At 70.4% G+C, this 55,824-nt stretch carries 53 protein-coding genes, 2 tRNA genes and 1 pseudogene (2 of these 56 cut by a window edge); 20 read left to right on the top strand and 36 right to left on the bottom strand.

Annotated elements, in window-relative coordinates; all coding sequences use genetic code 11:
* From BM393_RS23950 to uvrC, 10 genes are all read right to left on the bottom strand, one after another.
* Positions 1-336, bottom strand: the 5' end (the start) of a protein-coding gene (locus tag BM393_RS23950) for a cell wall metabolism sensor histidine kinase WalK (protein ID WP_091733755.1). 1,296 nt of this gene lie to the left of the window's left edge; 336 of the gene's 1,632 nt are visible here — the first part of the coding sequence; its start codon is at positions 334-336; its stop codon lies off the left edge, out of view.
* Positions 337-366: 30 nt separating this feature from the next.
* Positions 367-1,689: a YXWGXW repeat-containing protein gene (locus BM393_RS25895; protein WP_217648512.1), complete on the bottom strand. Its 1,323-nt coding sequence runs from the start codon at positions 1,687-1,689 to the stop codon at positions 367-369.
* A gap of 673 nt (positions 1,690-2,362) precedes the next feature.
* The gene (locus tag BM393_RS25510) at positions 2,363-2,875 is read right to left on the bottom strand and encodes a hypothetical protein (protein ID WP_141225472.1); all 513 of its coding nucleotides are present in this window, start codon (positions 2,873-2,875) and stop codon (positions 2,363-2,365) included.
* Between the two features lie 66 nt (positions 2,876-2,941).
* Positions 2,942-3,017 (bottom strand) — tRNA-His (locus BM393_RS23935).
* A 116-nt stretch (positions 3,018-3,133) separates the two neighbouring features.
* Positions 3,134-5,044, bottom strand: a complete 1,911-nt coding sequence (locus BM393_RS23930; protein ID WP_091733751.1) for a peptidylprolyl isomerase — start codon at positions 5,042-5,044, stop codon at positions 3,134-3,136.
* A 147-nt stretch (positions 5,045-5,191) separates the two neighbouring features.
* A tRNA-Val gene (locus tag BM393_RS23925) sits at positions 5,192-5,267 on the bottom strand.
* Positions 5,268-5,276: 9 nt separating this feature from the next.
* Positions 5,277-5,549, bottom strand: coding sequence for an HU family DNA-binding protein (locus tag BM393_RS23920; RefSeq protein WP_067270581.1), 273 nt, complete (start codon positions 5,547-5,549; stop codon positions 5,277-5,279).
* A 115-nt stretch (positions 5,550-5,664) separates the two neighbouring features.
* Positions 5,665-6,231: a CDP-diacylglycerol--glycerol-3-phosphate 3-phosphatidyltransferase gene (gene pgsA / locus BM393_RS23915; protein ID WP_091733749.1), complete on the bottom strand. Its 567-nt coding sequence runs from the start codon at positions 6,229-6,231 to the stop codon at positions 5,665-5,667.
* Positions 6,232-6,279: 48 nt separating this feature from the next.
* Positions 6,280-6,822 (bottom strand): hypothetical protein, encoded by a 543-nt coding sequence (locus BM393_RS23910; protein ID WP_091733747.1) that lies wholly within the window; start codon positions 6,820-6,822, stop codon positions 6,280-6,282.
* Between the two features lie 29 nt (positions 6,823-6,851).
* A complete protein-coding gene (uvrC, locus tag BM393_RS23905) occupies positions 6,852-9,002 on the bottom strand; it encodes an excinuclease ABC subunit UvrC (RefSeq protein WP_091733745.1) in 2,151 nt (716 codons plus the stop codon).
* Positions 9,003-9,034: 32 nt separating this feature from the next.
* Here uvrC and earP point away from each other — a divergent pair, with 32 nt between their 5' ends.
* Both earP and efp read left to right on the top strand, forming a co-directional pair.
* Positions 9,035-10,141 (top strand): elongation factor P maturation arginine rhamnosyltransferase EarP, encoded by a 1,107-nt coding sequence (gene earP / locus BM393_RS23900; protein ID WP_254783584.1) that lies wholly within the window; start codon positions 9,035-9,037, stop codon positions 10,139-10,141.
* Positions 10,142-10,287: 146 nt separating this feature from the next.
* The gene (gene efp / locus BM393_RS23895) at positions 10,288-10,842 is read left to right on the top strand and encodes an elongation factor P (protein ID WP_091733741.1); all 555 of its coding nucleotides are present in this window, start codon (positions 10,288-10,290) and stop codon (positions 10,840-10,842) included.
* 101 nt (positions 10,843-10,943) lie between these two features.
* Here efp and BM393_RS25890 read toward each other — a convergent pair whose 3' ends face one another.
* The 6 genes from BM393_RS25890 to BM393_RS23865 form a co-directional block, all read right to left on the bottom strand.
* Complete coding sequence (locus tag BM393_RS25890) at positions 10,944-11,375, bottom strand: hypothetical protein (RefSeq protein ID WP_091733739.1); 432 nt, start codon at positions 11,373-11,375, stop codon at positions 10,944-10,946.
* A gap of 90 nt (positions 11,376-11,465) precedes the next feature.
* Positions 11,466-12,326: a 2OG-Fe(II) oxygenase gene (locus tag BM393_RS23885; protein ID WP_091733737.1), complete on the bottom strand. Its 861-nt coding sequence runs from the start codon at positions 12,324-12,326 to the stop codon at positions 11,466-11,468.
* Between the two features lie 53 nt (positions 12,327-12,379).
* Positions 12,380-13,165, bottom strand: a complete 786-nt coding sequence (gene yaaA / locus BM393_RS23880) for a peroxide stress protein YaaA (protein WP_091733735.1) — start codon at positions 13,163-13,165, stop codon at positions 12,380-12,382.
* A 120-nt stretch (positions 13,166-13,285) separates the two neighbouring features.
* Positions 13,286-14,638 (bottom strand): TolC family outer membrane protein, encoded by a 1,353-nt coding sequence (locus BM393_RS23875; protein WP_091733733.1) that lies wholly within the window; start codon positions 14,636-14,638, stop codon positions 13,286-13,288.
* Between the two features lie 256 nt (positions 14,639-14,894).
* Positions 14,895-15,548 (bottom strand): protein-L-isoaspartate O-methyltransferase, encoded by a 654-nt coding sequence (locus BM393_RS23870; RefSeq protein WP_091733731.1) that lies wholly within the window; start codon positions 15,546-15,548, stop codon positions 14,895-14,897.
* 48 nt (positions 15,549-15,596) lie between these two features.
* Entirely contained in the window at positions 15,597-16,292 is a 696-nt protein-coding gene (locus BM393_RS23865; RefSeq protein ID WP_091733729.1) for a TetR/AcrR family transcriptional regulator, read from the bottom strand.
* Between the two features lie 263 nt (positions 16,293-16,555).
* Between BM393_RS23865 and BM393_RS23860 the strand changes: the two genes are divergently transcribed.
* The 4 genes from BM393_RS23860 (at position 16,556) to mnmH (ending at position 22,067) form a co-directional block, all read left to right on the top strand.
* Positions 16,556-17,383: an undecaprenyl-diphosphate phosphatase gene (locus BM393_RS23860; RefSeq protein WP_091733727.1), complete on the top strand. Its 828-nt coding sequence runs from the start codon at positions 16,556-16,558 to the stop codon at positions 17,381-17,383.
* A 113-nt stretch (positions 17,384-17,496) separates the two neighbouring features.
* Positions 17,497-18,315 (top strand): type I methionyl aminopeptidase, encoded by an 819-nt coding sequence (gene map / locus BM393_RS23855; protein WP_091733726.1) that lies wholly within the window; start codon positions 17,497-17,499, stop codon positions 18,313-18,315.
* Positions 18,316-18,331: 16 nt separating this feature from the next.
* Positions 18,332-20,995 carry a [protein-PII] uridylyltransferase gene (locus BM393_RS23850; RefSeq protein WP_091733724.1) on the top strand — a complete coding sequence of 888 codons (2,664 nt, stop codon included), beginning with the start codon at positions 18,332-18,334 and terminating at the stop codon, positions 20,993-20,995.
* 4 nt (positions 20,996-20,999) lie between these two features.
* Positions 21,000-22,067, top strand: coding sequence for a tRNA 2-selenouridine(34) synthase MnmH (gene mnmH, locus BM393_RS23845; RefSeq protein ID WP_091733722.1), 1,068 nt, complete (start codon positions 21,000-21,002; stop codon positions 22,065-22,067).
* A 109-nt stretch (positions 22,068-22,176) separates the two neighbouring features.
* Here the strand turns inward: mnmH and BM393_RS26255 are convergent, their stop codons facing one another.
* From BM393_RS26255 to BM393_RS23830, 4 genes and pseudogenes are all read right to left on the bottom strand, one after another.
* Entirely contained in the window at positions 22,177-22,524 is a 348-nt protein-coding gene (locus tag BM393_RS26255) for an FKBP-type peptidyl-prolyl cis-trans isomerase (protein WP_147241905.1), read from the bottom strand.
* 33 nt (positions 22,525-22,557) lie between these two features.
* Positions 22,558-22,902 (bottom strand): annotated as a pseudogene (locus BM393_RS26250) (FKBP-type peptidyl-prolyl cis-trans isomerase); the annotation flags it as partial.
* A gap of 125 nt (positions 22,903-23,027) precedes the next feature.
* Positions 23,028-23,921, bottom strand: coding sequence for a tRNA glutamyl-Q(34) synthetase GluQRS (gene gluQRS / locus BM393_RS23835; protein WP_254783595.1), 894 nt, complete (start codon positions 23,919-23,921; stop codon positions 23,028-23,030).
* Positions 23,922-24,025: 104 nt separating this feature from the next.
* Positions 24,026-24,988, bottom strand: coding sequence for a LysR substrate-binding domain-containing protein (locus BM393_RS23830; RefSeq protein WP_091733716.1), 963 nt, complete (start codon positions 24,986-24,988; stop codon positions 24,026-24,028).
* A 122-nt stretch (positions 24,989-25,110) separates the two neighbouring features.
* On the opposite strand from BM393_RS23830, the gene BM393_RS23825 reads away from it, so the two are divergent.
* Both BM393_RS23825 and BM393_RS23820 read left to right on the top strand, forming a co-directional pair.
* Entirely contained in the window at positions 25,111-25,833 is a 723-nt protein-coding gene (locus BM393_RS23825; RefSeq protein ID WP_091733714.1) for a pirin family protein, read from the top strand.
* A 61-nt stretch (positions 25,834-25,894) separates the two neighbouring features.
* A complete protein-coding gene (locus tag BM393_RS23820; protein WP_091733712.1) occupies positions 25,895-26,605 on the top strand; it encodes a DUF599 domain-containing protein in 711 nt (236 codons plus the stop codon).
* A gap of 58 nt (positions 26,606-26,663) precedes the next feature.
* On the opposite strand, the gene clpB is transcribed toward BM393_RS23820, so the two are convergent.
* From clpB to BM393_RS23800, 4 genes are all read right to left on the bottom strand, one after another.
* A complete protein-coding gene (gene clpB / locus BM393_RS23815; RefSeq protein WP_091733710.1) occupies positions 26,664-29,276 on the bottom strand; it encodes an ATP-dependent chaperone ClpB in 2,613 nt (870 codons plus the stop codon).
* A 97-nt stretch (positions 29,277-29,373) separates the two neighbouring features.
* Positions 29,374-30,402, bottom strand: a complete 1,029-nt coding sequence (locus BM393_RS23810) for a S66 peptidase family protein (protein ID WP_091733708.1) — start codon at positions 30,400-30,402, stop codon at positions 29,374-29,376.
* Positions 30,399-30,779: a fluoride efflux transporter CrcB gene (crcB, locus tag BM393_RS23805; RefSeq protein ID WP_091733706.1), complete on the bottom strand. Its 381-nt coding sequence runs from the start codon at positions 30,777-30,779 to the stop codon at positions 30,399-30,401. The genes BM393_RS23810 and crcB overlap by 4 nt, the downstream gene beginning before the upstream one ends.
* Positions 30,776-31,270 (bottom strand): molybdenum cofactor biosynthesis protein MoaE, encoded by a 495-nt coding sequence (locus BM393_RS23800; RefSeq protein ID WP_091733704.1) that lies wholly within the window; start codon positions 31,268-31,270, stop codon positions 30,776-30,778. Before BM393_RS23800 ends, crcB begins: the two co-directional genes overlap by 4 nt.
* A gap of 208 nt (positions 31,271-31,478) precedes the next feature.
* Here BM393_RS23800 and BM393_RS23795 point away from each other — a divergent pair, with 208 nt between their 5' ends.
* Together BM393_RS23795 and BM393_RS23790 are read left to right on the top strand one after the other, a co-directional pair.
* Entirely contained in the window at positions 31,479-31,988 is a 510-nt protein-coding gene (locus tag BM393_RS23795; protein ID WP_091733703.1) for a hypothetical protein, read from the top strand.
* Positions 31,989-32,130: 142 nt separating this feature from the next.
* Positions 32,131-32,856, top strand: coding sequence for a glutamine amidotransferase (locus BM393_RS23790; RefSeq protein WP_091733701.1), 726 nt, complete (start codon positions 32,131-32,133; stop codon positions 32,854-32,856).
* Positions 32,857-32,975: 119 nt separating this feature from the next.
* Here the strand turns inward: BM393_RS23790 and BM393_RS23785 are convergent, their stop codons facing one another.
* From BM393_RS23785 to BM393_RS23735, 11 genes are all read right to left on the bottom strand, one after another.
* Positions 32,976-33,863: an RNA ligase family protein gene (locus tag BM393_RS23785; protein WP_091733699.1), complete on the bottom strand. Its 888-nt coding sequence runs from the start codon at positions 33,861-33,863 to the stop codon at positions 32,976-32,978.
* Between the two features lie 347 nt (positions 33,864-34,210).
* A complete protein-coding gene (locus BM393_RS23780; RefSeq protein ID WP_091733697.1) occupies positions 34,211-34,483 on the bottom strand; it encodes a hypothetical protein in 273 nt (90 codons plus the stop codon).
* Between the two features lie 96 nt (positions 34,484-34,579).
* Positions 34,580-35,275: a two-component system response regulator KdpE gene (kdpE, locus tag BM393_RS23775; RefSeq protein WP_091733695.1), complete on the bottom strand. Its 696-nt coding sequence runs from the start codon at positions 35,273-35,275 to the stop codon at positions 34,580-34,582.
* Complete coding sequence (locus BM393_RS23770; protein ID WP_091733693.1) at positions 35,272-38,016, bottom strand: DUF4118 domain-containing protein; 2,745 nt, start codon at positions 38,014-38,016, stop codon at positions 35,272-35,274. The genes kdpE and BM393_RS23770 overlap by 4 nt, the downstream gene beginning before the upstream one ends.
* A gap of 36 nt (positions 38,017-38,052) precedes the next feature.
* Positions 38,053-38,901: a TorF family putative porin gene (locus tag BM393_RS23765; protein ID WP_091733691.1), complete on the bottom strand. Its 849-nt coding sequence runs from the start codon at positions 38,899-38,901 to the stop codon at positions 38,053-38,055.
* A gap of 5 nt (positions 38,902-38,906) precedes the next feature.
* On the bottom strand, positions 38,907-39,497 hold the full coding sequence (gene kdpC / locus BM393_RS23760; RefSeq protein WP_091733689.1) for a potassium-transporting ATPase subunit KdpC: 591 nt from the start codon (positions 39,495-39,497) through the stop codon (positions 38,907-38,909).
* Between the two features lie 16 nt (positions 39,498-39,513).
* Positions 39,514-41,745 carry a potassium-transporting ATPase subunit KdpB gene (gene kdpB / locus BM393_RS23755; protein WP_091733687.1) on the bottom strand — a complete coding sequence of 744 codons (2,232 nt, stop codon included), beginning with the start codon at positions 41,743-41,745 and terminating at the stop codon, positions 39,514-39,516.
* 16 nt (positions 41,746-41,761) lie between these two features.
* Entirely contained in the window at positions 41,762-43,555 is a 1,794-nt protein-coding gene (gene kdpA / locus BM393_RS23750; protein ID WP_091733685.1) for a potassium-transporting ATPase subunit KdpA, read from the bottom strand.
* A 1-nt stretch (position 43,556) separates the two neighbouring features.
* Positions 43,557-43,646 (bottom strand): K(+)-transporting ATPase subunit F, encoded by a 90-nt coding sequence (gene kdpF / locus BM393_RS23745; protein ID WP_091733683.1) that lies wholly within the window; start codon positions 43,644-43,646, stop codon positions 43,557-43,559.
* Between the two features lie 200 nt (positions 43,647-43,846).
* Positions 43,847-45,019 (bottom strand): hypothetical protein, encoded by a 1,173-nt coding sequence (locus BM393_RS23740; RefSeq protein ID WP_091733681.1) that lies wholly within the window; start codon positions 45,017-45,019, stop codon positions 43,847-43,849.
* Positions 45,020-45,062: 43 nt separating this feature from the next.
* Positions 45,063-45,743 (bottom strand): AraC family transcriptional regulator, encoded by a 681-nt coding sequence (locus BM393_RS23735; protein WP_091733679.1) that lies wholly within the window; start codon positions 45,741-45,743, stop codon positions 45,063-45,065.
* 140 nt (positions 45,744-45,883) lie between these two features.
* On the opposite strand from BM393_RS23735, the gene BM393_RS23730 reads away from it, so the two are divergent.
* Positions 45,884-46,555 carry a hemolysin III family protein gene (locus tag BM393_RS23730; RefSeq protein WP_091733677.1) on the top strand — a complete coding sequence of 224 codons (672 nt, stop codon included), beginning with the start codon at positions 45,884-45,886 and terminating at the stop codon, positions 46,553-46,555.
* 36 nt (positions 46,556-46,591) lie between these two features.
* Here the strand turns inward: BM393_RS23730 and BM393_RS23725 are convergent, their stop codons facing one another.
* Entirely contained in the window at positions 46,592-47,266 is a 675-nt protein-coding gene (locus BM393_RS23725; protein ID WP_091733675.1) for a TetR/AcrR family transcriptional regulator, read from the bottom strand.
* Positions 47,267-47,391: 125 nt separating this feature from the next.
* Between BM393_RS23725 and BM393_RS23720 the strand changes: the two genes are divergently transcribed.
* The 9 genes from BM393_RS23720 to BM393_RS23680 all read left to right on the top strand — a co-directional run.
* Complete coding sequence (locus tag BM393_RS23720; protein WP_091733673.1) at positions 47,392-48,585, top strand: hypothetical protein; 1,194 nt, start codon at positions 47,392-47,394, stop codon at positions 48,583-48,585.
* Positions 48,586-48,702: 117 nt separating this feature from the next.
* On the top strand, positions 48,703-49,110 hold the full coding sequence (locus BM393_RS23715; RefSeq protein ID WP_254783583.1) for a DUF2147 domain-containing protein: 408 nt from the start codon (positions 48,703-48,705) through the stop codon (positions 49,108-49,110).
* Between the two features lie 24 nt (positions 49,111-49,134).
* Complete coding sequence (locus BM393_RS23710; protein ID WP_091733669.1) at positions 49,135-50,055, top strand: TorF family putative porin; 921 nt, start codon at positions 49,135-49,137, stop codon at positions 50,053-50,055.
* Complete coding sequence (locus BM393_RS23705) at positions 50,055-51,659, top strand: FGGY-family carbohydrate kinase (protein WP_091733667.1); 1,605 nt, start codon at positions 50,055-50,057, stop codon at positions 51,657-51,659. The genes BM393_RS23710 and BM393_RS23705 overlap by 1 nt, the downstream gene beginning before the upstream one ends.
* The gene (locus BM393_RS23700) at positions 51,656-52,318 is read left to right on the top strand and encodes a class II aldolase/adducin family protein (RefSeq protein ID WP_091733665.1); all 663 of its coding nucleotides are present in this window, start codon (positions 51,656-51,658) and stop codon (positions 52,316-52,318) included. The genes BM393_RS23705 and BM393_RS23700 overlap by 4 nt, the downstream gene beginning before the upstream one ends.
* A 152-nt stretch (positions 52,319-52,470) precedes the next feature.
* The gene (locus BM393_RS23695; RefSeq protein WP_254783582.1) at positions 52,471-53,901 is read left to right on the top strand and encodes an aspartate aminotransferase family protein; all 1,431 of its coding nucleotides are present in this window, start codon (positions 52,471-52,473) and stop codon (positions 53,899-53,901) included.
* Positions 53,898-54,590 (top strand): hypothetical protein, encoded by a 693-nt coding sequence (locus BM393_RS23690; RefSeq protein ID WP_091733661.1) that lies wholly within the window; start codon positions 53,898-53,900, stop codon positions 54,588-54,590. Before BM393_RS23695 ends, BM393_RS23690 begins: the two co-directional genes overlap by 4 nt.
* A gap of 119 nt (positions 54,591-54,709) precedes the next feature.
* Positions 54,710-55,762: an SPFH domain-containing protein gene (locus tag BM393_RS23685; protein ID WP_091733659.1), complete on the top strand. Its 1,053-nt coding sequence runs from the start codon at positions 54,710-54,712 to the stop codon at positions 55,760-55,762.
* Positions 55,763-55,794: 32 nt separating this feature from the next.
* Positions 55,795-55,824, top strand: the 5' portion of a protein-coding gene (locus BM393_RS23680; RefSeq protein WP_091733657.1) for a DUF4178 domain-containing protein. The gene runs 1,572 nt beyond the window's last position; only the first 30 of its 1,602 coding nucleotides appear in the window; it begins with the start codon at positions 55,795-55,797; the stop codon falls past the right edge of the window.

Here is a 55,824-nt window from a genome sequence, read left to right as displayed (position 1 = left end):
GACGGGGACGCCGTCGCGCTCGGCGATGTCCTGCCAGGACTCGAGATGGCGGCGCGTCACCTCGTCCAGGCGCCGCACGCTGGCATCCATCGCATCGAGCAGGCGCTCGCGCGCGGCATCGGTGGCGCCGGCCCCCATCACCTGCTGGGCGGCCCAGTTGCGCAGGCGCTGCTTGTTGGCGGAGAGGTCCAGCAACTCCGACAACAGGTCGCTGGTCAGGCGGCTGTGGCGCGCGTAGCCATCCACGCGCACCGTGCCCAGGTAGACGAAGCCGGCCTGGAGGCAGACCAGCGCCAGCATGGCGGACAGCGCGAGCGTGAGTCGGAGTCGGTACATGCGGCGCGATTCTAGGGAGCCGCCGGCGCGTCAGCGGTCGCGGTCCTTCTCCTTTTCCTTCTCCTTCTCTCGTTCCTGCTCACGCGACCGGTCCTGCCCGTGGGCGTGCGCCCGTTCGGCGTCGCGGGCATCGCGGCGGTGATCGTCCGGGCGACCGGCCTCGCGCGACGGCGCGCTGGCCGGCGGGCGATGCGGCGCCGCGTTGCCGTCGCGTGCGTCCTCGCGGCCCTGCTCGCGCGCTTGCGCCCGTTCCCATTGCTGGCGCTGTTGCTGCTGCTGCTGACGCTGCTCCTGCAACTGCCGCTCGCGTTGCTGCTGCTCTTGCTGTTGATGCGCCTGTTGCTGGCCCCACTGCTGTTGGCGCTCTTGCTGCTGACGCTCCTGTTGCTGACGCTCTTGCTGCTGACGCTCCTGTTGCTGACGCTCCTGCTGAAGACGCTCCTGCTGTTGGCGTTCTTGCTGTTGGCGCTCCTGCAGCAGGCGTTCTTGTTGCTGGTGCTCTTGCTGCTGACGTTCCAGCAATTGCAGGTCGCGCTCATGCTGCAGGGCGGCGGGATCCGATGTCGGCCGCGTTGATGGCGGCAGGCCGGTCGCTGCCAGCGGCGGTGCCGGATGGCCCGGTGGCATCGGCGTTGACGCCGAGGTCGGCATGGCCTGTGGCGCCGCCCCGAAGGCGGCAGGATGTCCGCCGTTGGCATTGGGCAGCGGCGGCGTGCTCACGGGCGGCGGCGTGGCCGCGCGGACATGCCCGAAGGTCGGCATGGCCGCGGCCAGGTGCGAGGCCGCGGGCACATCGCCATGGAAGGCCTTGCCGTCGGCGGTCGATCCGGGCGGCGCCACGATCGTGACGTTGGTGATGTTGGTGACATTGCGAACGTTGTTGACGTTCGTCGTGTTGTTCACCGTGTTGTTGATGACCGTGTGGTTGATCTGCGTGGTGTTGTTCTGGATGCGCATGCCGATGTTGGTCACCGGCGGCGCGCTGACGACGACCGCCGGCGGCGTGCCGATCGGCGCCGGCACGATGAGGCCCGGGCGCGACCCGGGCGGCGGCGGCACGAACACGCCCATCGGGCCGACGGGGCGGGCCCCTCCGCCGATCGAGACCTGGATCGAGAGATGCAGTCCCGGCGGCGGCGGCACGAAGGCCACGCCGCGCGCCGCCCAGAAGCCGGAGACGAACACGACGGCGCCATCGCGATGCTCGTAATAGGGCTGGACCCAGACGTCGTCGGTGCGCGGCGGCGATGCCCACCGCCCCGCGCACCAGACCCAGCGGCCTTGCCAGCCCCAATAACCGCCGGTCCAGACGGCACCGGGATAAGGCTGGGGCGGCGGCACTTCCACCAGCATCGGCGGCGGCGCGACGTCGACGAGGACGGGCGCCGGCTGCACCAGCGGCGGTTCGACCTGGACGCTGATGACGGGTTCCGGAGGGGGCGGTGTCCAGACCGGCGCGACGCGGTAGGAGGCATCGGCATGGACGACGGTGTGCGACGGCGCGACGCATCCGGCGAGGAGCGTGGCGAGCGCCGCGGTCGCCAGCGCGGTGAGACGGAAGGAGATGCGCATGGAGGGACATCCAGGGTGGCTGTGATGTCCCGCCAACGGGGGGTGGGTGCCAGTCGTTGACCCTCGAAATGGCGTTTGGTATCGGGCTGTTAGCCAGATCAAGAGGGGGTCAAGCGCGGGTCGCGCAAGCCTCAGGAAGTCGTCATGCGAGCGCGAATTTCACTTCAATGAAGCGTTGATGAGCGACTTCGCGCGCCCGCGGCATCGGGGCGCCGAAGCGAGGGCGTAATTCCGCAAGATGCAGCCGCGCCACACGAAGTGCGGAGCGCGGAGCATCCCCCTGAATTGGCGATCACGCCCCGCTGATGCCTCCGCTACATTCCTCCGCACAACAAGGTGAGGGATGGACGTATGTCGGGATGGAGCGCGTTGCTCGTGTGCGGTGGAGCGGCCGTCGTGTTGATCGGCCTGTTGGCGTTGAGCGTGCGTCGCGCGGCGCGACATGACCTGAAGCTCAGCGAGGAGGAGCTGATCCAGCGCGACAAGGACGACGCCTGGTAATCCAGGCCGCAGCCCGCTGTATCGCCGGCCGCGGCTTCGTCCGAAGCGTCAGCAGTGCCGACAGCATCGCGACCGGCACGAGGGCAATGAACAGTCCCAAACCGTAGGGCGCCAGGTCGGCGAGCTCCGGCGCGTGCAGCTGGCTGCCGTCCGGGGAGCGCCACACCTCGATTTCGGCGCCAGGGGCGTGCCGGTCGACGAAGGCCTGCGCCCGTTCCAGGTCACGGTCGACGATCCGCAACGCGTGCTGGCCGTCGACCGCGAGGACCTCGAGCGCACGAGCACGGCTGCCCTTGCCTTTTCCGAAGGTCGTTTGGATCTCGATCCAGTTGGATTGAATCAAATGAACCTTGCGAAGCCGGAATGACTCCGATCGCGAGACGTGGAGAAACGCGACGATGGCCGTCATGCCAAGCACGACGACGAGCAGGAATGCCAGCAGTCTTCGAAGCGGAATGGAATTCACGGAATGACGAGCACAAAACAAAACGCCCGCAGGACTTGCGTCTTGCGGGCGTTTTCTTCTATTCGGTGGGGTGGCTGATGGGACTCGAACCCACGACAACCAGAATCACAATCTGGGACTCTACCAACTGAGCTACAGCCACCGGAGAAGCCTTAGATTATGGCTGAATTTCTCCTCTGTGGGAAGCACTTTCTGCGATTCTTTTGAAAATCATTCGAATCGCGCGAGTGCCACCCCGCTTCATTCAGCGCGACGCCCTCAGTTCGTCGGCGCCGAGGCCGCCGTCGCCGCCAGCGCCGACGGCTTGATCGTGGCCTTGTACTCGCTCTTCAGCACGTTGTAGTAGCCCGCCATCTCGGCGGCGCTCCACGCCCGCGCGTACTGCTCGGCCGCGCGCTTGGGATCGATCAGCGCCGGATCGCGCGGCAGCACCTTCTCGATCTTGACGACCAGGTAGCTGCCATCGCCGACGTCCACGCCCGCATAGGCCGGCAGCTTGGACGCATCCGTGCGCAGGACCTGGTCCAGCGCCTTCTGCGGCAGCACGCCCGGCTTGGCGCGCGACACCGTCACCGGCTCGCCCAGGCCCTTCGCGTCGCCGCCCTTCTGCAGTTCGGCCAGGCGCGCTTCGCCCGCCTTCTTCGCGGCCGCCGCCGACTGGTCCTGCACCCAGGCCGCCGCGACTGCCGCCTTGACCTCGGCCAGCGCCGGCACGCGCGCGGCGTTGTACGCGACCACGCGCGCCGACACCAGCTGGTTGCCGCCCGCCTCGATCGCCGAGGTGTTGCGCTTGTTCTTCAGCGAGTCGGCATCGAACACCGCCTCCAGCAGCTTGGCCGAGGCCAGCGGGCCGGTCGCGTCCGGCGCGGCCTTGCGGCGCACCGTCGCCTTCTGGATGGTCAGCTTGAACTTGTCGGCCGCCGGCTTCAGCGAATCGCTCTGCTCATACACGGTGTTGCCGAAGTCCTCGGCCATCTCCGTGTAGCGCTTCTGCGCCAGCTGCTTGCGCAGCTCGGACTCGATCTCGCCCTTGACCGTCTCGAACGGGCGCACCTGGCCGCCGCGCAGGTCGGTCAGCATGATCACGTGGTAGCCAAAGTCGGACTGGACCACGTTGCTGATCTCGCCCTTCTTCAGCGCGTACACCGCGTCCTCGAAAGGCTTGACCATCGCGCCCTTGCCGAAGAAGTCCAGGTCGCCGCCATTCGCGGCCGAGCCCGGGTCCTCCGAATTCTTCTTCGCCAGTTCGGCGAAGCCGGCCGGGTTCTTGCGCGCCTCGGCCAGCAGGGCCTCGGCCTTGGCCTTCGCCTTGGCCTTGTCCGCCGCCGACATGTCGGCACCGGCCTTGATCAGGATGTGGCTGGCGCGGCGCTCCTCGTCGCTGGTGAAGCGCGCCTTGTTCTGCTCGTAGAACTTCTGCACGTCGTCGGCGCTGACCGTCACCCCGCCCTGCAGCGCGGCGGCGTCCAGCACGACGTATTCGATGTCGGCGCTTTCGGGCAGCTGGAACCTGGCCGAGACCTTGGGGTCCTTGTAGTAGGCCTCCAGGTCCGCGTCCTTGGGCACCAGCGTCGCGGCGAAGTCCTTCGCGGCGAAGTTCTGGAAACGCAGCTCACGCTGCTGCAGCAGCGCGTCGAAGGCCAGGCCGGCGCTCGCCTGCGTGGGCAGCGCGCTCTGCGCGATCGGGCCCAGCACGCCGTTCATCTGCAGCTCCTGGCGCAGGCGCTGCAGGAAGCCGTCCACCGTCAGGCCCTGCTGGGCCAGGATCTGCTTGGCTTCCGGGCCGCGCAGCGGCGCCAGCTGGGGATCGGTGCGGACGATCTCCTCCAGTTGCGCGTCGGTGATGTTGCGGTGCTCGTCGGTCACGACCGCGGCCAGCACGCGCTCGCGCAGCAGGTTCTCCAGCACGTCCTTGCGCACTTCCGGCGAGTCGAAGACCTTCGGGTCCATCGTCGGCGCCTGCTGGCGCATGCGCTCGACCTGCTGGCGCAGCGCCGCGTCCCATTCCGACTGCGTGATCTTGTGGCCGTCCACGCTCGCCACGGCGGTGTTGCCCCCCTCCATGAAGCGGCTGTAGCCCTCCACGCCCACCAGCACGAAGGACGGCAGGATCACGATCAGCAGCAGGAACTGGAGCAGCCGCGTGTGCTTGCGTACGAAATCAAACATCAACAACCTCGGGTCATCTCGGAAGGGTCGACGCGCACGGGCCGGTGCAGGGGCCGGCCTCGCGTCTGGCCGCCCATCGGGCGGCGTCACATACGACAAAGGCGAACCGGGGTTCGCCTTTGCGCCGCGGCATTCTAGCCTCGGGTTTGGTGGGCGCTGACGGTCTCGAACCGCCGACCTACTCCGTGTAAAGGAGCCGCTCTACCAACTGAGCTAAGCGCCCGGGAACTGGTCAGTTCACGGCGTCCTTGAGGGCCTTGCCCGGACGGAACTTCGGCACCTTCGCCGACTTGATCTTGATCGCCTCGTTCGTGCGCGGGTTGCGGCCGGTGCGCGCGGCGCGCTTCGTGACGCTGAAGGTGCCGAAGCCCACCAGCGACACCGTCCCGTTCTTCTTGAGCGTGGTCTTCACACCGCCGATCACGGCTTCCAGCGCACGCCCCGCGGCGGCCTTGGAAATGTCCGCCTGCTTGGCGATGTGCTCGATCAATTCGGACTTGTTCACGAAGGTACCCCCTCATTGGTTTGCCAGGCCGCCGAACGGCGCGGGAAGCGGATTCTAGACGCATTGCCCTCGGGCCCCGACAAGGGGGAAGTCCCGATACAAGCGGGGGGACGGCTCAGCGCACCTTGGCGCGGATCTCCGGCAGCGCCTTCTGCAGGTAATAGACCATCGACCAGATGGTCAGCACCGCGGCCAGGTAGATCAGCCAGGTGCCCCACGCGGCGGTGTTGATCACGCCGAACAGCGTGCCGTTGAAGAGCAGGAAGGGGATGGCCACCATCTGCACCGTGGTCTTGAGCTTGCCCAGCATGTGCACGGCCACCGAGCGCGACGCGCCGATCTGCGCCATCCATTCGCGCAGCGCGGAGATGGCGATCTCCCGCCCCACGATGACCAGCGCCACCAGCGCGTCGACGCGGCCCTGCTCCAGCAGCACCAGCAGCGCCGCGCAGACCAGGAACTTGTCGGCCACCGGATCCAGGAAGGCGCCGAAGGACGAGGTCTGGTTGAGCTTGCGCGCCAGGTAGCCGTCCGCCCAGTCGGTCAGGGCCACCGTGATGAACAGGACGGTGGCCAGCAGGTTTTGATGGGCGGGCGTCATCTGCAGGTGGAACACCCCGACGATCAGCGGGATGGCCACGATGCGGGCCCAGGTCAGCAGGGTTGGCAGCGTCCAGAACATGGGCGGCATTGTGGCCCAGGTTCCAGGCGGCGAACCGTCGGCTGTCGCTTAATCGTCCAGCGTGCGCGGCTTGAAGCGGCGGTCGTCGTCGAAGAGGAAGACCTCGACGAACTTCCAGGGCTTGGGCAGCCGGCTCACGTCGCCGAAAGGCGCGGCACGGCGCACGGCGGCGATGGCGACCTCGATGGTGTCCTCGGCCTGGCTCGGCTTGCGCAGCACGCGGATGTGCCGGATGGAGCCGTCCTGGTTGAGCTCGATCTCCAGCACCGGGATCGCCAGCAGCTGGGGCGGCACCTCGCCCATGTAGGTGCCATCTGGGTTGGCGGCCACCATGCGCTCGGCCGCCTGGCGCCGCAGCGCCTCGTGCGAGCTCACCGCGCGCGGCGCGGGCAGCGGCAGTCCGCGGCGCGCGACCGGCGCGGCGGGCGTCACCACGGCCTCGGGCGCCGGCGCCGCGGCCGGCGGCTGGGCCGGGGGCCGCGACGGCGCCTGCGGCGCGGGCGCCCCGCAGGCGGCCAGCATCAGCGCGAGCGCCACCTTGGCGCCCCAGCGCGCCGCGTCCCTCCCGGGGATCCGATCGATCGTTGTCATGACTCCATTCCCAACCCACCGCGCCGCATTCAATGCAGCGCGCGATAAATGTCCTCGGCGAGCTCGCGCGAGATGCCCTTGACGCTGCACAGCTCCTCGACGCTCGCCCCCGCCACGCCGCGCACGCCGCCGAAACGCTGCAGCAGCTGCGCGCGCTTCTTCGGCCCCACGCCCGGCACGTCCTCCAGCCGCGAGCCGCCGGTGCGGATCGACGCCCGCTTGGCCCGCATGCCGGTGATGGCGAAGCGGTGGGCCTCGTCCCGGATCTGGGCGACCAGCATCAGCGCCGCCGAATCGCGGCCCAGGTAGACCTTCTCCCGCCCGTCGGCGAAGACCAGTTCCTCCAGCCCCACCTTGCGGCCCTCGCCCTTCTCGACGCCGACGATCAGGCTCAGGTCGACGCCAAGTTCCTCGAAGACCTCGCGCGCCATCGACACCTGGCCCTTGCCGCCGTCGACCAGGACCAGGTCCGGCAGACGACCGGTGCCATTCTGTGCGGCCTCGGCCATCTTGCTGTAACGGCGTGTCAGCACCTGCCGCATCGCCGCGTAGTCGTCACCGCCGGTGATGCCCTCGATGTTGAAGCGCCGGTACTGGCTGCTCTGCATCTGGTGGCCCTCGAAGACGACGCAGGACGCCTGCGTCGCCTCGCCGGCGGTGTGGCTGATGTCGAAGCACTCGATGCGGAACTTGTCTAGCTCGGTGACGCTGAGGTCCAGCGCGTCCACGAGCGCGCGCGTGCGCGCCTGCTGGGAGCCTTCCTCCGACAGCAGCCGCGCCAGCGCGATCTCGGCGCCCTTGACGCACATCTCCTGCCAGATGCGGCGCTGGCCGCGCGGCTGCGCCTGCGTGGTGACGCGGTAGCCGGCCTGCGCGCTCAGCGCCTCGGCCAGCGCCGGATCGACCGGCTCCGACAGCACCAGCAGCGAGGGCACCGCCATCTCGAGGTAGTGCTGGGCGATGAAGGCCTCCAGGACCTGGCGCTCCGGGCTCGGCGGCGCGGGGCGCGTGACCGCGGCACCAACAGCGCCCTCGCCCGCCGCCGAAGCGTCCAGCTCCGGCAGGTCGTCGTCGTCGAGCAGCTGCACGGCCGTCGCGTCGTCGACGTGTTTCGGGAAGTAGGCCCGGTCGCCCAGATGCCGACCGCCGCGCACCATCGCCAGGTTCACGCAGGCGCGTCCGCCCTGCAGCTTCACCGCCAGGATGTCGACGTCGCGATCGCGCCCGGTGGCGCTGTTCTCGTCGACGGCCTGCTGCTGCAGCACCTTCGACAAGGCGGTGATCTGGTTGCGGATGCCGGCGGCCTGCTCGTACTCGAAGCGCTCGGCGTGGCTCATCATCTGCGCCTGCAGCGCGTCCAGGACCTCCTGGGTCTCGCCGAGCAGGAAGCGCTCCGCGTTGCTGACGTTGCGGCGGTAGTTGTCGTTCTGGCCCTCGGGCACGCAGGGGCCGGTGCAGCGGTGGATCTGGTGCAGCAGGCAGGGCCGGCTGCGGTTGTTGAAGACGGTGTCCTCGCAGGTCCGCAGCTGGAAGACCTTCTGGATCAGCTGGATCGATTCCTTCACCGCCCAGGCGCTGGGGAACGGGCCGAAGTAGCGATGGCGCCGATCGACCGCGCCGCGGTAGTAGCTGATGCGCGGCCAGGCGTGGCCGGACAGGCGCAGGTAGGGATAGCTCTTGTCGTCGCGGAACAGGATGTTGAACCGCGGGTTGAGCGCCTTGATCAGGTTGTTCTCGAGCAGCAGCGCCTCGGCCTCGGTACGCACCACCGTGGTCTCGAGCCGCGCGATGCGCGCCACCATCATCCCGATGCGCGTGCCGCCGTGATCCTTCTGGAAGTAGCTGGAGACGCGCCGCTTCAGGTTCTTGGCCTTGCCGACGTAGAGCACATGGTCCTGCGCGTCGAAATAGCGGTAGACGCCGGGCAGCGCCGGCAGCGCCAGCACCTCGGCCAGCAGCCGGTCGCGAACCGCGCGGGCGGCGCGCTCCATGTCGGCGACGCGGCGGGACTCGGCCGCCTCGATGGCTTCGGACTGGGCGTTCCACGCCTCGGCGTGGGACGGCGGCGCCGCGTCGGGCGCATCGGTTGCAGCCGGCGCATCGGCGCGCGGGGGCTCCGCGGGAACGGTCGGGGAAGAAGGCTCCGGCACTTCGCTGGCGCCGGCGGGGGTCGTGCTCATGGGGCGCGATTGTGCCGCCGGATAATTCCGCGATGCCCCACGCCCTCGCCGAATCCGCTTCCCCCGCGCAGTCTCCTGACACGATGACCTGGGACATCTTCTGCCGCGTCATCGACAACTACGGCGATCTCGGCGTCTGCCTGCGGCTGGCGCGCGACCTGGCCCGGCGCGGCGAGCAGGCGCGGCTCTGGTGCGACGACCTGTCGCCGCTGGCCTGGATGCAGCCGGAGGCCGTCCCGGGCCTGAGCTGCCAGCCGTGGGACGAGAGCATGGGCGCGGCACCGGGCGACGTCGTCGTCGAGACCTTCGGCTGTGAGCTGCCCGCGCCCTTCGTCGCCGCGATGGCCGCGCGGCCCGTCCGGCCGGCGTGGATCAACCTCGAATACCTCAGCGCCGAAAGCTACGTCGAGCGCAGCCATGGACTGAAGTCGCCGCAGTTCTCCGGACCGGGCGCGGGACTCGACAAGTGGTTCTTCTATCCCGGCTTCAACGATCGCACCGGCGGCCTTCTCCGGGAGCCGGGACTTCTCGACGCCGTCACCGCGCATCACGGCGACGCCTGGCGCGCGGCGCGCGGCTGGGGCCGCCGGCCCGGCGAGCGGGTGCTGAGCCTGTTCGCGTATCCGCAGGCGCCGCTGGCGCCCTTGCTCGAGGCGCTCGGTCCCGGCTGGCTGCTGCTGCTCTGCCCCGGGGCGGCCCAGAGCGCCGTGCCGGCCTTGCTGCGCGACGGGCAGCGCGCGCTCGCGCTTCCTCATCTGACGCAGGACGGTTACGACCAGTTGCTCTGGTCCTGCGATCTCAACCTCGTGCGCGGCGAGGACTCCTTCGTGCGCGCGCAATGGGCCGGCCAGCCGATGCTGTGGCAGATCTACTTCCAGGACGATGGCGCGCACGGGCCGAAGCTGGAGGCCTTCCTGGACGCCGCGCTGGCGGGCGCCGAGGACCGGTGGGCCGCGAACTGGCGCGCCCTGTCGCGCGCGTGGAACGGGCTCGGGCCGTGGACGCCGGCCTGCGCCGAGGCCCTGCGCGAGCGGCCGGCCGCCGTCGCGCAGGCGCGCGCATGGCGTGCCGAATTGGCGGCGCAAGTGGATTTGACCTCGCGGCTGCAGGCCTTTGCCCGGCGCGCGAGTGGCGCGTGACAGGCCTTTCGAGCTAGAATGCGCGGCTTTTCGCGTTCTGAACGCGCGGTTCCCCGAACCAGCGCCGAACGCCTCACACCGCCGGAACAGTTCGGATCTCCAAGCATCCAAGTGACTGTGCCCGGACCCAATCTCCCGGAATCATCATGAAGATCGCTCAAGAAATTCGCGCCGGCAACGTGATCATGCACGGCAAGGACCCCATGGTCGTGCTGAAGACCGAGTACAGCCGCGGTGGCCGCAATGCCGCGACGGTGCGCATGAAGCTGAAGAGCCTGCTGAACAACTCCGGCACCGAAGTCGTCTTCAAGGCCGACGACAAGATGGACCAGATCATCCTCGACAAGAAGGAGTGCACCTACTCCTACTTCGCCGACCCGATGTACGTGTTCATGGACACCGAATACAACCAGTTCGAAGTCGAAGCCGAGAACATGGGCGACGCCATCAACTACCTGCAGGACGGCATGGAAGTGGAAGTGGTGTTCTACGACGGCAAGGCGATCTCGGTGGAACTGCCCACCAGCGTCGTGCGCGAAGTGACCTGGACCGAGCCGGCCGTCAAGGGCGACACCTCGGGCAAGGTCCTGAAGCCCGCCAAGATCGCCACCGGTTTCGAGATCCCCGTGCCCATCTTCGTGGCCCAGGGCGACAACATCGAAATCGACACGCGTACCCACGAGTACCGCAAGCGCGTCTGAGCGATGCCGGAGCCGGCACCGGCTCCTCGCCCAACGAAAAAGCAGCCCTCGGGCTGCTTTTTTGTTGCCGCGTCGCGGGTCGTCCCGGTCGACCGCCAGGCTCAGGCGGCGGCCTGTCGCGCCCTGCTCTTCTTCGACTTGGCCGTGGCCAGCTTCTTCGAACCGGTCTTGCCTGCCGACGAAGCGTGCTGCGCCGTCTGCTTGGTACCGGACTTCTTGGCGCCCGACTTCTTCGCGGTGGTGTGCGACTTGCCGCCGGACTTCGCCGTCTTGCCGGCAGTTTTGCCAGCCGTCTTCCCCGTGGCCTTCCCCGCCGTCTTGTGCCGGGTGCCCGACTTCGTGGAAGTCGCCGACTTGTCCGACTTCGCAGCCGTGGCGGCGGGCGCGGCGGCCGGCGCGGCCATGTCGGCGTGCGCGGCGGGGATCGGCGCCGTGGCCGGCGGGACCGGCTGGGGCTGCGTCTGCGGCTGGCCTTGCGCCTGCGCGAGGGTGCTCAGCAACACGGTGCCCAGGGCGGCGATCAACGACTTCATGAAGCGGTCCTTCTTCGAGGCGCGCCGGCGCGCAGGCCGGCGCTCATGGGAATGATCAGCGAGTCTAGCCGCGCGCCGGTCAAGGCCGCGTCAAACGAACTCACCCCGACGTAACCATTTGGTGGCGACCCACTTCTCGCCCTCGACGACCGGCGCGCCGCCATGCAGCGTCAGCGTGCTGGGATCGGGCCGGTCGTAGCTGAAGAAGACCGCATTGCCCTTTTGGGCCATGACGTCGAGCTTGATGTCCGGGAAGACCGTCGCGCCGCCGCGCGCCGGCGTGTTCAGGTACATCACCAGCGTCGCGACGCGCTGGCCGCCGCGCTCCAGGATCGCCTTGCTGCTGGCGTGCCGCGGGTCGAAGTAGTCGTAGTGCGGCTGGTACTCGGCGCCGACGCGATAACGCAGCACCTGCAGGCCCTCGCCGTTGCGCAGCGGCCAGTTCAGCAGCGTCGCGATGCGGCGCTCGATGCGGGCGACGACCTCGTTCTCGCCGCGCTCGAAGAACATCCCCTCGCTGGTGCGCGCCGAGTTCACTTCGCTGCCCTCGCGCTGCGCCGCCACCGTCTCCGAGCGCGCCAGCCGGGCACCCGCCGAGGCGACCATCGCGTCGCATTCCTGGGCGCTCAGCAGGTTGCCGAACACGATCACCCGCGGCCGCTGCAGCGCCATCAGGATCTCGACGCGGTGGCCGTCGGGCAGCAGCACGCTGCGCTGGTCGGTCAGGTCCGGTTCGGGCAGCGAGCCCGGCTCGATCGCCGGCTCGGGCAGCTCCGGCAGCGTCAGCGGCGGCTCGAAGGGGCGGTGCTCGGCCAGCGCCTGCTGCGCCATGTCGGGCTGCCAGCCGCTGGTCAGCATGGCCTGGTACAGCGCCTCGCGCGTGATGCCGTTGCGCAACTGCGCGGCCACCCAGTCGCGCAGTTCGGGCGTGAGGTATTGCGAATTGCTCATGGCCGCAACGGTATCAAACTGATCGGTGTCTGCCTGTATCCCGGTGTGCCAGCTCAGTCAGCGACGCGGCGGCGGAACACCAGCCGGTCCGGCTCGCTGGCCTCGGGCGCGTAGGCGTAGCCGTCGACCGCGAAATCCTGCAGCCCCGCCGGCGTGCCGATCCGGTGCTGGATCGCATACCGGGCCATCAGGCCGCGCGCGCGCTTTGCAAAGAAGCTGATGATTTTGTAGCGGCCGCCTTTCCAGTCCTCGAACTGGCACTCGATGACCCGCGGCTTCAGCACCTTGCGGGCGGCGGCCTTGAAGTACTCCTGCGAGGCCAGGTTCACGATCACCGGCGCCGACAGCTGCGCGCACTGCGCGTTCAGGTGTTCGGCGATGGTGTCGCCCCAGAAGGCGTAGAGGTTGCCGCCGCGCTCGTTCTTCAGCGCGGTGCCCATCTCGAGCCGGTAGGGCTGCAGCCGGTCCAGCGGCCGCAGCACGCCGTAGAGCCCCGAGAGGATCGCCAGGTGGCGCTGCGCCCACTGCAGATCGTCGACCGACAGCGTCGCGGCCTGCAGGCCGTCGTAGACGTCGCCATTGAAGGCGAGCACGGCGGGCTTGCTGTTCCTGTCGGTGAAGCGCGTCGACCACGCTTGGTAGCGGGCCACGTTCAAGGTCGCGAGCGCCTCGGAGATGTCCATCAGGCCGCCGATGTCGGCCGCCGTCTTGGTCTTGAGGATCCCGATCAGCTCGGCCGCCTGGGGCACGAAGTGGGGACGACCCGCCAACGCGGCCAGCGCCTCGGGCGTGGGGGTGTCGTAGTCCAGGGACTTCGCGGGGGAGATCACATACAGCATGGGGGCGGATTGTCGCGCGTCCGGGGCGCAAGACCTGTCACCAGGCCGCCGGATGAACGAAGGCCGCCCTGGGGCGGCCTTCATCGGTGGTTCGCGACGCCTTGCGACGTCCCGCGACGCTCAGCGGGCGAGCAAGGCGTTGATCGCCGTCACGTCCTCGGGACGCAGTTGGCCGGACGCCTGGCGCAGCTTGAGGCTGTTCACCAGCACGTCATAGCGGGCCTTGGCCAGGTCGCGCTGCGTCGTGTAGAGCTGGGTCTGGGCGTTCAGCACGTCCAGGTTGACCCGCACGCCGACCTTGTAGCCCAGCTGGGTCGCCTCCAGCGCCAGCTTCGACGAGGCCTCGGCCGCCTCGTAGGCCTTCACCTGCGCCTGCAGCGACTGCACGCCGAAGAACGCGCGCTTGGTGCCTTCCTCGACGCTGCGGCGGGCGAAGTCCAGGTCGTTGCGGGACTTCTCCTCCAGCGCGACCGTCTCCTTGATGCGGTTGGTGATCGCGCCACCGCTGTAGATCGGCATGTTCAGCGCAACGCCGACCGACGCGTTCTTGAGGTTGCCGGTGTACTGCACGCCCTCGCCGGTGGAGCGCTGCACGCCGAGCTGCGCGGTCAGGTCGACCGTGGGCAGGCGCGCGCCCTTGGCGCGCTCGATCTCGTAGCGGGCGATGTCCAGGCCCAGCTGGGCCTTGCGGATCGCCGGATGACCGCCTTCGGCCTGGCTGACCCACGGATCGACCGTGGACGGCGCCACCGGCGGCAGCACCACCGGCACGGCCAGCGGCCGCGGCTCGACGCCGACACGCCCCACCAGTTGGTCCAGCGTGACGCGCTTGACGCGCAGGTCGTTGTCGGCAGCCAGTTCCTGGGCGGTCGCCAGGTCGTAGCGGGCCTGCGCCTCGCGGGTGTCGGTGATGGTCGCGGTGCCGACCTCGAAGTTGCGCTTGGCCGAGGCCAGCTGCTCCGCGATCGCGGCCTTGTTGGCGCTCGAGGTCGAGAGCGTGTCCTTGGCCGCCAGCACGTCGAAATACGCCTGCGCGACGCGGACGATCAGGTCCTGCTCCGCCGTGGCGAGATCCGACTCGGCCACGTCGACGCCCAGTCGGGCCTGGTCGATCGAGCCCTGGTTGGGACGGTTGAAGACGGCGTACTTGGCATTCAGGCCGGCATTGGTGACGGTGTTGCCGAAGCGGTCGCGCTGCACGCCGCTGCCGGGCGGGTCAAGTTCCGAGCGCGTCGAGCTGACGCCCACGCCGACCGAGGGACGCGCCAGCGCCAGCGCCTGGCCGTAGCGGTATTGCGCCGATTCCGCCGTCGCCCGCGCCGCCAGGTAGGTGGCGTCGTAGGCGCGGGCCGCGTCGTACAGCTCTTGCAGGCTCTGCGCCTGGGCCGCCCCGGCCATCAGCGCGAGCGCCGCGGCCAGGAGCGAGACCCGCGGCAGGCGGGAGATCGGAGACGTACGGCGTTCAGCGGCCATGAGGCTTCCTCGTATCGATGTGGTGTTCTTCGGAGCGATCCAACTGCGGACCGGCCGCGGACGTGCCGCGGCCGGTATCCAGGTCCAGGGCACCCGCCGGTCGATCGCCGCCGACCCGGCTCCGGTGCCGGGCGAGGTTATAGATCACCTCGCCCCCCTGTCTCGAAAGAAATGCGACGACTTGCAGTCTTCGCACCCCGTGACGGCAATAACGCGCGATGGGCTGCCAGCGCCCCGCCCGCCGCGCGCCCTCCGCTCAGAACGTGAAATGCGATCCGGTGTCGAAACCGTCCAGGCGCTGGACGACGGTCTCGAACAGGTTTTTGGTCGTGAACTCGCGCTCGCCGGTGCGCGTGATGATGCGCGCGCTCATCGCGGGCTCGTCGCCGACGATCACGCCCATGCGGCCGCCGATCTTGAGCTGGTCCAGCAGCGCCTGCGGCGCCTGGGGCACCGAGCCGGACAGCAGGATCACGTCGAACGGCGCCTCGCCGGGCAGGCCCTTGACGCCGTCGCCCTCGACCACCGTCACGTTCAGCACGCCATTGCGGCGCAGCGCGTCGCGGGCGGCGCCGGCCAGCGCGGCGTCCTTCTCGACGCTGAAGACCTGCTGCGCCTTGTGGCCCAGCAGCGCGGCCATGTAGCCGCTGCCGGTGCCGATCTCGAGCACCTTCTCGTGGCGCTCGATCTGCAGCTCCTGCATCCAGCGGGCCTCGACCCGCGGGGGCAGCATCTTCTGGCCATTGGCCAGCGGCAGCTCGACGTCGGTGAAGGCCACGTTGCGGTAGGCGGCGGGCACGAAGTCCTCGCGCTTGACCACGGCCAGCAGGGCCAGCACCGAGGGATCCAGCACATCCCACGGGCGGATCTGCTGTTCGATCATGTTGAAGCGGGCTTGTTCGAAGTTCATGTTCAGTCCTCTGGCGGCCCCCTTGGCGCGCCGAATGCGGGCGGTATTCTAGGCGGGCGACCGGGGTGGGGCCGGATGGCGCGGGCGGTTGAGGAGTCCCTCGAACATCAGCTCGAGCTGCAGCGACAGCACCTGCTCCGGCGTGCACTTGTGGTCGTGGGTCACGCCGGCCGCGCCGATCGAGTGCTCATGCAGCACCAGGTGCAGCATCGGCCCGATCAGCACCATCACCGCCGCGTCCGGATCGACCTCGCGGAACTCGCCCGAGGCGATGCCGCGGCGCACCACCTCGGCCAGCAGCGCGCAACAGGGATCGATGACCTCGTCGTTGTAGAACGCGGCCAGCTCCGGGAAGTTGCGGGCCTCGCTCATCATGATCTTGTGGATGCCGCCGGCCGGCGTCCGGCCCAGGCGCTCCCACCAGGTCCACAGCATCCAGGTGAGCAGTTCCGCCATCGAGCCCTGGTGCTTGGCGAGCTCGGAAATCCCTTCCGCGATCTTGCTGCCGAGGGCCTCGCGCACCACCGCCTTGAAGAGCTCCTCCTTGGAGGGGAAGTAGAGGTAGAGCGTGCCCTTGGAAACCCCCGCCTTGGCGGCCACTTCCTCCGAACGGGTGGCGGCGAAACCCTTCTCGACGAACAGCGACAGCGCGGCTTCGAGCAGCTCCTGCGGGCGCGCCTCCTTGCGCCGCTGTCGGGCGGAGGACGGCGCGGAGCTGTCGGTCTTGGCGGAAGCGCGAGACATGGGGGATGGAGGACTGCTAACTGACTAACCGGTCAGTAATGTAGCGGCGCGCTTTCAGCCCGGTCAAGCCGGCAGTACCCGCCGCGCGCGGCGTCCCCTGGCCAGGCGACGCCCCGCATGACGACGTGGCGGCACCGTCACGCGCCCCTCACGCCGGAGCGCCCACATCGATGCTGCGCTGCGGCAAACCCTTCCCGAGCCAGGGCTATGATCCGCGCCGACCGCCTCCGGACCCGAGCGAGGCGGCATTCTGGAGTCGTAGTTTGGACACTGTGCTGCTGATCAAGGCCGCGATCATGGGGATCGTGGAGGGCCTGACCGAATTCCTGCCGATCTCGTCGACCGGCCACCTGATCCTCACGGGCGCGCTGCTGGGCGGCTTCGAGGATGCGCGGGGCAAGGTCTTCGACATCGCGATCCAGACCGGCGCGATCCTGGCCGTGATCATCGTCTACTGGCAGCGCCTGCGCGACACGGCCGCCGGACTGGGCAGCGACGCCCGCGCGCGCCGCTTCGTCCTCAACGTCGCGATCGGCTTCCTGCCGGCGGTGATCCTCGGCCTGCTGTTCGGCAAGGCGATCAAGGAACACCTGTTCACCCCGGTCGTCGTGGCGAGCACCTTCATCATCGGCGGCGTGATCATCCTGTGGGCGGAACGCCGGCAGCAGAGCGCCGTGCGCATCCACGAGGTCGACGACATGAGCCCGCTGGACGCCCTCAAGGTCGGCCTGGTGCAGTGCCTGGCGATGGTGCCGGGCACCAGCCGCTCGGGCGCGACCATCATCGGCGGCATGCTGCTGGGCCTGTCGCGCAAGGCGGCGACCGATTTCAGCTTCTTCCTGGCGATCCCGACGCTGATCGGCGCCGGCCTGTACAGCCTCTACAAGGAGCGCTCGGTGCTGTCGACCGGCGACATCCCGCTGTTCGCGGTCGGCCTGTTCTTCTCCTTCGTCAGCGCCTGGATCTGCGTGCGCTGGCTGCTGCGCTACATCGCCAGCCACAGCTTCGTGCCCTTCGCCTGGTACCGCATCGCCTTCGGCATCGTGGTGCTGGTCACCGCCTACACCGGCCTGATCGTCTGGGCCGAATGAGCGCCGCCCGGCCCGGCGCGCCGCGAAGCTGACGCCCCGATGACGCGTTCCCCCGGATGGGGAACGCGTCCACCCCTGCGGGGGGATGGCCGAACGCCTAAAATGCCGGCCTTATGACCATCACGATCAAGACCGGCGCCGACATCGACGCCATGCGCATCGCCGGCCGTCTGGCGTCCGAGGTGCTGGACATGCTGACCCCGCACGTCAAGCCGGGCGTCACCACCGACCACCTCGACAAGCTGGCCCACGACTACATCGTGAATGTCCAGCAAGGCATCCCCGCCCCGCTGAACTACCAGCCGCCGGGCTACACGCCGTACCCGAAGTCGATCTGCACCTCGATCAACCACCAGGTCTGCCACGGCATTCCCAACGACCGCCCGCTGAAGAACGGCGACATCGTGAACATCGACGTCACCGTCATCAAGGACGGCTGGCACGGCGACACCAGCCGGATGTTCGTCGTCGGCGAGGGCTCGATCGCGGCCAAGCGGCTGTGCTCCTTCACCTACGACGCGATGTGGAAGGGCATCCAGAAGGTCAAGCCGGGCGCGCGCCTGGGCGACATCGGCCATGCGATCCAGACCTTCGCCGAGAACGCCGGCTTCAGCGTCGTGCGCGAGTTCTGCGGCCACGGCATCGGCCAGAAGTTCCACGAGGAGCCCCAGGTGCTGCACTACGGCCGCCCGGGCACGCTCGAGGAACTGGTGCCGGGCATGGTCTTCACCATCGAGCCGATGATCAATGCCGGCCGGCGCGAGATCCGCGAGATGGGCGACGGCTGGACCATCGTCACCAAGGACCGCTCGCTGTCGGCGCAGTGGGAGCACACGGTGCTGGTCACCGAGACCGGCTTCGAGATCCTGACGCAGTCGGCCGGCACGCCGCCGCCGCCGGCCTTCGTCGCGCCGCAGGCCGTCCCGGCCTGATCGCGGCGGACCGCGCATGAACGCCAGGACGCCGGGCGAGGTCGGCGCTTCGCCGGCCGTGCCGCCTTCCGACGCCGCCCCGCTGACCGTCGCCGACCTGCGCCAGCGCTTCAAGGCCGGCAAGCAGCAGCTGCTGGAGGACTTCGCGGCCGCCAAGGCCAGCGTCGCCGCCGCCACGCGGCTGATGCGCCTGCTGGCCCGGCATGTCGACGGCACGCTGCAGGCGCTCTGGACGCATTCCGGCATCGCCGCCGCGGCGCCGGAGGCCGCGCTGGTCGCCGTCGGCGGCTACGGCCGCGGCGAGCTGTTCCCGCATTCGGACGTCGACGTGCTGGTGCTGCTGCCCGATGCGCTGCCGGGCGGCCTGACGCCCGACCAGCCCGGCCCGCTGAAGCAGGCGATCGAGGCCTTCATCACCGCCTGCTGGGACATCGGGCTGGAGATCGGCTCGTCGGTGCGCACCGTGCGCGAGTGCCTGGACGAGGCCGCCGGCGACGTCACCATCCAGACCGCGCTGCTCGAGTCGCGCTGGCTGGCCGGCTCGCGGCCGCTGGTCAAGCGCTTCGACCAGGCCTTCCGCGAGGCGGTCGATCCGCGCGCCTTCATGCGAGCCAAGACGCTGGAGATGCGCCAGCGCCACACGAAGTACGAGGAAACGCCCTACGCGCTGGAGCCCAACTGCAAGGAAAGTCCCGGCGGCCTGCGCGACCTGCAGGTGCTGATCTGGATCGCGCGCGGCGCGGGCCTGGGCCGGACCTGGTCGCAGCTCGCGGCCAAAGGCCTGATCACGCCCTTCGAGGCCCGCCAGCTGCAGCGCAACGAAGGCGTGCTCAAGAGCATCCGCTGCCAGCTGCACCTGGCGGCGAAGCGGCGCGAGGACCGGCTGGTCTTCGACCTGCAGACGGCGGTGGCGGAGCGCTTCGGCTACGAGTCCACCCGCTCGCTGCGCGCGTCCGAGAAGCTGATGCGCCGCTACTACTGGGCGGCCAAGGCGGTGACGCAGCTGAACCAGATCACGCTGCTCAACCTGGAAGACCAGATCAACGGCACGCGGGGCAACGAACCGCGCCCGGTCAACGACCGCTTCCTGGAGCGCAGCGGCATGCTGGAGATCGCGGCCGACGACCTCTACGAGCGCGAGCCGCACGCCATCCTCGAGACCTTCCTGATCTACCAGCAGACGCCCGGCATCAAGGGCCTGTCGGCCAAGACGCTGCGCGCGCTCTACAACGCGCGCGGGCTGATGAACAGCGCGTTCCGGCGCGATCCGGCCAACCGCGCGATGTTCATGCGCGTGCTTGAGGAGCCGCAGGGCCAGACGCACGCGTTCCGGTTGATGAACCAGACCTCGGTCCTGGGGCGCTACCTGTGGGTGTTCCGGCGCATCGTCGGGCAGATGCAGCACGACCTGTTCCACGTCTACACGGTGGACCAGCACATCCTCATGGTGCTGCGCAACATCCGCCGCTTCTTCATCCCCGAGCACACCCACGAGTACCCCTTCTGCTCGCAGCTGGCGGCGCAGTTCGACCGCCCTTCCCTGCTCTACATCGCGGCCCTCTTCCACGACATCGCCAAGGGCCGCGGCGGTGACCACTCCGACCTGGGCGCGGTCGAGGCGCGGCGCTTCTGCCGCGCGCACGGCCTGCCGAAGGCGGATGCGGCGCTGGTGGTGTTCCTGGTCGAGCATCACCTGACGATGTCGCGGGTGGCGCAGAAAGAGGACCTGTCCGATCCCGACGTCATCCAGCACTTCGCGCAGCTGGTGAAGGACGAACGCACGCTGACGGCGCTGTACCTGCTCACCGTCGCCGACATCCGCGGCACCGGCCCCAAGGTCTGGAACGCGTGGAAGGGCAAGCTGCTGGAGGATCTCTACCGGCTGACGCTGCGTGCGCTGGGCGGCGCGAAGCTGAACATGGCCGCCGAGATCGAGGCCCGCAAGCAGGAAGCGCGGCAGGAGCTGGCCCTGAAGGCGCAGTTGCCAGGCACCGAGGACGCGCTGTGGAAGACGCTGGACCTGAGCTACTTCGCGCGGCACGACGCACCGGACCTGGCCTGGCACGCGCGCGCGCTGTGGCGCCATGTCGCGAGCGCCGAGCCGGTGGTGCGGGCGCGCCCGTCACCGGTCGGCGAAGGCCTGCAGGTGCTGGTCTACGCCAAGGACCAACAGGACCTGTTCGCGCGCATCTGCGGCTACTTCGACGGCGCGGGCTTCAACATCCTGGACGCCAAGGTGCACACCACGCGCAGCGGTTATGCGCTGGACACCTTCCAGGTCATCGCGCCCGAGCTCGACTTGCACCACCGCGACCTGACCGCGCTGGTGGAATCCAAGCTCGGCCAGGCGCTGGTCGCGCAGGGCCCGCTGCCGGAGCCGCGCAAGGGGCGGCTGTCGCGCCGGGTGAAGAGTTTCCCGTTCACGCCGCGCATCTCGCTGCGCCCGGATGAGCGCGCGCAGCGCTGGCTGCTGTCGGTCAGCGCGACCGACCGCGCCGGCCTGCTGTACGCGATCGCGCGGGTGCTGGCGCGGCACGGCATCAACCTGCAGCTCGCCAAGGTCTCGACCCTGGGCGAGCGGGTCGAGGACACCTTCCTGCTCGACGGCGCGGCACTGCAGCAGAGCCGGATGCAGCTGCAGATCGAGAGCGAGCTGCTGGACGCGCTGTCGGTGCAGTGAGGCGATGAGCCAATACCACGTCATTGCGTCGGCCGAGGCTTTCGCGCGGCTCGACGGTTTCAGCACGGTCATCGACGTGCGCTCGCCGGCCGAGTTCGCCGAGGACCGCCTGCCCGGCGCGGTGAACTGGCCGGTGCTGGACAACGACGAGCGCCGCATCGTCGGTACGCTCTACAAGCAGGATCCGCTGGAGGCGCGCAAGATCGGCGCCGCGATCGTGGCGCGCAACATCGCCGCCCACCTGGACGCGAACCGGGCGCTGATGCAGAAGCATTGGCGGCCGCTGGTCTATTGCTGGCGGGGCGGGCAGCGCTCAGGGGCGATGAACTGGTTCCTGAACCAGATCGGGTTCAAGTCGCTGCAGCTGGTGGGGGGCTACAAGGCCTTCCGCGGCGAGGTGATCCGGACGCTGGCCGAGCTGCCGGCGCGCTTTGATTTCGTGGTGCTGTGCGGGCGGACCGGCTCGGGCAAGACGCGCTTGCTGCAGGCGCTCGCGGGCGTGGGGGCGCAGGTGCTCGACCTGGAGGCGCTCGCGCGTCACCGCGGATCGGTGCTCGGCGCCCTGCCCGACCAGGCCCAGCCGAGCCAGAAGGCCTTCGACACGGCGCTGTGGCAGGCGATGGTGCGGCTCGACCCGGCGCGGCCGGTGTTCGTCGAAAGCGAGAGCCGCAAGATCGGCGGCGTGCAGTTGCCGGAGCCGCTGCACCTGCGCTTGCGTCAGCAGGGGCGCTGCGTGTGGATCGACATGGCGGAGGCCGGGCGCGTGCAGCTGCTGCTGGAGGACTATGCGCACTTCCGGTCCGACGCGGAGGGTTTCAATGCGCTCATCGCGGGTCTGGTGACGCTGCGCGGTCGCGAACGCGTGGAGCGCTGGCAAGGGATGGCGCGGAGCGGGCAATGGGCTGAGCTCTTCGGGGAGCTCATGCGCGAGCACTATGACCCTGGCTACGAACGGTCGCTGACCAACCACTTTCCGCAGTTGAGCTCGGCGCCGCGCATCGGCTTGGAAGACAGCGGCCCCGGCAGCACCGGTCAGGCGGTGCAGGCCCTGCTGGCCATTGCTGGCGCATGACCCTCTCTCGCGGCCTGCGACGAGCCCCCTCACCCTAACCCTCTCCCCCTCGCGGGGGAGAGGGGATGAGGTGCGAGGGAGAGGGCGGGGGTGAGGGGAAACCGTGCCGTCAGACGGCCAGCAGTTCCACCTCGAACAGCAGCGTCGCATGCGGGGGAATCACACCGCCGGCGCCATACGCGCCATAGCCCAGTTCCGACGGAATCACCAGGAACCGGGTCCCGCCGACCTTCATGCCCTGCACGCCCTCATCCCAGCCCTTGATGACTTCCCCGGCTCCGAGGTGGAAGCGGAACGGATCCCGACGGTCCTTGGACGAGTCGAACTTGCGCCCACGCTGCCCGTCCTTGTAGAGCCAGCCGGTGTAATGCACGGTCACGCGCTTGCCGGCCTCGGCCACGGCGCCCTCGCCGGTGGTGACGTCTTCGAACTCGAGGCCGCTGGCGGTCTTGGTCAGCTGGTTGAGGGTGATCGGCTCGGCGCCGCCGGAGACGCCCAGCAGTTCCACCTCGAACATCAGCGTCGCGTTCGGCGGAATCACGCCACCGGCGCCGCGCGCGCCATAACCGAGTTGCGGCGGGATCACCAGAACCCGGGTGCCGCCGACCTGCATGCCCTGCACGCCTTCATCCCAGCCCTTGATGACCATGCCGCCGTCGAGCTCGAACTCGAACGGCTCGCCGCGGTCCTTGCTGGAATCGAACTTGGCGCCCTTCTGGCCGTCCTTGAACAGCCAGCCGGTGTAATGGACCTTCACGTCCTGGCCGGCACGGGCCGTGGCGCCGGTGCCCGGCGTGGTGTCGTCGTATTGCAGGCCGCTGTCGGTCGTTTTCATCAAAGGATTCCTTGAAAGGGGATGTCCGCGGACATCGGGAACGCAAAGGCGTGATCATGCCAGCCGTCGGGCCGCCCGGCCGTGCCACGGGTTCACGCACGGGCTGGACGCGGCGTGGCGGCGCCTCAGGGCTGGCGGGCCGGCCACGCGGCCACCGCGCGCTCGAACCACTCGGGCATCGTCCGCGCCGCCAGGGCCGGCAGGCCCAGGCGCTCGCCGGCACGGCGCAGCGCGGCAAGCGGGTCGCCCAGGTCCAGCGCCCGGGCGCCGTTCTGCTTGGACAGCTTCTCGCCGTTGTCGCCCAGCACCAGCGGGGTGTGCAGGTAGCGCGGGCGCGGCAGTCCCAGCAATTCCTGCAGCCGGATCTGCCGGGGCGTGTTGTCGGCCAGGTCCTCGCCGCGGACCACGTCGGTCACGCCCTGCCAGCCGTCGTCGACGACGACCGCCAGCTGATAGGCCCACAGCCCGTCGGCGCGTTTCAGGACGACATCGCCGACCTCGTCCGTCAGGTCCTGCGACTGCGGCCCGAGCCGGCGGTCCTGCCAGTCAATGCGCAGCGGCACCGGTGCCTCGCCCGACTGGCCGACCTGGGCCGTGCTGCGCAGGCGCCAGGCGCGTGCCGGCTTGCCGTGCAGGCCATGGCGGCAGGTGCCGGGGTAGACCAGCTCCCCGTGGCGCTCCCGCTGCCCGCCGCGCGCCGCGATCGCCTCGGCGATGTCCTTGCGCGAGCAGCCGCAGGGATAGGCCCAGCCGGCGGCGACCAGCCGGTCGAGCGCCGCCTGGTAGGCCGGACCGCGCCGGGACTGCCACACCGGCGGCGCGTCCGGCAGCAGCCGCACCTGGGCGAGCTGCGACAGCACCATCGCATCGGCGCCGGCCGGACAGCGCGGCCCGTCGACGTCCTCGATCCGGATCAGCCAGCGGCCGCCATGCGCCCGCGCGTCGAGCCAGCTCGCCAGCGCGGCCACGAGCGAGCCCTCATGCAGCGGCCCGGTCGGCGATGGCGCGAAGCGGCCCACATACCGGCCGGCGCGGCGGCCATCGCCGTAATCGCCGTGATTGCCGTGATCGACGCCAACATCGGCGGCTTGCGCCTCGCCGCTGCCCGAGCGCCCCGCATCGCTCACAGCAGCAGGCCCTCGTGCTGCTCCAGCAGCGAGCGCCGGGTCGCCTCGCTCTTGAGCCGCTCCAGCCACCAGGCCAGCGCCTTGGCGGGCCGGTGGCCGGTGTTGCGCCACGCGTAATGCATCGGCGAGATCCGCTTGCCCTGGAAGGTCTCCTTCCTCACGAGCCGACCGGCGTCGATGTGGCGGCGCACCATCGGCGTCGGCAGGAACCCCACGCCCAGGCCGCGCAACATGGCCTCCAGCTTGGTCGCCATCGACGGCACGGTCAGCACCTCCTGCCCGGGCACCACCCCCACCGTCATCGGCGCGAGGCTGCGCGCCGTGTCCGCCACCGCGACGATGCGGTGGCGCGCGATCTCGGCCGAGGTCAGCACGCCCTCGAACTCCGCCAGCGGATGGTGCGGCGCGACGCAGAACACCATCTCCATCGGCCCCAGCACCTCGCAGACCACCGAGCTGCCCGGCGGCTGCGCGCTGGTGCCGATGGCCAGGTCGGCCTGGCCGGAGATCAGCGCCTCCCAGGTGCCCGACAAGACCTCGGTGCGCAGCTTCAGGCGGGTGGGCGGCGGCTTGCCGTCCTCCTTCTCCTGGTAGAAGGTCTCCATCAGGTCGAAGATCGCGCGCCGCGCGACCGCGTCGTCGAAGGCGATGGTGAGCTCGCTCTCCCAGCCGGTGGCCACGCGCTTGACCCGGTTCGCGACCGCGTCCATCTCCTGCAGCAGCCGCCGGCCCTCGGTCAGCAGCTCATGGCCGGCGGCGGTCAGCACCGCCTGGCGCGAGCTGCGGTCGAACAGCAGCACGTCCAGCGCCTCCTCCAGCTGCCGCACCGAATAGGTCAGCGCCGACGGCACCTTCCCCATCTCCCGCGCCGCCGCCGCGAAGCTGCCGCTGCGCGCGATGCTGTCCATCATGGCCAGCGCCTCCGGCGTCAGCACCCGTCGTTTGTCTTGCTGTGACATTCCTTCATCTTATTTGAACGGTGGCTTCAAGCCCCCTCCCCCTCGGCAGAGGCCCTCATCCCTACAGTGAACCCATCGCAACACAACGGCCCGCCACCACAGGCCAGCAAAGGAGCATTCAAATGCGTGAAGTCATCAAGTCCTCGGACCGCGGTTATGCTGATCACGGCTGGCTCAAGAGCTTCCACAGCTTCTCGTTCGCGGACTACTACAACCCGCGCCGCATGGGCTTCGGCCCGCTGCGGGTGATCAACGAGGACCGCATCGCCGGCGGCACCGGCTTCGGCACGCACGGCCACCGCGACATGGAGATCATCAGCTACGTGCTGAGCGGCGAGCTGGCGCACCAGGACAGCATGGGCAACGGCAAGCCGGGCGGCGCGAACGCCGGCGTGATCCGTCCGGGCGACGTGCAGCGCATGAGCGCCGGCACCGGCGTGATGCACAGCGAGTTCAACCACTCCAAGGACGGCGAGACCCACTTCCTGCAGATCTGGGTGATGCCGGACCGGCAGGGCGTGACGCCCGGCTACGAGCAGAAGCACTTTCCCGAGGCGGACAAGCGCGGCCGGCTGCGCCTGGTCGCCTCGCCGGACGGCGCGCAGGACTCGGTGTCCATCCACCAGGACGCGCGCCTGTACGCCGGCCTGTTCAACGGCGATGAACGCGCCGAGCTGCCGCTGGCGCCGGACCGGCTCGCCTACGTGCATGTGGTGCGCGGCCGGCTGAGCGTCAACGGCGAGGCGCTGGGCGCGGGCGACGCGCTGCAGCTGGCCAAGGAAGCGGCCATCACGCTCGAGGCCGGCGAGGACGCCGAGGTGCTGGTGTTCGACCTGCCGGTCTGACGCCCGCCGGCGGCGGGACCATCCCGGTCCCGCCGCGCACCCCGGCCTCTACACTCGCGCGATGCAATCGCTCCGACAACTGCTGACCGCGCTGCCGCTGCTGGACTGGGCCGCCCTGGGCCTGTACTTCCTGACCTGGGTCGCCTACGCCCACTTCTCCAAGCACCATGCGGAGGGGCAAGGTTCGCTGCTCGCGATCACGAACCGGGTGCGGCGCCAGTGGATGCTGCAGCTGACCTACCGCGAGATGCGGGTGCTGGACGGCGCGGTCAGCCAGGCGCTGCTGTCGAGTCCGTCCTTCTTCGCGTCGACGACCATCCTGATCATCGGCGGCCTGCTGGCCGCGCTGGGCGCGAGCGAGCAGACCAGCGCGATGGTGCTGGAGCTGCCCTTCACGGTGAAGACCAGCACGCTGGTCTTCGACATCAAGCTGGCGCTGCTGACCGGCATCTTCGTCTACGCCTTCTTCCGCTTCACCTGGAGCATGCGGCAGTACACCTTCGGCGCGCTGCTGGTGGCCTCCGCGCCGGAGGCGGGCCAGTTCGAGCAACAGGGGCCCGAGGCCCGCGAGCAGTTCGCCGACCGCGCCGGCGCGGTCGTGGGCATGGCCGCCGAGGCCTTCAACGACGGGTTGCGCGGCTACTACCTGGCCTTCCCGGTGGTGGCCTGGTTCTTCTCGCCCTGGGCGTTGATGCTCGCCACGGCCGGCGTGGTCTACGTGCTGTACCAGCGCGAGTTCCGGTCCGAGGTGCTGGAGAAGCTGCGGGCCTGAAACAGGCGCGGGGCGCCTGGGCGCCCCGCGGTCGTTCCGGCGCCCGCGGGCGCGGTGGTCAGTGGACGACGCGTCCGAACGAGAACTCGCCCGGCTCGCCGCCGATGGCGTGCTCGACACCGACCGGGATCACGTCCTTCGGACCGAAGCGCCCCTGCAGGATCAGCTTGGACAGCGGGTTCTCGATGCGCTGCTGGATCGCCCGCTTGAGCGGCCGCGCGCCGAAGACCGGATCGAAGCCGACCTTGGCCAGCTCGTCGAGCGCCTCGTCGCTGACGTCGAGCTTCATCTCCAGCTTGTCCAGCCGCTGCTCCAGCTGCCGCAGCTGGATCTTCGCGATCGACTTGATGTGCGCCTGGCCCAGCGCGTGGAAGATCACCGTCTCGTCGATGCGGTTGAGGAACTCGGGGCGGAAATGCGCCTTGACCTCGCCCCACACCGCGTCGCGGATCACCTCGTCGGACTCGCCCTGCAGCGCCATGATGTGCTGCGAGCCCAGGTTGGACGTCATCACGATCACGCAGTTCTTGAAGTCCACGGTGCGGCCCTGGCCGTCGGTCAGGCGGCCATCGTCCAGCACCTGCAGCAGCACATTGAACACGTCCGGATGGGCCTTCTCGACCTCGTCCAGCAGCAGCACGCTGTAGGGCTTGCGGCGCACGGCCTCGGTCAGGTAGCCGCCCTCGTCGTAGCCGACATAACCCGGAGGCGCGCCGATCAGGCGGCTGACCGAGTGCTTCTCCATGAACTCGCTCATGTCGATGCGGACCATGTGGTCCTCGCTGTCGAACAGGAAACCGGCGAGCGCCTTGCACAGCTCGGTCTTGCCCACGCCCGTCGGGCCCAGGAACAGGAAGCTGCCCAGCGGCTTGTTCGGGTCGGACAGCCCGGCGCGCGAGCGGCGGATCGCATCCGCCACCGCGACGATGGCCTCGTCCTGGCCGACGACGCGCTCATGCAGCTTCGCTTCCATCTGCAGCAGCTTGTCGCGCTCGCCCTGCATCAGCTTGGACACCGGGATGCCGGTCGCGCGCGAGACCACCTCGGCGATCTCCTCGGCGCCGACCATCGTGCGCAGCAGCTGCGGCACCGACTTGTCCTTGGCCTTGCCGGCCTCCTTGGCCTGGGCTTCGTTCAGGCGCTTCTCCAGCTCGGGCAGCTTGCCGTATTGCAGCTCGGCGACCTTGTTGAAGTCGCCCTTGCGCTTGAGCTCCTCGATCTGGAACTTGATGCGGTCGATCTCTTCCTTGACGTGCGCGGAGCCCTGGGCCTGCGCCTTCTCGGCGGTCCAGATCTCCTCCAGGTCGTTGTATTCGCGCTGGAGCTTGAGCAGCTCTTCCTCGATCAGCGTGAAGCGGCGCTGCGAGCCCTCGTCGGTCTCCTTGCGCACGGCCTCCCGCTCGATCTTGAGCTGGATCATGCGGCGGTCGAGCCGGTCCATCGCCTCGGGCTTGGAGTCGATCTCGATCTTGATCTTGGCGGCGGCCTCGTCGATCAGGTCGATGGCCTTGTCGGGCAGGAAGCGGTCGGTGATGTAGCGGTGCGAGAGCTCGGCCGCCGCGACGATGGCCGGGTCGGTGATCTCGACGCCGTGGTGGACCTCGTACTTCTCCTGCAGGCCGCGCAGGATGGCGATCGTGGCCTCGACGCTGGGCTCGTCGACCAGCACCTTCTGGAAGCGGCGCTCCAGCGCGGCGTCCTTCTCGACGTACTTGCGGTACTCGTCCAGCGTGGTGGCGCCGATGCAGTGCAGCTCGCCGCGCGCGAGCGCGGGCTTGAGCATGTTGCCGGCGTCGATGGCGCCCTCGGCCTTGCCGGCGCCCACCATGGTGTGGATCTCGTCGATGAAGAGGATGATGCGGCCCTCGTCGGCGGCGACTTCCTTGAGCACGGACTTCAGGCGTTCCTCGAATTCACCGCGGAACTTGGCGCCGGCGAGCAGGCCGGCCATGTCCAGCACCAGGACGCGCTTGTCCTTGAGCGATTCGGGCACCTCGCCGTTGACGATGCGCTGGGCCAGGCCCTCGACGATGGCGGTCTTGCCGACGCCGGGCTCACCGATCAGCACCGGGTTGTTCTTGCTGCGGCGCTGCAGCACCTGGATCGCGCGACGGATCTCGTCGTCGCGGCCGATCACCGGATCGAGCTTGCCGGCGCGGGCGCGCTCGGTCAGGTCGAGGGTGTACTTCTTCAGCGCCTCGCGGTTGCTTTCCGATTCCTGGCTGTCGACCTTCTGGCCGCCGCGGACCGCCTCGATCGCGGTCTCCAGGGCCTTGCGCGTCAGGCCGTGGCCGCGCACGACGCCGGCCAGGTCGCTCTTCGCGTCGGCCAGGGAGAGCAGGAACATCTCGCTGGCGATGAAGTGGTCGCCGCGCTTGGCGGCCTCCTTCTCCGCGGCCTGGATCAGGCCGATCAGGTCGCGGCTGGGCTGGACCTGCTGGCCCTCGCCCTGCACCTGCGGCAGGCCGGTGAGGATCGCGTCGACGGCCGCCTTCAAGGCCGGCACCTTCACGCCGGCCCGCTCCAGCAGCGCCTTGGGGCCCTCGTCCTGGGCCAGCATCGCGCCCAGCACGTGGGCGGGCTCGATGTAGGGGTTGTCGCGCGTCACCGCGAGGCTCTGGGCCTCCGCCAACGCTTCCTGAAACCGGGTGGTGAGCTTGTCGACTCGCATGGGAAAAACCTCCGTTGCGACCCCAACTGGGAGTGTGTCCCCATATTTCAAGATGCTGGGATCGTGGCAAGGCGGGTGCCCAACGGCGGCAGGCGCTTCAGATCAATCTCTGCTCCAGCACCAGGCGGCCGTCCGCCCAGTGCAAGCGGGTGGAAGCACCCTGCACGATCGACCACTGCGGCGCCACATGGCCGATGTCCACATCCAGCAGCACCGGGCAGCTCAGGCCGCCCAGCGCGCGTCGCAGCGCATCTCGCTCGGTGAAGTCACCAGCCGACGCGACCGCCTCCGGCACAGCGCTGCGCCCCAGAACCACGCCCGCCGCGTCCTCGAACCAACCCGCCAGCCGCAGGCCATGCAGCGCCCGGGCCAACTCGAAGGGCGGCAGCTCGGCCACCTCGAAGAACAGGATCGGCCGCCCGCCAGCGCCGCAGGCGGCCCGGAACGCCCGGACGTCACCGAACGGCGTTCCCGCCAGCCTCGACACCGAATCCAGACAGCCGCCGATCATCCGGCCCTCGATGGTCAGCGGCTCGGCGCCATCGTCCAGCGCGCGGACAACCGTTCCCGGCGCCTGCGGCTGCGCCAGTTCGGCACCAGCGCCACTGGCCCAGGCATCGAAGATCCGTGCCGACACCGCATCCAGCGCCGGATCGGCCAGCTGCATGAGATTCGGCCCATGCAGCGATGCCCAGCCCACCCTCACCAGCAAAGGCAACTGGATCGTCGACAGGTCCGAGAACCCGCTGAACCACTTGGGCGGAGCGTCGCGGAGGCGGTCGAAGTCGAGATGCTCCAACACCTCGATGGCCAACTCACCGCCCCAAGGCGGGATGACCGCCGCGACCGTGGGGTCGAGCAGCGCCGCCATCAATTCCGCCGCGCGCTCGGGCCCACTCGCGCTCGCGCCCTGCTCCTGCCGGCGCAGCGAGCGGCCCTCACGGACCTCGAACCCCTTGGCGCGCAGCAACGCCAGTGCCGCATCGAGTCGCTCATGCATCGCCGGACGGACGCCGGACGACGGCGCCATCACCGCGACGGTATCCCCCGGCCGCAACGCGCGGGGGAAACGCGGGCGTCCGGCGTTCACGGCGTCGGCTGCGGTCACGGTGCTTGCGGCGCTCATGCCGTGGTCAGCATCTGCATGAGCTTGAGCCCCGCCGCCGCCGCGGCCAGCGCACCGACGACATGCGCGGCCGAGTGCGACAGCGCCATCAGGAACTCACCGCGCTGCAGCAGCGACAGCGATTCGCCCGAGAACGAGGAGAAGGTGGTAAGGCCGCCCAGGAAACCGGTGACCAGCAGCAGCTTGAGCAGGTCATCGGGATAGCGGCCGAACCACTCGAGCGCCATGCCGATCAGGAAGCCGCCGACCAGGTTCACCGCCAGGGTGCCCAGCGGAAATCCCTGCCACTTCGTGTTCAGCCACAGGCCCGCGCCCCAGCGCGCCAGCGCGCCGCCCGAGGCCCCGACGGACACCGCCGCCACTTGCAACCAGCTCATCGACCATTCCCCTCCACTTCGATGCCCCATCGGGCGAGCGCCTCGTCATCGGCGACGCGGGCGTCGACCCAGCGGGCGCCGTCCGGTCCGTGCTCCTTCTTCCAGAACGGCGCCTGCGTCTTCAAGTAGTCCATCAGGAACTCGCAGGCCTGGAAGGCCTGGCCGCGATGCCGCGCGCTGACCAGCACCAGCACGATCTGCTCGCGCGGCCGCAGCGGGCCGACGCGGTGGATGACGCGCGCGCCCCGCAGGTCGAAGCGGCGGAAGGCCTCGTTGATCATGGCCTCGATCGAGGCCTCGGTCATGCCGGGGTAATGCTCCAGCTCCATCAGCGACACCGGCGTCCCGTCCGCGCCGTCGCGGACCGTGCCGACGAAGCTGACGACGGCCCCGACGCCACCATCCGCGGCGCGCAGCGCGAGCGTCTCGGCGCTGAGGTCGAAGTCTTCGGTCTGGACGGTGACGCGCGGCGTCGCGGCGGGCGGATTCATCCCGCCATTCTGGCCCATGGCCCGCGGCGCCCACCGGCCCGGCAACCGGCCGCCGGGCGGGCAGCGGCGCAGGCATGTTCCTGGGGAAAACCCACCCCGTCGCCTCCCCCATCCGATCGATGCGCGTACCGCACCCGCCCTCTAGCTTTGAGGCTGGAGTGCGCCGCGCTCCGGCTCGCCGCGCCGGTGCGGCCTTGCAGGAGCATTCATGTTCGGTCTGACCCTTCTCGGCGCCGTGCACACGGCCTTCGCGCTGGTGGCCCTCGTGGCCGGCTACGCGATGCTCTTGCGCCACGGCCGCATCGACGGCGCGTCCACCTGGGGACGCCTCTACGTCTGGTGCACCGTCGTCACCTGCCTGACGGCCTTCGGCATCTTCCGGCACGGCGGTTTCAACATCGCGCACACGCTGGCCATCATCACCCTGGTCACGCTGGCGATCGCCGCCGCCGCGGCCCGCACGCGCTTCCTCGGCGGCTTCTCGCCGTACGCGGAGACGCTGGGCTACTCCGCCACGCTGTTCTTCCACATGATCCCGGGGCTCAACGAGACCTTCACCCGCGTGCCCGTCGGCGCGCCGCTGTTCACCGGCCCCGACGACCCGGCGCTGCAGAAGGCCATCGGCGTGGTGCTGCTGCTCTTCCTGATCGTCATGGCGGCGCAGGCCTGGCGCATCCGCAAGGGCCCCGCGGCCGCACGGCAGCCGCATCCCGCCTGAGCGCAGCCCCCAAGCCTGAAGCGCCCATCGGCGAGCCTGTACGAATGGATAGGTCGTCTGGACGATCAGACGATGGCCGGGGCCGGGCGGGCGCGGATACTCGGCGCTCACCCTCCTCCCGCGCGCCGGCCGCGCCCGCACCATGTCCACGCTCAAGACCGTCCTGGCCCTGCGCCACCTGGCTTTCGAAGACCTCGGCCTGCTCGGGCCGGTGCTCGAGGCGCGCGGTTTCTCTCACTTCCTCATGCGGGACGCCGGCGTGGACGACCTGCGGGACGTGGACCTGGACGCGGTCGACCTGCTCGTGGTGCTCGGCGGCCCGATCGGCGCGTATGACGACGCGCTGTATCCGTATCTGAACGACGAGCTCGCGCTGATCCGTCGGCGCCTCGCCGCGCGGCGGCCGCTGCTGGGCATCTGCCTGGGCGCGCAGTTGATGGCGCGGGCGCTCGGCGCATCGGTGCGGCCGATGGCGCATGGCCGCAAGGAAATCGGCTTCGCGCCGCTCACCTTGACCGACGCCGGCCGCCAATCGCCGCTCGCGCCGCTGGCGCAAGGCCAGCCGGTGCTGCACTGGCACGGCGACCAGTTCGAGATCCCCGCCGGATGCGCGAGCCTCGCGACAACGCCGCTGTGCCCGCATCAGGCCTTCGCGGTCGAGGACTTCGCGCTGGGCCTGCAGTTCCATCTGGAAAGCGATCCGGCGCGGCTGGAGCAATGGCTGATCGGGCATGCCGGCGAGCTCGCGCAGGCGCGGGTCCCGCTGGACGCGCTGCGCAGCGACGCGAAGGCGCACGGGCCGGCGCTGCGCGTGGCCTTGGGCGATGTGATGGACCGCTGGATGGCGGGCTGGCCCGGCCGGACCTGACGCCCGGATCGGGCCGGCCGTCCGCCAAGGCATTCGACCACGCGACGCGGGCGCATCGCCGGCGCCAGGCCCGTCGCAAGAGGCAGGCACGCAACAGGCGTTCAAGCGCATCGCCGGCATCAGGCGCACCGCCGCTCGGGCGCGCCGGCGGACAGCGCTCGCAGCGCGCCCAGCGAGCGCAGCGTCTTCAGGCCGAGGTCGCGCCAGTGCACCGTCGGCTGCGCCGCGAACAGGTCCGCGCCGCCCGCGAGCGCGTTGGGCAGCAGCGAGGGCAAGGGGCTCGGGCCCTCGTCCGCCGTCTGCACCAGCCGGTAGCGCGCCAGCACCTGCCGGTCGTCCTCGACCTTGACGATCAGCCCCGCCGCCGGGCCGCTGCGGTCCGCGCGCGACTGCCACAGCGCCGCGGGCAGCGACTCGCGGATCGCCACCGCCTCGAAGGCGCGGCGCCAGTCGGTCGAGGCCGCGAGCGACGCGCGCAGCAGCGGCTCCAGCCATTGCGGGTGGGTCGGCATCGGCCCCGCGTAGAGCACCGGCGCGCTCAGCACCGGTGAGCCTTCGAGCAGCGCCAGCCGACGCGATGTCGACAGGCAGTGGCCGCTGTCGCGATCGACCAGTTCGGTCGCGATGAAGTAATGCGGCAGCCGGTCGTACCAGACGCGACGCATCGCGTAGGTCCAGGCGCCGTGCAGCGCGAGGCGGTCGCCGAGCCGCTCCATCAGCCGATGCTCGTGGGCCAGAGCCCAGATCTTCAGCGGGATGAAGGGGCGTTCGCCGAAGCCGCCCGCCAGGGGACGGCCCTTCGTAGCGAGCCGCAGTTCGCCGCGCGCGTCGAAGCCCAGTTCGGCATCGGCGCCGTCGAAGGCTTCCTCGATGACGACCTGTTGCCCGGCCAGCGTCGACAGCGGCAGCCGCTCGACGCCGGGGCCGGTGGGGTCAGGCAGCGGGCTCGGGCCCGCGAGGGTCGCCGCGCGCGCCAAAGGCGGCAGCGGCAGGGAGATGAGATGCATGAATCCGTCGGCCTGTCGCGTTGTTGGCGCGAGCAGGACCTCATGAGGTCAAGGGACCGACGGGGAGCGGAAGGTGGCGCGCCATGCGGCACCGGCATCGGGACCGGTGGGGGCATCGCGGCGAAGGAATCGGAAGGATCCGGACAGCCGTCGGCGATCAGCGAAGGGTGAACGTCGGGTTCTTCATCGGGCACCTCCTGGATGGCAAAGAGGTTGAGGGAGCGCGCGGGCGGTGGGCCTCGGCGGCGTGGGCGCGATTCTTCCACCGCGGCGATGACGGCGTCAACCGCGCGTGACGCCCCTGCTCGCCGCAGGGCCGGGGACGCGGCCACGACGGCCGCGCGGGCTCACTTGCTCTTCTTCTGCACCAGCTTGGCGTAGTCCGCCTGCAGCTTGGTCATGAAGTCGACCGTCGCGCGGAACTGCTGTTCGTGGAAATCGATGAGCTTCTGGAACTCGTCGGCCGCGACCTCGAAGGGCGTGCCCGCCGCGCGCATCGATTCCATGATCGCCTTCTGCGACGCGAGCACCGTGCTCCACGCCGCGTAGTTCTGCTCGAACGCCTTCTTCGACTGCTCGAAGAAGGTCTTGGCGAGTTCGACCTGGGCCTGCTGAATCATGAGATCTCTCCTGTTGAGCGTGTTGTCGAGCCAGCGCCCGGGACGGGCGTGCGGGCAATGCTACAGGGGACGCGGCCCGCGCGGGACCGCCGGCGCTCAGGGCATGAGCCGGTAGCCGACGCCGGTCTCGGTCAGCAGGTGCCGCGGGCTGGCGGGCTCGGCCTCCAGCTTCTGGCGCAGGTTGCCCATGTAGACGCGCAGGTAGTGGTTCTGCTCGACCTGCGACGGCCCCCACACCGCCTTCAGCAACTGGCGGTGCGTCAGCACCTTGCCGGCATTGCCGATCAGGTGGCTGAGCAGGCGGTACTCGATCGGCGTCAGGTGCACGTCCTGCGCCGCGCGGCGCACACGGCGCGCGGCCAGGTCGACCTCGACCTCGCCGAAACGGAACACCGGATCCTGCTGCTCGCTGGCCCGCGCCTGGCTGCGGCGCAGCGCGACGCGCACCCGCGCCATCAGCTCGCCGACGCCGAAGGGCTTGCTCAGGTAATCGTCGGCGCCATGGTCCAGCGCGGCGATCTTGTCGTCCTCCGCGCCGCGCGCGGACAGCACGATCACCGGCACCTGCGACCAGGCGCGCAGGTCGCGCAGGAAGTCCTGGCCATCGCCGTCCGGCAGGCCCAGGTCGAGGATGACCAGGTCCGGCCGCCGGGTGCCGGCATCGATCAGGCCCTGGCGCAGGGTGCCGGCCTCGTGCACGGCCCAGCCCTCGCCCTCCAGGGCCAGCCGCACGAAGCGGCGGATGTTCGGTTCGTCCTCGACGATCAGCGCGATCGGCTGCGGCTCGCTCACGGCAGCGGTTCCCCGTCTTCTTCGAAGGCCGGCAGCGCCGGCGATTGACCCAGGCGCAGCGAGAGGCTGAAGCGCGCCCCGCCCTGCGGCGTCGCGCGCTCGGCCCGGATGCTGCCGCCGTGGGCCTGCATGATGGCACGGCAGATCGCCAGCCCCAGGCCGACGCCCGGCAGGTGCGACTCGGCATGGCCGCGTGCGAATTTCTCGAACAGCGCCTCCTCGCGACCGGGCGGCAGCCCCGGACCGTTGTCCTCGACGGACAGGCGCATCTCGCCCTCGCCCGCCTGCAGCGCGCGCGGGTCGCCGATCGCCCGCGCGATCACGCGGATTTCGCTGCCCGGCGGCGTGTACTTCGCCGCGTTCTCCAGCAGGTTGACCAGCACGCGCTCGATCAGCACCGCGTCCAGTTCCACCATCGGCAAGGTCGCCGGCACGTCCAGCACGACGCGATGTCGCGCCAGCGTCGTCCCCATCAGCTGGAGGCTGCTGCCGACCACCTCGTCCACCGGCTGCCACTGCCGGTTGAGCTTGAGCGCGCCGCTCTGCAGCCGCGCCATGTCCAGCAGGTTGTGGACCATCGCGTTGATGCGCAGCGACTGCTGCTCGATCGCCCGCGCGGTCTCGGCCGCGCCGGCATCGAGCTCGCGCCGGGCCAACGTCTCGGCCAGTCCCTGCAGCGCCGCCAGCGGCGTGCGCAGGTCATGCGACAGCGCCGACAGCAGCGAGTTGCGCAGCCGCTCCGACTCGATCTGCAGCAGCGCCTGCTGCGCGACCTCGACGTAATGCACCCGCTCCAGCGCCTGGCCGGCGATGCGCGCGGCGGTCTCGAGCTGCGCGCGGCGCTCGGGCAGCAGCAGCGTGCGCGCGTCGCCGGGGCGCAGCGCCAGCACGCCGCGGGTGCGCATCGGCGCGCGCAGCGGCAGGTAGAACCACTGGCTGCCCGGCAGCGTATCCGTGCCCAGTCCCGCCGCCTGCTCGTGGTCGAGCGCCCAGCGCGCCGTGCCCGCGTCGGAGCGCTCGCCCGGCGGCAGCGCCTGCTCGGTGGGCGACGGCTGCAGTCGGTCGTCCTCGTCGAGCACGTGCAGCAGCGCCTGTCCGCCGAATTGCTGCGCGATCTGCTGCTCGGCCGTCGCCACCACCTGCTCGGTCTGCAGCGCGCCGGCCAGCTCGCGGGTGAGCTCGAACAGACCGCGCGCCCGCGCCTCGCGCTCGGAAGAGACGCGCGCCTCGTAACGCAGCCCCGCCGTCAGTTGCCCGGTGACCAGGCCGACGGCCAGCATGACCGCGAAGGTGATCACGTATTGCACGTCGCTGACCGCCAGGCTGAGCCGGGGCGCGACAAAGAGGAAGTCGAACAACGCGACGCTCAGGAAGCTCGCCAGCACCGCCGGCCCGCGGCCCCAGCGCATCGCCACCCCGACGACGCCAAGCAGGAACAGCATGACGATGTTGTCGTTGGCGATCCGGTGCGACAGCGGCCAGCAGGCCAGCGCCACGCCCACGCAGGCCAGCGTGGCCCAGAGGTAGCGACGCGGCGCGGCGCCGAAGCCGGGGCCGCGTTCGTCGGTGCTGCTGCGCTGGGTGGCCGATGCGCCGACCTGAATCAGGTCCAACTCCGGCGCGGCACCGCCCAGGCGGGCCGCCAGGCCGCGGCGGCCCCAGCGCCGCGACGAGGGCGCGCCGCGGCCCATCAGCAGCTTGGACAGGTTGTGCTCGCGCGCGTACTCGGCCAGGGCCGGCGCCGGGTCCTGCCCCGCCAGCACCGCCGTTGTCGCGCCCAGGTCCTGCGCCAGTCGCACCACGCGCAGGGTGCGCTCGCGCCGGGCGTCCGGCAGCCGGTGCAGCGCCGGCGTCTCGACATGGATCGCATGCCAGCTCACCGCCAGTTGCTGCGCCAGCTGCGCGGCGCTGCGCACGACCGATTCCGCCTCGTCGCCCGGTCCGATCGCGCAGAGGATGGCCGCCTCGGTCTTCCACACCGGCGCGATGCGCTCGTTGCTGCGCCAGGCCTGCACGTCGTCCTCGACGCGATCGGCGGTGCGGCGCAGCGCGAGCTCGCGCAGCGCCATCAGGTTGCCCTTGCGGAAGAAGTGCTGGCCGGCGCGCTCGGCCTGCGCGCCCTGGTAGACCTTGCCGGCCTTGAGGCGCGCGAGCAGCTCGTCGGCGGGCGTGTCCACCAGCACCACCTCGTCCGCGCGGTCGAAGAAGGTGTCGGGCAGCGTCTCCTGCACCCGCACCCCGGTGATGCCGCCGACGACGTCGTTCAGGCTCTCCAGGTGCTGGACATTGACGGTGGTGTAGACGCTGATGCCGTTGGCCAGCAGTTCCTCGACGTCCTGCCAGCGCTTGGGATGCCGCGAGCCAGCGACGTTGGAATGCGCCAGCTCGTCCACCAGGATCAGCGCGTCCGGCTGGCCGCGCAGCCGCTCGAGCGCGCCGTCGAGGTCGAACTCCGGCAGCGTGCGGTCGCGGTAGGCCACCTGCTGCATCGGCAGCCGCGGCAGGCCCTCGAGCAAGGCGGCGGTCTCGGCGCGGCCATGGGTCTCGACGACGCCGACCAGCGGCGCGCGGCCCTGCCCCGCCAGATGCCGCGCCGCCTGCAGCATCGCGAAGGTCTTGCCCACCCCGGCCGAGGCGCCGAAGTAGATGCGCAGGCGGCCGCGCGCCGCCGCCTCCTCCTGCTGGCGGAGTTGCGCCAGCAGGCTGTCGGGGTCAGGTCTCTCGTCGGTGACGCTGGGCATTCGGCGATTCTCTCCCTGGATGACGGGCCGCGGCGGTCAGAAGCTCCGGGAGACGCTCAGCACGACGCCCGTATCGCCCAGCCGTTTCGCGCGCTGCGCCGCGCTGTCGCCCGCCTGGTACAGCGCCGGGTCCGCGTCGGTGCCGACGACGGCCAGCGCCAGCGTCAGGCCCCCGAGCTCCGGCAGCGCCTTGCTGACCGAAAGCTTCCAGTCCGTGTAGGACAGCTCGCCGTAGCGGCGCACCCACAGGCGGCCCAGGTGCAGGCCGGCGCTGACGCCCTGCCCCAGTTCGAGGCCGTAGTTCAGGTCCAGGTATGCCGTGCCGCGGGACGAGCCTTGGGCTGGCAGCGGGCTGAAGTAGGCATAACCGGCGGTGGCGCCGTCCAAGCCGAAATAGTCGGTCGCGGCGACCGAGAGCTTGGCCGAGAACGCGCCGGCGGTGACGGCGGCGTAGACGTCGACGTTGTCGTACTTGTGCGCGCTGGGCTGGCCCGGCGCGGCGTTCAGGCGCGCGCCGGGATAGACGTAGGCCAGCGCGCCGAGGTCCAGCGTCACCGCCTCCGCCAGCGGCAGCCTGTAGCCGCCGTACAGGTCCCACTCCAGGCCGGCGCCGTTGTTGTAGCTGTTGCCGGAGACGCTCGAGGCCCAGGTGCCGGCGTACAGGCCGCTGGCGTGGGCGTAGTCGAAGCCGGCCTGCACGGCCGGGCGCTTCCAAGTCTGGCTGATGCCGCGGAAGCGGTAGTCGGACACGAAGGCGACGTTGCCGGTGAAGGTGTGCTCCGGTGTCGGAGCCGGCACCGCGGCGGGCGCCTCGCCTTCGGCGCGCGCGGCGGCGTGCAGGCAGCAGGACGAGATCAGGATCAGGGACAGCAGTCGGGTCTTCATGACATTCAACGAGCGGAGGGCGCGTGGTCCAGCGCGAGGTTGAGCTTGAGCACGTTGACGCGCGGCTCGCCGAGCACCGCCAGGTCGCGGGCCTCGGTGTTCGCCTGGATCAGGCGCTGCACGGCCTCGACCGGCAGGCCGCGCTCGCGCGCGACGCGGGCGGCCTGGTAGCGGGCGGCGGCCATGCTGATGTGCGGATCCAGGCCGCTGGCCGAGGCGCTGACCAGGTCGACCGGCACCGGCGCGCGGTTGTCCGGGTCGGCGGCCTTGAGCGCCTCGACGCGCGCCTTGACCGCGTCGACCAGCGCCGGGTTGGTCGGTCCCTGGTTGGAGCCGCTGGAGCCGGTCGCGTTGTTGGCCATCGGCGCGGTGGCCGACGGACGGCCCCAGAAGTAGCGCGGCGACGAGAAGCTCTGGCCGATCAGCTCGGAGCCGATCACGCGGCCGTCGCGCAGCACGAGGCTGCCCTCGGCCTGGAACGGGAACAGCGTCCTGGCCACGCCGGTGACCGCGGCCGGGTACAGCAGGCCGGTGACGGCGCTGAGCAGCGCGAAGCCGACCAGCGCCGGACGCAGCATCTTGAGAGTCGAGTTCATGGTGAGTTCCTCCGCGTCACACGAGACGCAGCGCGACCAGCAGCAGGTCGATCGCCTTGATGCCGATGAAGGGCACGACCAGGCCGCCCAGGCCGTAGATCCACAGATTGCGCCGCAGCAGCGCGGCCGCGCCGATGGGGCGGTAGGCCACGCCCTTCAGGGCCAGCGGGATCAGCGCCACGATGATCAGCGCGTTGAAGATGACCGCCGACAGGATCGCGGACGCCGGGCTGTGCAGGCCCATCACGTTGAGCGCGGCCAGCTGCGGGTACACGCCCAGGAACATCGCCGGGATGATGGCGAAGTACTTCGCGACGTCGTTGGCGATCGAGAAGGTGGTCAGCGAGCCGCGCGTCATCAGCAGCTGCTTGCCGGTCTCGACGATCTCCAGCAGCTTGGTCGGATTCGAATCGAGGTCGACCATGTTGCCGGCTTCCTTCGCGGCCTGCGTGCCGCTGGCCATCGCGACGGCCACGTCGGCCTGCGCCAGCGCGGGCGCATCGTTGGTGCCGTCGCCGGTCATCGCCACCAGCCGGCCTTCGGCCTGGTAGTCGCGGATCAGCTTGAGCTTGGCCTCGGGCGTGGCTTCGGCGAGGAAGTCGTCGACGCCGGCCTCGGCCGCGATCGCCGCGGCGGTGAGGCGGTTGTCGCCGGTGATCATCACCGTGCGGATGCCCATCCGGCGCAGCTGCGCGAAGCGTTCCTTGATGCCGCCCTTGACGATGTCCTTGAGCTCGACGACGCCCAGCACCCGCGCCTGGCCATCGGCCAGATCGGCCACCACCAGCGGCGTGGAGCCGCGGCGCGCGACCTCCTCCGCCACCGCGGTGACCTGCGCCGGCATCTGGCCGCCGTGCTGCTCGACGAAGCGGCGGATCGCGTCGACCGCGCCCTTGCGCAGCTGGCGCTTCGGATGCTCCAGATCGCCGAAGTCGACGCCGCTCATGCGGGTCTGCGCGGTGAACGGCACGAAGTGCGCCTGCAGCGCGGCCAGCTCGCGCTCGCGCAGGTTGAAGCGCTGCTTGGCCAGCACGACGATGCTGCGGCCCTCGGGCGTCTCGTCCGCGAGCGAGGCCAGCTGCGCGGCGTCCGCCAGCGCCTGCTCCGGCAGCGCGGGCGCCGGCAGGAAGGCGCTGGCCTGGCGGTTGCCCAGCGTGATCGTGCCGGTCTTGTCGAGCATCAGCACGTCGACGTCGCCGGCGGCCTCGACCGCGCGGCCGGAGGTGGCGATCACGTTGGCCTGCATCAGCCGGCTCATGCCCGCGACGCCGATGGCCGACAGCAGGCCGCCGATGGTGGTCGGGATCAGGCACACCAGCAGCGCCACCAGCGCGGTGATCGACACGACGGTGCCCGCGCCGGCCGCCTCGACCGCGAACAGCGAGTACGGCAGCAGCGTCACGGTCACGACCAGGAACACCAGCGTCAGCGCGACCAGCAGGATGGTGAGCGCGATCTCGTTGGGCGTCTTCTGGCGCTTGGCGCTCTCGACCATCGCGATCATGCGGTCGAGGAAGGCCTCGCCCGGATTGACGGCGATGCGCACGACGACCCAGTCCGACAGCACCCGCGTGCCGCCGGTGACGGCCGAGAAGTCGCCGCCCGATTCGCGGATCACCGGCGCGGACTCGCCGGTGATGGCGCTCTCGTCGACGGAGGCGACGCCCTCGATGACCTCGCCGTCCAGCGGCACCAGGTCGCCGGCTTCGACCAGCACGACATGGCCCTTGCGCAGTTCCTCCGAGGCCACCGGATGCCAGGACGAACCATGGCGCGGCGTTTCGAGCTTCTTCGCCCAGGTCTTGGCCTTGAGGCCGCGCAGCGAGGCGGCCTGCGCCTTGGAGCGGCCCTCGGCCAGCGCCTCGGCGAAGTTGGCGAAGAGCACGGTGAACCACAACCACAGCGCGATCGCGAGCATGAAGCCGGGGCCCTCGGCGCCCGCCAGCGCGGGCTGGGCGAAGCTCGCCAGCCACAGGCCGGTGGTGAGGAGGCTGCCGGCGTAGACGACGAACATCACCGGGTTGCGCAGTTGCACCGACGGCGCCAGCTTGGCGAAGGACTCGCGGATGGCCGGCTTCACCAGCCCGGGATCCCACAGGCCGCCGCTCCCGCTGGAACGTGACGGGGGCGGGGGTGGATCGTGCGGTGCCGGACCGGAGGGCGTGGCGCCGCCGAGGACCTCGGCGCGCGTCGAGGTCGGCACCGAAGTCGGTACCGAGGTGTGAACTGTCTTGAGGGGTTGGGTCATGTCAGGCTCCGAAGCTTCACTTCCAGAGCATCAGGTGCTCGACGACGGGGCCGAGCGCGAGCGCGGGCACGTAGTTCAGCAGGCCGACCAGGAGGACGGTGCCGATGAGCAGGACGACGAACAGCGGGCCGTGCGTGGGCAGCGTGCCTTCGCCGACGGGGATGCGCTTCTTGGCGGCCAGGCTGCCGGCGATGGCCAGCACCGGCACGATCACCAGGAAGCGGCCCAGCCACATCGCGATGCCCAGCAGCGTGTTGTAGAAGGGCGTGTTGGCGGACAGGCCGGCGAAGGCGCTGCCGTTGTTGTTGGCCGCGGAGGTGAAGGCGTAGAGGATCTCGCTGAAGCCATGCGCGCCGGGGTTGGCGATGCCGGCCTTGCCGTCGCCCGAGAGCACCGCGATCGCGGTGCCCGCCAGCACGACGATGGGCGTGACGAGGATGGCGACGGCGCTCATCTTCATCTCGAAGGGCTCGATCTTCTTGCCCAGGTACTCGGGCGTGCGGCCGATCATCAGGCCGGCGATGAAGACGGCGAGGATCGCGAAGATCAGCATGCCGTACAGGCCGGTGCCCACGCCGCCGAAGACGACCTCCCCCAGCTGCATCATCACCAGCGGCACGGCGCCGCCGATCGGGGTGAAGCTGTCGTGCATCGCGTTGACCGCGCCGCAGGAGGCGGCGGTGGTGACGACCGCGAAGAGCGCGCTGGCCGAGATGCCGAAGCGGGTCTCCTTGCCTTCCATGTTGCCGCCGGCCTGCAGCTCGGAGGCCTGCAGATCGACGCCCTGCGCGGCCACCAGCGGATTGCCGGCCTGCTCGGCGGGCGTGGCCACCAGCACGCCGGCGATGAACAGCGCGCTCATCGCCGCGAGGATCGCCACGCCCTGCCGGCGATCGCCGACCAGTTGGCCGAAGCTCAGGCACAGCGCCGCGGGGATCACGAAGATCGCCACGATCTGCAGCAGGTTGGTCAGCGGCGTCGGGTTCTCGTAGGGATGCGCGGAGTTGGCATTGAAGAAACCGCCGCCATTGGTGCCCAGCATCTTGATCGCTTCCTGCGAGGCGACCGGGCCCATCGCGAGCTGCTGTTCGCCGGTGCGCTGGTGCTCCATGACGGGCTGGCCCTGGGCGTCCTTGAGCGGCTGGCCGCCGGCGTCGAGCTTGGGCGTCTGGTAGTCCTGGGCTTCGATCGTCTGCACGGTCTTGTAGCCGTCGAAGTTCTGGATCACGCCCTGCTGGACAAAGACGACAGCCAGCAGGAAGGACAGCGGCAGCAGCAGCCAGAGGGTGCAGCGGACGATGTCGGCCCAGAAGTTGCCGACGTGGCCGGACAGCCGGGAGGCGAAGCCGCGGATGAGCGCGAACACGACGGCGATGCCGGTCGCGGCGGACAGGAAGTTCTGCACCGTCAGCGCCAGCATCTGGGTGAGATAGCTCATCGTCGACTCGCCGCCGTAGCCCTGCCAGTTGGTGTTGGCGACGAAGCTGATGGCGGTGTTGAAGGCCGAGTCGGGCGTCACCGCGCCCAGTCCCTGCGGGTTGAGCGGCAGCACGCCTTGCAGGCGCTGCAGCGCATAGACCGCGAGCACGCCGATGAAGTTGAAGACCAGCAGCGCGACGGCGTACTGCTTCCAGCCCATGCCTTCATCGGGCCGGATGCCGGCCAGGCGGAACAGCGGGCGCTCGATGGCGGCGATCCAGCGCGGCACGCGACCCTGCGCGAGCGCGGTGATCCAGCGGGCGAGCGGCCAGGCCAGCAGCAGCGTGACGGCGAGGTAGAGGGCCAGGTTGGCCCAGGCGAGGTTCGTCATGTCAGAACTCCTCGGCGCGCCAGAGCGCGATCAGGAGGTAGACGAACAGACCGGCGCTGAGGAGTCCGGTCAGCCAGTAGAGCGCGTTCATGGCCTGCTCCCCAGCCGGTCGCTGGCGACCGCCAGCCCGACAGCGACAAGGAACAGGACCACGCTCAATCCGAGAAAGAGTGCATCCATTTTTTCGAGGTCCCATGCCCTCTGGATTGAGGGCGGGATGGGATGGATGGACTCTAGGAATCAGCGGGTCAAGGGCGTGTAGAAGGTCGCGGCCCGGGTATCAAGATCTCATCAAGAAGACGGTTTGGCCGCCGGCACGGGCCACAGCGCATCGACCGGCCGCTCCAGCACCCGCGCCGCGACGGGATGGAACACGGCCGGAGTCAGCCGGCCGTCGCGGACGGCCTCGGCGAGCCAGCGCTCGATCGACCCGCCCTGCTCCACCCATCGGTCCTGCCGCAGCAGGCCGTACAGCCCGGCGGCGATGACGTGCATGCCGTCATCGGCCTTGCGCCAGCGGTCGGCCGGATTGCGGGCGACGCCCAGGGCCTCGCTGATCAACTGGTCCAGCGCCTGGACCAGGTCCTCGTTCACCAGGCCCTCCAGCGTCGTGTAGCCCCAGCGCGGATCGTGGTCCCGCACGATGCGCATGACCAGCGGATCGCGCTCGAAGGCCGCCAGCGCGGCGGTCGCGGCGGGGCCGTCCATCGGCACCGGCGGATGGAGCATCTCGTGCGCGGCGATGCGGACGGTGGTGGCCGTGTCGTAGTTCGCCGATTGCAGGAAGGTCTGCCCCTGCACCTTGATGCCGTGCGGCTTCGCGAACTGCAGCAGCACGATCTGGATCTCCGGATCGAAGCGCCGGCCGGTCAGCTTTTCCTGCCAGGAGATCACGTCGAAGCCAGCCAGCGCGCGGCCGACCTCGGCGATGCGGCGCTCCAGGTCGCCGATCCGCTCCTTGCGGAAGGCCGCGAAGCCGGCATCCCGCAGGCCGACCAGGATCGCCTCGATCCGCGGCGCCGCGCGCTCGAACCAGGCCCAGTCGGCGTCGCTCCAGTAGCTGCTCGCCCGATAGCTCGGGAGGATGGCCGTCCGCCGTGACCGCAGCGCGGTCAGCAAGGTGTCGAGCGTGGCGTCGTTGCCATCGGCCGAGAACAGCACCTGCAGGTTGGGGCCGAGCAGGCCGAAGCCGTCCTTCGTCGCCTCGTTCCACAGCCGCGCCACGTCGTCTCGGACCGCCGCCGGCAACCGCAGCGAAAAGACGGCGGCGTCCGCGGCGTAGAAGTCCAGGTAGAGCTGCGTGCCCGACAGCGGACCGAGGAAGGCGATCGCATCGGCGCCTTCGGAGCCGCGCACCCGCCACCGGGTGCGATTGGGCTTGGTCTGCGCTCGCGCGCGCAAGGCGGGCAACAGGGACGCGAGGCCCACGATCGCGGGCGCGGAGAGCAAGGTGCGGCGTTTCATGCCGCGATGCTAGGTGGCCGGCCTCGCCCGCTCTTGAACGGACTTAACCCACGAGCCGCTTCGGTGTCTGGCCCGTCAGGGCGACGATGGCGCGCGTGAAATGGGCCTGGTCCGCGAAGCCCGTCTCGGCGGCAAGGGCCGCCAGCGTTCCGCGCCAGCCGGGCAGCCGGCGCAGGGCCTGCAGCGCGCGCAGTTCCAGGCGGTATCGCTTCGGGCTGATGCCGTAGGCGAGACGGAAACCCCGGCTGATCGACTGCGGCGCGAGGCCCATCGCATCGGCCCAGTCGGCAATGCCGAGCGCCGGATCGGCCGCCAGCGCCTCGGCCAGCAGGTCGGGCCAGTCCTGGAGGCGGGACTTCACGGGACGAAAGCTGCGCAGCAGCAGATCGGCGGCCTGGACCGGATCGCGCTCGGCGAGGCGGGCGATCGCGTCAACGTCGTCGACATGGCCCAGCGCGTCGCCTCGGGCATCGCTCGAGGCCACCGCGGGCCAGCCCATTTCCGCGATCGGCAGGTTCAACACCCGCGCCCCGCGACCGGAGAACTCGTTGCGATGCGATTCATGCGCCCCGTGGAGCACGGCCTGGCCGGCCTCGACGCGGAGACGGCCCCGGTCGCCGGCTTCCACGTATCCGCCCGCCAGCACGAGCGCGACATAGCCGTGATCGTGGCGGTGCCGGGGCATCCGCTCGAAGGCGCTGTGCATGGAGATCACGGTCGTCATGGGCTGTCCCTCTGGCCAGATCGCGAATCGCGGCGCCGCGCAGCGGACGGCCGAGGCGGTGGAGTATCGCCGCCCGCTCCCGCGCGTGGACAATCGCCCGATCGCCGCCCCCGTCACGCTCACCCGTCACGCCAGCCTTCATGACCGCTCGCACCGTCCCCGCCGACCGTCCGCAGACCCGCGGCGAAGAGATCGCCAACGCCATCAGCCACGGCCTGGGCGCCCTGCTGGCCGTGGCCGCCCTGCCCATCCTCGTGACGCGGGCGATGGGGCACGGCGAGGTCGCGGACGTGGTGGCCGCCGCGATCTTCGCCTCCACCGGCATCCTGCTGTACGGCATCTCCACGCTGTACCACGCGCTGCCGGCCTCCCTGGCCAACGGCCGGGTCAAGGCCTGGCTGATGCGCCTGGACCACGCGGCGATCTACGTGTTCATCGCCGGCAGCTACACGCCCTTCACCCTCGGCGTGCTGCAGACCGGCCCCGGCGTCACGCTGCTGGTCGCCGTCTGGGCCGCCGCGGCCTTCGGCGTGACGATCAAGCTGCTGAACCGGCTGCGCCACCCGCTGGTGTCCACCGCCCTGTACCTGGCCATGGGTTGGGTGGTGGTCTTCGCCATCGGCCCCCTCGTGGAGCAAACGCCCGGCCCGGGCCTGGCGCTGCTGGTGGCCGGCGGGCTGAGCTACACGCTGGGCGCGGCGGTCTTCCTGCTCGACAACAAGCTGCGCTACGCGCATTTCGTCTGGCACCTGTTCGTGCTCGGCGGCAGCGTCTGCCACTTCTTCGCGGCGCTGTTCTACGCCTATCGCTGAGGACCGCATCCGGCCGGCGGCCTCGGCGCGGCGCGCTCAGGCCTTCACCTTCGCCAGGTGGCTGGCCAGCATCCCGGCGGTGATGCGCGCGACCTCCTTGGGCTTGAGGCTCTCGTCGAAGAGCATCTCCACCGTCGCGTAGATCAGCTCCACGACGATGCGGCTCGCCAGCTTGAGCTCCGCGCGCCGGGCGCCGGGCAGCGCCTGCACCAGCAACTGCGTCTGCGCCTCGGTCACCGCCGCGTGCGAGGCCAGCCGCACCTCCTGCAGCGCCGGCACCGCCCGCATCGCGCGCATGATCCACACGCCGCCGGCGGTCGCGCGCGTCGCCTCGTAGGTGTCGAGCAGCAAGCCCGCCAGCGCCTGCTCCAGCGCCGGCACGCCGCCCTGGATCACCTCGACGGACATCCACTTCGCGACGCATTCGTTCTGGCGCTGCATCAGGCGCTGGCCCAGCTCATGCAGCAGCGCGTACTTGTTGGGGAAGTAGCGGTACAGCGCCGGCGGCGACACCCCGGCGCGCTCGCACACCAGATTGGTGGAGAGCCGCTCCACGCCCACCTCGATCAGGGTCTGCGCCGCGGCCTCGAGCACCCGCTCGTAGGTCTCGGCGGCGCGCTGCTGCGCCGGCAGCTTCTTGGCCGCGAGCGCTGGCGCGGCGGTCGTGGGCGTGGGCGGAGGAGCGGCGGTCTTGCGGCGGGCAGTGGGCATGGGAATCGAAATGGCGAGGCAACGGCAGGAAGGCTGCGGGATTGTTCCAGGGCGCGAGGCACCCCAGAACGATAGCCATGACTATAAGATCGCCAGCCATCATCCACCGCTCCGCTTGCGCCGAAATGACACACACGCTGCCTCCCGGCCCGACGTCTCCCAGCGCCCGCGGCGCGCAGGTGCTGGCGATCCTCGTCGGCTCCGTCGCCCTGCTGATGCTGGGCCTGCAACCGCTGCTGCTGGGCGCGCTGCTGGAGGCCGGCCAGGTGACGCTGGAGGGCGTGGGCCTCGTCGCCATGGGCGAGATCGTGGCCCTGGGCCTGGGCGTGCTGATCGGCGACCTCTGCTTGCCGGTGCGCTCGCTGCGCGCCATCACCACCCTGGCCGCGCTGGCGGCCGCGGCGCTGGACCTTGCCACCACGCGGGTCGGCGGCGACCTGACGCTGGGCCTGGTCCGCGCGGCGGCCGGCATCGCCGAGGGCCTGTTGATCTGGAGCACCACCGCCGTGATCGTGCGCGCCGCCGTGCCGGAGCGGCTGGCGGGCCTCTTCTTCGTCGTGCAGACCCTCGCGCAGGCGACGACCGGCCTGGTGCTGGCGCACCTCGTGCTTCCCGTCGCCGGCTGGCCCGGCGGCTTCGCGCTGCTGGCCGGCCTGTGCGCGCTGGCGGCCCTGCTCGCGGCCCGCTTCGCGCGCCCGCTCGGTCCGCTCACGCCCACGGTGAGCCAGGCCGGCGTCGGCATGCGCTGGACGCGGCCCCGCATCGGCACGCTGCTGCTCGTCTTCCTCCAGCTCGCGACGCTGGGCGCGCTGTGGGCCTATGCCGAGCCGCTCGGCACCCGCGCCGGCTTCTCGCCGACGGCGGTTCAGACGCTCATCGCGGCCGGGCTGGGCATGCAGGTGCTGGGCGGCAGCGTCGGCACCTGGCTGGTCCGGCGCGCGCCGATCCGGCCGGTCCTGCTCGGCTGCTGCCTGGTGCTGGGGCTGAGCGCGCTGGGCATCGCGCGCACCGCCCAGGGCGGTCCCCTGGCCTTCGCCGCGCTGTGTGGCCTGTTCACCTTCACCTGGCTGTTCATGCTGCCCTTCCAGATGGCGCTGGCCTTCCGCGTCGACGGCAGCGGCCAGGTCGCCTCGCTGGTGCCAGCGGCGCAGCTCTTCGGCAGCGCCTTCGGGCCGCTGATGGCCTCGCTGGTCGTCACCGGAGAGGCGGTCGCGCCGGTGCCCTTCGTGGCCGCCGGCTTCGCGCTGCTGGCCATGCTCGCGCTGCCGCTGACCCGCGGCGCTCCACGCCAGGGTTTCTCCGAGCGTCAATTTCGGTAGTCATCGCTATACCATAGCCATCACTATCAACTTGACGCGAGGGCGCACCCCTCCGGAAAGCAGGCGATGGCTTCACGACTGGTCCCTCCGCGACGCCGCTGGCCGATGGCCAGGGCCATGGTCGCCCTTCTGTGCGTGGCGGCGCTGTCCGCGCCGGCGCTGGCCGCTGGCCCTGATGACGCCAAGGGCCTGTGGCTGAGCGCCGATGGCGGCGCGGTGATCGAGTTCAAGCCCTGCGGCGACAAGCCGTCCGCGCTGTGCGGCCGCATCGTCTGGGACAAGGACGCGGGCCAGGCCAACGACACCTGCGGCATCCAGGTCGCGCAGCTGGAGCGCTATGACAACGAGGCCTGGCGCGACGGCTGGGTCTACGACCCGCGCGACCGGAAGAAATACAAGGGCGCGCTGCGCGTGAAGGGCGGCGACCTGTACCTGCGCGCCTTCATCGGGACCGAGATCCTCGGTCAGACCGAGCAGATGAAGCGCGTGGCCGCCCTGCCGGCGACGCCGGTCTGCAAGTCCTGAACAGCAATGACGAGGAGACCCGAGATGACCCGCACGACCTCCACCCCCGCGACCCGACCGGCCCTCGCCGCCTACGCGGTGTACGCCGCATTGGCCGCCCTGGCCGCGCTCGGCCCCTCCGTCGCCCGCGCCGACGACGTCGGCGTGGCCACGATGGCGATCGACACCGAAGTGAAGCTGCTCTCGGACCTGCGCAACCGCGGTGTCTCCGACTCCGGCCGCAAGCCCTCGCTGCAACTGGGCGTGCAGCTCGCCCACGAGTCCGGCGTCATCGGCCTGGCGCAGCTCTCCACCGTCAGCAAGAAGGCCTTCACCGACGGCGACGGCGTCAACCTGCTGCTGGGCACCGGCTACCGCTTCGGCGATCCGGACGCCTGGCACTTCGGCGTCGGACTGGCCAAGGAATTCTTCCCCGGCGCCAAATTCGACGCGCCGCACGGCATCGACCTGGAAGCCGGCGTGCCGGTGGACTTCCGCCGCACCCGCTACGACACCGCCTACGCGGTGCTGGAGATCGGCTGGGGCCGGCTCGAGGGCCGAGTGCTGCACGTGCTCTCGCGCACCTACCGCGGCGCGGACACCGGCGGCGTCTGCGGCCAGATCCTCGCCGCCGCCATCGATCCGACGCCGGCGCTCGAGTGCTACGCGCGCGGCGACCAGAACTCGCGCGGCAGCATGCTCTACGACTTGACCTATCGCCACCCGCTCACGCCGACGACCACGCTGAACCTGCATGCCGGCACCCAGAAGATCCGCCACTTCAAGGAGGCGGACTTCAGCGACTACTCGATCGGCGTCACCCATCAGCGCTGGGGCTTGAACTGGACCGCCGAATGGGTGGCCACCCGCACCCATCGGCCCGAGCTCTTCATGATCCCCGACGGCGACGGCTGGAAGCGGCAGGACAACAACACGCTGGTGGTCTCCGTGTCGCGCAAGTTCTGATGACCACGCCGGGCACTGCGCCGCTGGTACTGGCGGTGGACCTGGGCACCAGCGGCTGCAAGTGCGCGCTGGTGGCGCAGGACGGCAGCGTGGTCGCGTGGGCCTTCCGGCCGGTGGCGCTGCATGTCGAGGGCGTGCGGGCCGAGCAGGACCCCGAGGCCTGGTGGCAGGCGCTGCTCGACGCCGCCGGCGAGGTGCTCGCGGCCGACGCCAGCCATCGAGGCCGCGTGTCGGCGGTGTGCTGCTCCACGCAGACCGAGGTGACCGTCTGCCTCGGCCGCGACGGCCGGTCGATCGGGCCGGCCTTCAGCTGGCTGGACGCGCGCGGCGCCGCCGCCGTGGCCCGGCGCGTGCGCGGTCGCTGGCTCAACATCGAGGGCTATGCGCCGCTCAAGCTGTGGCGCTGGCTGCGCCTGACCGGCGGCGCGCCGTCGCTGACCGGGCGCGACGCGGCCGGCCACATGGCCTTCATCCGCGACGAGCAACCCGCCGTCTACGAGGCCACGCGCTGCTTCCTCAACGCGCTGGACTACCTCAACTTCCGCCTCTGCGGCCGGCTCTGCGCGACGCAGGATTCCATCCTCACCAGCTGGGTGACGGACAACCGCGATCCCTCGCGCATCCGCTACGACGACCGCCTGATCCGCGCGCTCGGGCTGAACGCCGGCAAGCTGCCCGCGATCGTGCATTCCACCGACGTGCTGGGACCGCTGCTGCCGGCGGTCGCCGGGCAACTGGGCCTGCCGGCCACGACGCCGGTGGTGGCCGGCGCGGTGGACACCTCGGCCGTCGCGGTCGGCGCCGCGGTGCCGGACTACGAGACCCACCTGTACCTGGGCACCTCGTCCTGGCTGGGGGCGCATGTGCCGGGCATGCGGACCGACGTGCGCCACAAGATCGCGGCGGTGCCCTCGGCGGTCGATGGCCGCTACCTCGCGCTGGCGCTGCAGTCGACGGCCGGCGCCAACCTCTCCTTCCTGCGCGACCGCATCCTCTACCACCCCGACGAACTGGCCGCCGACGAGGAGCACCCCGCCGTCTACGAGGCGCTCAACCGCATCGCCGCGCGCGTGCCGCCGGGCTCGCGCGGGCTGATCTACACGCCCTGGCTCTTCGGCGAGCGCACGCCGGTGGACGATCCGCTGCTGCGCGCGGGGCTGATCAACCTGTCGCTGGAGCATTCGCGCGAGGACATCTTCCGGGCCTTCCTCGAGGGCGTCGCGCTGAACACGCGCTGGATGATGGAGCCCTTCGGGCGGCTGCTGGGCCGGTCGCCCGGCACGATCGCGGCGGTCGGCGGCGGCGCGCAGAGCGACGTCTGGTGCCAGATCCTCGCGGACGTCACCGGCCAGCCGATCCGGCAGCTGGCGCATCCGATCCAGGCCAACGCGATCGGCGCGGCCTACCTCGCCGGCGTGGGCACCGGCGCGCTTCGTTTCAGCGACCTGCCGGCGCTGCGCCGCACGCGCCGCCTCTACGAACCCGCCGCCGCGCTGCGTCGGCTCTATGGCGACAAGTTCGAGGCCTTCAAGGAAGTCCGCGCGCGCCTGGCGCCGCTGTACCACCGCCTCAACCGCGTGCCCGCGACGGGAGCCACCGCATGAAGCACGCAGCCGAACGGCGGCAGGTGGTGGCCCTGTGCCTGCGTTTGTCCGAGCGCGGCTACTTCGCCGGCACCGGCGGCAACCTGATGCTGCGCATCGACGACGAGCGGGTGGCGGTGACGCCGTCGGCGACGGACTACCTCGTCATGCGGCCGGAGGACGTCTGCGTGCTGCGCCTGGCCGACCTGGCCGTCGTCGACGACGCCAGCGACGGCGCCCGCCGGCCTTCGGTCGAGACCGGGCTGCATGCGCGCGTGCTGCGGGCGCGGCAGGACGTCGGCTGCAGCATCCACACCCACCAGCCGCTGGCCAGCGCCTGCGCGCTGATCGGCGAGCCGCTGGCGGTGCCGCCGGCGCTGCGCGACTGGCTCGGCGACGAGGTGCCGGTGATCGGGTATGCGCCGTCGGGCACCGCCTGGCTGGCGGGCAAGCTCGGCAAGGCGGTGCGCCCCGGACGCCAGGCCTACCTGCTGCGCAACCACGGCATCCTGTGCTGCGCCGCGGACAGCGACACGGCGATGGCGGCCGTCGAGCGCCTGGAGGACCTCGCCCGTGACCGCCTCGCCGCGCGCATCGACGAGCGCGTCCGCCGCGCGCCCGATCTCCACGATCGCCTCGCCCCGGTGCGCGACCTGCTGCTTCATCTCAAGGGACCGTGATGTCTTCGCTCGCCTCTTCCTCGTCTTCGCCGCCTTCTCCGTCTCCCTCGGCGGCGTCGTCGTCCGCGTCGTCGTTCGCGTCGTCTTCAGCCACGCCGTCGCTCGCGACGGACGGTCCCGCGCGAGAGACCGCCGACGCGGACCTGCCCGCCGTGCCCACTTGGCCCGACACGCACGCGCTCTACGAGCGCTTCGCCGCGCTGGTCAACCAGCCGATGCGCCAGATCCGTCCGGACGCGATGCCCAAGGTGCTGCGCTGGTTCGACGAGCACTGCGCCGGCTCCAAGCGCCTGGCCGAGCGCGCCGCCACCGTCATCCCGGGCGGCGTCCAGCACAACCTCGCCTTCAACCATCCCTTCCCGCTGGCGATCGCGCAGGCCCGCGGCGCCTACCTCATCGACGTCGACGGCAACCGCTACATCGACTTCCTGCAGGCCGGCGGTCCGACGCTGCTGGGCAGCAATCCGCCGGCGGTGCGCGAGGCGGTGCAGGCGCTGCTCGACGACTGCGGCCCGGTCACCGGCCTGCTGCATGCCTACGAGGTCGAGCTGGCCGAGCGCGTCTGCCGCCACATGCCGGGCGTGGAGATGCTGCGCATGCTGGGCTCGGGCACCGAGGCGGTGATGGGCGCGGTGCGGCTGGCCCGCACCTTCACCCGGCGCCAGCGGGTCATCAAGATCGGCGGCGCGTACCACGGCTGGAGCGACCAGCTGGTCTACGGCATGCGCCTGCCCAAGACCGGCCGCATGGAGGCCACCGGCATTCCCCGCGGCGCGACGGCGCACACGCAGGAATGCCTGCCCAACGATCCCGAGGCGCTACGCCGGCTGCTGCGCTGGAACCGCCTGCGCGGCGGCACGGCGGCGGTGCTGCTGGAGCCCTTCGGGCCGGAGAGCGGCACGCGGCCGGTGCATCGCGAGTTCAACGCCCAGGTGCGGGCGCTCTGCGACGAGTTCGGCGCGCTGCTGATCTTCGACGAGGTGGTGACCGGCTTCCGCGCCGGCCTGGGCGGCGCGCAGGCCTATTTCGGCGTGACACCCGACCTGACGGTGCTGGGCAAGTGCCTGGCCGGCGGCTACCCGATGGCGGGGGCGATCGGGGGGAAGCGGGAGATCATGATGTCGCTCGTCGGCGGGATCGGCACCACCTCGCGGCGGGCCTTCGTCGGGGGGACGCTGTCGGCCAATCCGCTCAGCTGCGTGGCGGGTTACCACGCGCTGCTCGAGGCCGAGCGGACCAACGCCCCCGGCGTGGCGGCCCGTGCCGGCGATCGCCTGCGCCGCGGGCTGGAGGAGATCATCGCGCGCCGCGGCCTGCCCTACGTCGCCTACAACATCGGCTCCATCGTCCACCTGCAGACCTCGGGCGTGCTGCTGCTCGACACCAGCAGCCTGTGGAAGCTGTTCCGCCTGAAGGACGAGGCGCGGCGACGCAAGCACATGATGGAAGAGATGGGCGCGGCCTTCACCGCGCATGGCCTGATCTCGGTGGCGGGCAGCCGGCTGTACACCAGCCTGGCCGATACCGACGCGGTGATCGACGACGCGCTCAACCGCTTCGACGACGTGATGGCGCTGACATGAGCGAAGAGGACCTGCTGCGCGACACCTGGCTCGGGCTGCGGCGGCGGCTGCTGGCGCGGGGGCTGATGCCGGGCGCCGCGGACAGCCTGTCGCTGCGCGATCCCGCCAGCGGGGCGATGGCGTGGGGGACGGCGGAGGATGCGCTCGCGCTGGTCGAGCCCCTGGCGCCGGCGACCGGCGCCCGCAGGGAGGGCGCGGGCGGCGCGGACGGCCCGGACCGCGTGGACGGCCACCTGCCCGCGATCGCGCTGCACCGCGCCGTCTACGCCGCGCGGCAGGACGTCTGCGCGGTGCTGATCGGCGGCGGCGCCTTCGGTCGCCAGCTGCAGGCCTTCGGCGGTTGGATGCCGGCGGTCTTCGACGAGCAGATCCGCCAGCTCGGCCACATGGGCCGGCCGACCGAGGCGCTGGCGCGATTGCCGCAGGCGCTGTCCAAGGGCGGCAACGTCACCCTGCATGCGGGTCGGCTGATCGTGCTGGGCATGACGCCGTCGCGGCTGGCGCTCAATGCGGAGCTCTTCGAGAAATGCGCGAAGGCCTGGGTGCCGGCCGTGGCCGGCGGCGCGGCGGTGAGCCCCCTGCCCTGGCTGGTGCGCCACATCGCCAACGGCCGGCTCAGGAAAGAACAGGCCCAGGCCCGCGAGCAGGTGCGCCAGGGCCGCTGGCCGGCGGAGACGCGGGGGTACTGAAGGGGGGACTGACGGCGTTATGGAATCTCCCCCCTCGGGGTGACCAGGGTCGGCGCTTCGCTGAGGGATACTCGCCCGCGGCGGTCGGTTTGGATCGCATCTTTTTGTGGAGCTGCGCCATGGGCCTGATGGATTTCATCAAGAAACAGTTCATTGACATCATCCAGTGGACCGAGGACGACAACGGCGTCCTGGCCTACCGGTTCCCGATGCAGGACTTCGAGATCCAGTACGGCGCCTCCCTCACCGTGCGTGAATCGCAGATGGCCGTCTTCGTCAACGAAGGCAAGGTGGCCGACGTCTTCGGCCCCGGCATGTACAAGCTGACCACGCAGACGCTGCCGGTCCTCACCTACCTCAAGAACTGGGACAAGCTCTTCGAGTCCCCCTTCAAGAGCGACGTCTACTTCTTCTCCACCCGCCAGCAGGTGGACCAGCGCTGGGGCACCACCCAGCCCGTCACCATCCGCGACAAGGACTTCGGCGCGGTGCGCCTGCGCGCCTTCGGCAACTACAGCTACCGCGTCGTCGACCCGAAGAAGTTCCACACCGAGATCTCCGGCACCCGCGAGCGCTACACCGTCACCGAGCTCGACGGCCAGCTCCGCGGCCTGATGCTGCAGCACATCTCCGACGCGGTCGCCCAGTCCGGCATCCCCTTCCTGGACCTGGCGGCCAACCAGGTCGAGTTCGCCAAGGCGCTGCAGGAAGCCACCCAGCCCGCCTTCGACGCGCTGGGCCTCAAGCTCGAGATGGTCACGTTGCAGAACGTCTCGCTCCCCGAGGAGCTGCAGAAGATCCTCGACCAGAAGATCGGCATGGGCATGATCGGCCAGAACATGGGCCAGTTCATGCAGTACCAGACCGCGCAGGCCATCCCCAAGCTCGCCGAGGGCGTGGGCTCGGGCGGCGGCGGCGTGGCCGGCGACGCGATGGGCCTGGGCGCCGGCCTGGCGCTGGGCCAGACCATGGCGCAGCAGCTGCAGCAGGGTCTGACCGGCGCCAATCAGGGTGCCCAGCCGGCCGCGCCGGTCCAGCCGCAACCGGTCAGCCAGGGCGCCGACGAGGTCCTGCTGCTGCTGGAGAAGCTCGGCGACCTCAAGGCCAAGGGCATCCTCACCGACGAGGAATTCGCGGCCAAGAAGGCCGAGTTGCTGAAGAAGCTCAGCTGACGCCGCCAGGCGTGCTCCGCCCCGGGTCCTGATTGGCTACCGCTTCCCCCCAGCGCCGCTGG

Source organism: Mitsuaria sp. PDC51 (assembly GCF_900113225.1).
In the GTDB taxonomy this organism is placed as follows: domain Bacteria; phylum Pseudomonadota; class Gammaproteobacteria; order Burkholderiales; family Burkholderiaceae_C; genus Roseateles.
Note: the sequence above shows the minus strand (reverse complement) of the source record. Positions and strands in the feature narration are given on the sequence as shown.

Excerpts from the sequence above, each read along its gene's own strand:
- BM393_RS23870 (WP_091733731.1), bottom strand. The coding sequence starts at position 15,548 with ATGAACTTCGAACAAGCCCGCTTCAACATGATCGAACAGCAGATCCGC.
- BM393_RS23720 (WP_091733673.1), top strand. The coding sequence starts at position 47,392 with ATGACACACACGCTGCCTCCCGGCCCGACGTCTCCCAGCGCCCGCGGC.
- kdpC (WP_091733689.1), bottom strand. The coding sequence starts at position 39,497 with ATGAACTCGACTCTCAAGATGCTGCGTCCGGCGCTGGTCGGCTTCGCG.
- map (WP_091733726.1), top strand. The coding sequence starts at position 17,497 with ATGACCATCACGATCAAGACCGGCGCCGACATCGACGCCATGCGCATC.
- BM393_RS23830 (WP_091733716.1), bottom strand. The coding sequence starts at position 24,988 with ATGTCACAGCAAGACAAACGACGGGTGCTGACGCCGGAGGCGCTGGCC.
- kdpF (WP_091733683.1), bottom strand. The coding sequence starts at position 43,646 with ATGAACGCGCTCTACTGGCTGACCGGACTCCTCAGCGCCGGTCTGTTC.
- BM393_RS23790 (WP_091733701.1), top strand. The coding sequence starts at position 32,131 with ATGTCCACGCTCAAGACCGTCCTGGCCCTGCGCCACCTGGCTTTCGAA.
- BM393_RS23740 (WP_091733681.1), bottom strand. The coding sequence starts at position 45,019 with ATGAAACGCCGCACCTTGCTCTCCGCGCCCGCGATCGTGGGCCTCGCG.
- BM393_RS23705 (WP_091733667.1), top strand. The coding sequence starts at position 50,055 with ATGACCACGCCGGGCACTGCGCCGCTGGTACTGGCGGTGGACCTGGGC.
- BM393_RS23875 (WP_091733733.1), bottom strand. The coding sequence starts at position 14,638 with ATGGCCGCTGAACGCCGTACGTCTCCGATCTCCCGCCTGCCGCGGGTC.
- BM393_RS23785 (WP_091733699.1), bottom strand. The coding sequence starts at position 33,863 with ATGCATCTCATCTCCCTGCCGCTGCCGCCTTTGGCGCGCGCGGCGACC.
- uvrC (WP_091733745.1), bottom strand. The coding sequence starts at position 9,002 with ATGAGCACGACCCCCGCCGGCGCCAGCGAAGTGCCGGAGCCTTCTTCC.
- earP (WP_254783584.1), top strand. The coding sequence starts at position 9,035 with ATGCCCCACGCCCTCGCCGAATCCGCTTCCCCCGCGCAGTCTCCTGAC.
- BM393_RS23885 (WP_091733737.1), bottom strand. The coding sequence starts at position 12,326 with ATGAGCAATTCGCAATACCTCACGCCCGAACTGCGCGACTGGGTGGCC.
- BM393_RS23930 (WP_091733751.1), bottom strand. The coding sequence starts at position 5,044 with ATGTTTGATTTCGTACGCAAGCACACGCGGCTGCTCCAGTTCCTGCTG.
- BM393_RS23730 (WP_091733677.1), top strand. The coding sequence starts at position 45,884 with ATGACCGCTCGCACCGTCCCCGCCGACCGTCCGCAGACCCGCGGCGAA.
- BM393_RS23780 (WP_091733697.1), bottom strand. The coding sequence starts at position 34,483 with ATGATTCAGCAGGCCCAGGTCGAACTCGCCAAGACCTTCTTCGAGCAG.
- BM393_RS25890 (WP_091733739.1), bottom strand. The coding sequence starts at position 11,375 with ATGAAGTCGTTGATCGCCGCCCTGGGCACCGTGTTGCTGAGCACCCTC.
- BM393_RS23685 (WP_091733659.1), top strand. The coding sequence starts at position 54,710 with ATGGGCCTGATGGATTTCATCAAGAAACAGTTCATTGACATCATCCAG.
- BM393_RS23850 (WP_091733724.1), top strand. The coding sequence starts at position 18,332 with ATGAACGCCAGGACGCCGGGCGAGGTCGGCGCTTCGCCGGCCGTGCCG.
- BM393_RS25895 (WP_217648512.1), bottom strand. The coding sequence starts at position 1,689 with ATGCTGGTGGAAGTGCCGCCGCCCCAGCCTTATCCCGGTGCCGTCTGG.
- crcB (WP_091733706.1), bottom strand. The coding sequence starts at position 30,779 with ATGAGCTGGTTGCAAGTGGCGGCGGTGTCCGTCGGGGCCTCGGGCGGC.
- BM393_RS23700 (WP_091733665.1), top strand. The coding sequence starts at position 51,656 with ATGAAGCACGCAGCCGAACGGCGGCAGGTGGTGGCCCTGTGCCTGCGT.
- kdpA (WP_091733685.1), bottom strand. The coding sequence starts at position 43,555 with ATGACGAACCTCGCCTGGGCCAACCTGGCCCTCTACCTCGCCGTCACG.
- pgsA (WP_091733749.1), bottom strand. The coding sequence starts at position 6,231 with ATGTTCTGGACGCTGCCAACCCTGCTGACCTGGGCCCGCATCGTGGCC.
- BM393_RS23710 (WP_091733669.1), top strand. The coding sequence starts at position 49,135 with ATGACCCGCACGACCTCCACCCCCGCGACCCGACCGGCCCTCGCCGCC.
- BM393_RS23770 (WP_091733693.1), bottom strand. The coding sequence starts at position 38,016 with ATGCCCAGCGTCACCGACGAGAGACCTGACCCCGACAGCCTGCTGGCG.
- efp (WP_091733741.1), top strand. The coding sequence starts at position 10,288 with ATGAAGATCGCTCAAGAAATTCGCGCCGGCAACGTGATCATGCACGGC.
- mnmH (WP_091733722.1), top strand. The coding sequence starts at position 21,000 with ATGAGCCAATACCACGTCATTGCGTCGGCCGAGGCTTTCGCGCGGCTC.
- yaaA (WP_091733735.1), bottom strand. The coding sequence starts at position 13,165 with ATGCTGTATGTGATCTCCCCCGCGAAGTCCCTGGACTACGACACCCCC.
- BM393_RS23865 (WP_091733729.1), bottom strand. The coding sequence starts at position 16,292 with ATGTCTCGCGCTTCCGCCAAGACCGACAGCTCCGCGCCGTCCTCCGCC.
- BM393_RS23825 (WP_091733714.1), top strand. The coding sequence starts at position 25,111 with ATGCGTGAAGTCATCAAGTCCTCGGACCGCGGTTATGCTGATCACGGC.
- BM393_RS23910 (WP_091733747.1), bottom strand. The coding sequence starts at position 6,822 with ATGACAACGATCGATCGGATCCCCGGGAGGGACGCGGCGCGCTGGGGC.
- BM393_RS23715 (WP_254783583.1), top strand. The coding sequence starts at position 48,703 with ATGGTCGCCCTTCTGTGCGTGGCGGCGCTGTCCGCGCCGGCGCTGGCC.
- BM393_RS23820 (WP_091733712.1), top strand. The coding sequence starts at position 25,895 with ATGCAATCGCTCCGACAACTGCTGACCGCGCTGCCGCTGCTGGACTGG.
- BM393_RS23690 (WP_091733661.1), top strand. The coding sequence starts at position 53,898 with ATGAGCGAAGAGGACCTGCTGCGCGACACCTGGCTCGGGCTGCGGCGG.
- BM393_RS23725 (WP_091733675.1), bottom strand. The coding sequence starts at position 47,266 with ATGCCCACTGCCCGCCGCAAGACCGCCGCTCCTCCGCCCACGCCCACG.
- clpB (WP_091733710.1), bottom strand. The coding sequence starts at position 29,276 with ATGCGAGTCGACAAGCTCACCACCCGGTTTCAGGAAGCGTTGGCGGAG.
- kdpB (WP_091733687.1), bottom strand. The coding sequence starts at position 41,745 with ATGACCCAACCCCTCAAGACAGTTCACACCTCGGTACCGACTTCGGTG.
- BM393_RS23800 (WP_091733704.1), bottom strand. The coding sequence starts at position 31,270 with ATGAATCCGCCCGCCGCGACGCCGCGCGTCACCGTCCAGACCGAAGAC.
- BM393_RS23795 (WP_091733703.1), top strand. The coding sequence starts at position 31,479 with ATGTTCGGTCTGACCCTTCTCGGCGCCGTGCACACGGCCTTCGCGCTG.
- BM393_RS23765 (WP_091733691.1), bottom strand. The coding sequence starts at position 38,901 with ATGAAGACCCGACTGCTGTCCCTGATCCTGATCTCGTCCTGCTGCCTG.
- BM393_RS23735 (WP_091733679.1), bottom strand. The coding sequence starts at position 45,743 with ATGACGACCGTGATCTCCATGCACAGCGCCTTCGAGCGGATGCCCCGG.
- BM393_RS23810 (WP_091733708.1), bottom strand. The coding sequence starts at position 30,402 with ATGAGCGCCGCAAGCACCGTGACCGCAGCCGACGCCGTGAACGCCGGA.